General features: G+C 55.1%; 52 protein-coding genes (2 of these 52 running past the window's edge). 26 read left to right on the forward strand and 26 right to left on the reverse strand.

Annotated elements, in window-relative coordinates; all coding sequences use genetic code 11:
• From AC1MDE_RS12465 to AC1MDE_RS12480, 4 genes are all read right to left on the reverse strand, one after another.
• Positions 1-758, reverse strand: the 5' portion of a protein-coding gene (locus AC1MDE_RS12465) for an MFS transporter (RefSeq protein ID WP_058960878.1). Its footprint begins 562 nt before the window's first position; 758 of the gene's 1,320 nt are visible here — the first part of the coding sequence; it begins with the start codon at positions 756-758; its stop codon lies off the left edge, out of view.
• 150 nt (positions 759-908) lie between these two features.
• The gene (locus AC1MDE_RS12470) at positions 909-1,862 is read right to left on the reverse strand and encodes a phosphoglycerate dehydrogenase (RefSeq protein ID WP_058960877.1); all 954 of its coding nucleotides are present in this window, start codon (positions 1,860-1,862) and stop codon (positions 909-911) included.
• 54 nt (positions 1,863-1,916) lie between these two features.
• Positions 1,917-2,801 carry a dihydrodipicolinate synthase family protein gene (locus AC1MDE_RS12475; protein ID WP_034829589.1) on the reverse strand — a complete coding sequence of 295 codons (885 nt, stop codon included), beginning with the start codon at positions 2,799-2,801 and terminating at the stop codon, positions 1,917-1,919.
• Positions 2,802-2,818: 17 nt separating this feature from the next.
• Positions 2,819-3,967 (reverse strand): iron-containing alcohol dehydrogenase, encoded by a 1,149-nt coding sequence (locus AC1MDE_RS12480; RefSeq protein WP_480344580.1) that lies wholly within the window; start codon positions 3,965-3,967, stop codon positions 2,819-2,821.
• 189 nt (positions 3,968-4,156) lie between these two features.
• Here AC1MDE_RS12480 and dtnK point away from each other — a divergent pair, with 189 nt between their 5' ends.
• The 3 genes from dtnK to AC1MDE_RS12495 are packed head-to-tail and all read left to right on the forward strand — an operon-like array spanning position 4,157 to position 7,169.
• A complete protein-coding gene (gene dtnK / locus AC1MDE_RS12485) occupies positions 4,157-5,428 on the forward strand; it encodes a D-threonate kinase (RefSeq protein ID WP_058960875.1) in 1,272 nt (423 codons plus the stop codon).
• A complete protein-coding gene (locus AC1MDE_RS12490) occupies positions 5,421-6,401 on the forward strand; it encodes a D-threonate 4-phosphate dehydrogenase (RefSeq protein WP_034829583.1) in 981 nt (326 codons plus the stop codon). Before dtnK ends, AC1MDE_RS12490 begins: the two co-directional genes overlap by 8 nt.
• 6 nt (positions 6,402-6,407) lie before the next feature.
• On the forward strand, positions 6,408-7,169 hold the full coding sequence (locus AC1MDE_RS12495; RefSeq protein ID WP_034829581.1) for a DeoR/GlpR family DNA-binding transcription regulator: 762 nt from the start codon (positions 6,408-6,410) through the stop codon (positions 7,167-7,169).
• Between the two features lie 118 nt (positions 7,170-7,287).
• Here the strand turns inward: AC1MDE_RS12495 and speD are convergent, their stop codons facing one another.
• From speD to AC1MDE_RS12510, 3 genes are all read right to left on the reverse strand, one after another.
• Positions 7,288-8,097, reverse strand: a complete 810-nt coding sequence (gene speD, locus AC1MDE_RS12500) for an adenosylmethionine decarboxylase (protein ID WP_058960874.1) — start codon at positions 8,095-8,097, stop codon at positions 7,288-7,290.
• Positions 8,098-8,102: 5 nt separating this feature from the next.
• Entirely contained in the window at positions 8,103-8,966 is an 864-nt protein-coding gene (speE, locus tag AC1MDE_RS12505) for a polyamine aminopropyltransferase (protein ID WP_160868765.1), read from the reverse strand.
• 108 nt (positions 8,967-9,074) lie between these two features.
• A complete protein-coding gene (locus AC1MDE_RS12510; RefSeq protein WP_007888732.1) occupies positions 9,075-9,422 on the reverse strand; it encodes a YacC family pilotin-like protein in 348 nt (115 codons plus the stop codon).
• 177 nt (positions 9,423-9,599) lie between these two features.
• Here AC1MDE_RS12510 and cueO point away from each other — a divergent pair, with 177 nt between their 5' ends.
• Positions 9,600-11,222 carry a multicopper oxidase CueO gene (gene cueO, locus AC1MDE_RS12515; protein ID WP_479402847.1) on the forward strand — a complete coding sequence of 541 codons (1,623 nt, stop codon included), beginning with the start codon at positions 9,600-9,602 and terminating at the stop codon, positions 11,220-11,222.
• A 248-nt stretch (positions 11,223-11,470) separates the two neighbouring features.
• On the opposite strand, the gene AC1MDE_RS12520 is transcribed toward cueO, so the two are convergent.
• The gene (locus AC1MDE_RS12520; protein WP_058960871.1) at positions 11,471-12,760 is read right to left on the reverse strand and encodes a cystathionine gamma-synthase family protein; all 1,290 of its coding nucleotides are present in this window, start codon (positions 12,758-12,760) and stop codon (positions 11,471-11,473) included.
• Positions 12,761-12,926: 166 nt separating this feature from the next.
• On the opposite strand from AC1MDE_RS12520, the gene hpt reads away from it, so the two are divergent.
• The 3 genes from hpt to AC1MDE_RS12535 all read left to right on the forward strand — a co-directional run bounded on the left by hpt (position 12,927) and on the right by AC1MDE_RS12535 (position 15,399).
• Positions 12,927-13,463 carry a hypoxanthine phosphoribosyltransferase gene (hpt, locus tag AC1MDE_RS12525; RefSeq protein WP_039331277.1) on the forward strand — a complete coding sequence of 179 codons (537 nt, stop codon included), beginning with the start codon at positions 12,927-12,929 and terminating at the stop codon, positions 13,461-13,463.
• Between the two features lie 245 nt (positions 13,464-13,708).
• Positions 13,709-14,632, forward strand: coding sequence for an ABC transporter ATP-binding protein (locus AC1MDE_RS12530; RefSeq protein ID WP_034829565.1), 924 nt, complete (start codon positions 13,709-13,711; stop codon positions 14,630-14,632).
• The gene (locus AC1MDE_RS12535; protein ID WP_034829563.1) at positions 14,629-15,399 is read left to right on the forward strand and encodes an ABC transporter permease; all 771 of its coding nucleotides are present in this window, start codon (positions 14,629-14,631) and stop codon (positions 15,397-15,399) included. The genes AC1MDE_RS12530 and AC1MDE_RS12535 overlap by 4 nt, the downstream gene beginning before the upstream one ends.
• A gap of 37 nt (positions 15,400-15,436) precedes the next feature.
• Here the strand turns inward: AC1MDE_RS12535 and panD are convergent, their stop codons facing one another.
• The 9 genes from panD to thpR form a co-directional block, all read right to left on the reverse strand.
• Positions 15,437-15,817, reverse strand: coding sequence for an aspartate 1-decarboxylase (panD, locus tag AC1MDE_RS12540; RefSeq protein ID WP_034829560.1), 381 nt, complete (start codon positions 15,815-15,817; stop codon positions 15,437-15,439).
• Positions 15,818-15,857: 40 nt separating this feature from the next.
• Entirely contained in the window at positions 15,858-16,712 is an 855-nt protein-coding gene (gene panC / locus AC1MDE_RS12545) for a pantoate--beta-alanine ligase (protein WP_058960870.1), read from the reverse strand.
• A gap of 15 nt (positions 16,713-16,727) precedes the next feature.
• Positions 16,728-17,522, reverse strand: coding sequence for a 3-methyl-2-oxobutanoate hydroxymethyltransferase (panB, locus tag AC1MDE_RS12550; protein ID WP_058960869.1), 795 nt, complete (start codon positions 17,520-17,522; stop codon positions 16,728-16,730).
• Positions 17,523-17,604: 82 nt separating this feature from the next.
• Positions 17,605-18,090, reverse strand: coding sequence for a 2-amino-4-hydroxy-6-hydroxymethyldihydropteridine diphosphokinase (gene folK, locus AC1MDE_RS12555; protein ID WP_058960868.1), 486 nt, complete (start codon positions 18,088-18,090; stop codon positions 17,605-17,607).
• Positions 18,087-19,502: a polynucleotide adenylyltransferase PcnB gene (gene pcnB, locus AC1MDE_RS12560; protein WP_479401630.1), complete on the reverse strand. Its 1,416-nt coding sequence runs from the start codon at positions 19,500-19,502 to the stop codon at positions 18,087-18,089. The genes folK and pcnB overlap by 4 nt, the downstream gene beginning before the upstream one ends.
• Positions 19,503-19,538: 36 nt before the next feature.
• Positions 19,539-20,474: a tRNA glutamyl-Q(34) synthetase GluQRS gene (gene gluQRS / locus AC1MDE_RS12565; protein ID WP_480344581.1), complete on the reverse strand. Its 936-nt coding sequence runs from the start codon at positions 20,472-20,474 to the stop codon at positions 19,539-19,541.
• Between the two features lie 70 nt (positions 20,475-20,544).
• The gene (dksA, locus tag AC1MDE_RS12570) at positions 20,545-21,000 is read right to left on the reverse strand and encodes an RNA polymerase-binding protein DksA (RefSeq protein ID WP_034829547.1); all 456 of its coding nucleotides are present in this window, start codon (positions 20,998-21,000) and stop codon (positions 20,545-20,547) included.
• 258 nt (positions 21,001-21,258) lie between these two features.
• Entirely contained in the window at positions 21,259-21,975 is a 717-nt protein-coding gene (gene sfsA, locus AC1MDE_RS12575; protein ID WP_479414739.1) for a DNA/RNA nuclease SfsA, read from the reverse strand.
• The gene (thpR, locus tag AC1MDE_RS12580; RefSeq protein WP_479399800.1) at positions 21,976-22,515 is read right to left on the reverse strand and encodes an RNA 2',3'-cyclic phosphodiesterase; all 540 of its coding nucleotides are present in this window, start codon (positions 22,513-22,515) and stop codon (positions 21,976-21,978) included.
• A gap of 25 nt (positions 22,516-22,540) precedes the next feature.
• Here thpR and hrpB point away from each other — a divergent pair, with 25 nt between their 5' ends.
• From hrpB to fhuB, 6 genes are all read left to right on the forward strand, one after another.
• A complete protein-coding gene (gene hrpB / locus AC1MDE_RS12585) occupies positions 22,541-25,012 on the forward strand; it encodes an ATP-dependent helicase HrpB (RefSeq protein WP_480344582.1) in 2,472 nt (823 codons plus the stop codon).
• A 98-nt stretch (positions 25,013-25,110) separates the two neighbouring features.
• Positions 25,111-27,657, forward strand: a complete 2,547-nt coding sequence (gene mrcB, locus AC1MDE_RS12590; RefSeq protein ID WP_479398030.1) for a bifunctional glycosyl transferase/transpeptidase — start codon at positions 25,111-25,113, stop codon at positions 27,655-27,657.
• 214 nt (positions 27,658-27,871) lie between these two features.
• Positions 27,872-30,082 carry a ferrichrome porin FhuA gene (gene fhuA / locus AC1MDE_RS12595; protein ID WP_480344583.1) on the forward strand — a complete coding sequence of 737 codons (2,211 nt, stop codon included), beginning with the start codon at positions 27,872-27,874 and terminating at the stop codon, positions 30,080-30,082.
• A gap of 93 nt (positions 30,083-30,175) precedes the next feature.
• Complete coding sequence (gene fhuC, locus AC1MDE_RS12600; RefSeq protein WP_479401148.1) at positions 30,176-30,970, forward strand: Fe3+-hydroxamate ABC transporter ATP-binding protein FhuC; 795 nt, start codon at positions 30,176-30,178, stop codon at positions 30,968-30,970.
• A gap of 9 nt (positions 30,971-30,979) precedes the next feature.
• Positions 30,980-31,858 carry a Fe(3+)-hydroxamate ABC transporter substrate-binding protein FhuD gene (gene fhuD / locus AC1MDE_RS12605; protein ID WP_479402841.1) on the forward strand — a complete coding sequence of 293 codons (879 nt, stop codon included), beginning with the start codon at positions 30,980-30,982 and terminating at the stop codon, positions 31,856-31,858.
• Positions 31,858-33,834 (forward strand): Fe(3+)-hydroxamate ABC transporter permease FhuB, encoded by a 1,977-nt coding sequence (gene fhuB / locus AC1MDE_RS12610; protein ID WP_480344584.1) that lies wholly within the window; start codon positions 31,858-31,860, stop codon positions 33,832-33,834. The genes fhuD and fhuB overlap by 1 nt, the downstream gene beginning before the upstream one ends.
• A gap of 194 nt (positions 33,835-34,028) precedes the next feature.
• Here fhuB and hemL read toward each other — a convergent pair whose 3' ends face one another.
• Positions 34,029-35,309 (reverse strand): glutamate-1-semialdehyde 2,1-aminomutase, encoded by a 1,281-nt coding sequence (gene hemL, locus AC1MDE_RS12615; protein ID WP_058960858.1) that lies wholly within the window; start codon positions 35,307-35,309, stop codon positions 34,029-34,031.
• A gap of 222 nt (positions 35,310-35,531) precedes the next feature.
• On the opposite strand from hemL, the gene erpA reads away from it, so the two are divergent.
• Complete coding sequence (erpA, locus tag AC1MDE_RS12620; RefSeq protein ID WP_034829523.1) at positions 35,532-35,879, forward strand: iron-sulfur cluster insertion protein ErpA; 348 nt, start codon at positions 35,532-35,534, stop codon at positions 35,877-35,879.
• Positions 35,880-35,914: 35 nt separating this feature from the next.
• Here the strand turns inward: erpA and AC1MDE_RS12625 are convergent, their stop codons facing one another.
• From AC1MDE_RS12625 to mtnN, 3 genes are all read right to left on the reverse strand, one after another.
• The gene (locus tag AC1MDE_RS12625) at positions 35,915-36,166 is read right to left on the reverse strand and encodes a hypothetical protein (protein WP_034829521.1); all 252 of its coding nucleotides are present in this window, start codon (positions 36,164-36,166) and stop codon (positions 35,915-35,917) included.
• Between the two features lie 107 nt (positions 36,167-36,273).
• The gene (btuF, locus tag AC1MDE_RS12630) at positions 36,274-37,083 is read right to left on the reverse strand and encodes a vitamin B12 ABC transporter substrate-binding protein BtuF (RefSeq protein ID WP_479398035.1); all 810 of its coding nucleotides are present in this window, start codon (positions 37,081-37,083) and stop codon (positions 36,274-36,276) included.
• Complete coding sequence (gene mtnN / locus AC1MDE_RS12635) at positions 37,076-37,774, reverse strand: 5'-methylthioadenosine/S-adenosylhomocysteine nucleosidase (protein WP_166934113.1); 699 nt, start codon at positions 37,772-37,774, stop codon at positions 37,076-37,078. Before mtnN ends, btuF begins: the two co-directional genes overlap by 8 nt.
• Positions 37,775-37,872: 98 nt before the next feature.
• Between mtnN and dgt the strand changes: the two genes are divergently transcribed.
• From dgt to AC1MDE_RS12655, 4 genes are all read left to right on the forward strand, one after another.
• On the forward strand, positions 37,873-39,366 hold the full coding sequence (gene dgt / locus AC1MDE_RS12640) for a dGTPase (RefSeq protein WP_058962070.1): 1,494 nt from the start codon (positions 37,873-37,875) through the stop codon (positions 39,364-39,366).
• Positions 39,367-39,502: 136 nt separating this feature from the next.
• Complete coding sequence (degP, locus tag AC1MDE_RS12645; protein ID WP_058962069.1) at positions 39,503-40,948, forward strand: serine endoprotease DegP; 1,446 nt, start codon at positions 39,503-39,505, stop codon at positions 40,946-40,948.
• Between the two features lie 241 nt (positions 40,949-41,189).
• On the forward strand, positions 41,190-42,347 hold the full coding sequence (locus tag AC1MDE_RS12650) for a CdaR family transcriptional regulator (protein ID WP_034829508.1): 1,158 nt from the start codon (positions 41,190-41,192) through the stop codon (positions 42,345-42,347).
• Positions 42,348-42,372: 25 nt separating this feature from the next.
• Positions 42,373-43,641 carry an alginate lyase family protein gene (locus AC1MDE_RS12655; RefSeq protein WP_480344585.1) on the forward strand — a complete coding sequence of 423 codons (1,269 nt, stop codon included), beginning with the start codon at positions 42,373-42,375 and terminating at the stop codon, positions 43,639-43,641.
• A gap of 8 nt (positions 43,642-43,649) precedes the next feature.
• On the opposite strand, the gene AC1MDE_RS12660 is transcribed toward AC1MDE_RS12655, so the two are convergent.
• The 5 genes from AC1MDE_RS12660 to map form a co-directional block, all read right to left on the reverse strand.
• Positions 43,650-44,354: a FadR/GntR family transcriptional regulator gene (locus tag AC1MDE_RS12660; protein WP_058962067.1), complete on the reverse strand. Its 705-nt coding sequence runs from the start codon at positions 44,352-44,354 to the stop codon at positions 43,650-43,652.
• 143 nt (positions 44,355-44,497) lie between these two features.
• Positions 44,498-44,890 (reverse strand): DUF3461 family protein, encoded by a 393-nt coding sequence (locus AC1MDE_RS12665; protein WP_034829501.1) that lies wholly within the window; start codon positions 44,888-44,890, stop codon positions 44,498-44,500.
• A gap of 294 nt (positions 44,891-45,184) precedes the next feature.
• Entirely contained in the window at positions 45,185-46,009 is an 825-nt protein-coding gene (gene dapD / locus AC1MDE_RS12670; protein ID WP_038648942.1) for a 2,3,4,5-tetrahydropyridine-2,6-dicarboxylate N-succinyltransferase, read from the reverse strand.
• A gap of 76 nt (positions 46,010-46,085) precedes the next feature.
• Positions 46,086-48,740, reverse strand: a complete 2,655-nt coding sequence (gene glnD / locus AC1MDE_RS12675; protein ID WP_058962066.1) for a bifunctional uridylyltransferase/uridylyl-removing protein GlnD — start codon at positions 48,738-48,740, stop codon at positions 46,086-46,088.
• A gap of 67 nt (positions 48,741-48,807) precedes the next feature.
• Positions 48,808-49,602, reverse strand: coding sequence for a type I methionyl aminopeptidase (gene map / locus AC1MDE_RS12680; protein ID WP_034829494.1), 795 nt, complete (start codon positions 49,600-49,602; stop codon positions 48,808-48,810).
• Positions 49,603-49,922: 320 nt separating this feature from the next.
• Here map and rpsB point away from each other — a divergent pair, with 320 nt between their 5' ends.
• From rpsB to rseP, 8 genes are all read left to right on the forward strand, one after another.
• A complete protein-coding gene (gene rpsB / locus AC1MDE_RS12685) occupies positions 49,923-50,642 on the forward strand; it encodes a 30S ribosomal protein S2 (protein WP_034829491.1) in 720 nt (239 codons plus the stop codon).
• 181 nt (positions 50,643-50,823) lie between these two features.
• Positions 50,824-51,675, forward strand: coding sequence for a translation elongation factor Ts (tsf, locus tag AC1MDE_RS12690; RefSeq protein ID WP_034829489.1), 852 nt, complete (start codon positions 50,824-50,826; stop codon positions 51,673-51,675).
• Between the two features lie 154 nt (positions 51,676-51,829).
• Positions 51,830-52,555 (forward strand): UMP kinase, encoded by a 726-nt coding sequence (gene pyrH, locus AC1MDE_RS12695; protein WP_034829488.1) that lies wholly within the window; start codon positions 51,830-51,832, stop codon positions 52,553-52,555.
• 143 nt (positions 52,556-52,698) lie between these two features.
• A complete protein-coding gene (frr, locus tag AC1MDE_RS12700) occupies positions 52,699-53,256 on the forward strand; it encodes a ribosome recycling factor (RefSeq protein ID WP_034829486.1) in 558 nt (185 codons plus the stop codon).
• A 115-nt stretch (positions 53,257-53,371) separates the two neighbouring features.
• Positions 53,372-54,574 (forward strand): 1-deoxy-D-xylulose-5-phosphate reductoisomerase, encoded by a 1,203-nt coding sequence (gene ispC / locus AC1MDE_RS12705; protein ID WP_176505770.1) that lies wholly within the window; start codon positions 53,372-53,374, stop codon positions 54,572-54,574.
• 166 nt (positions 54,575-54,740) lie between these two features.
• Positions 54,741-55,493 carry a (2E,6E)-farnesyl-diphosphate-specific ditrans,polycis-undecaprenyl-diphosphate synthase gene (ispU, locus tag AC1MDE_RS12710; RefSeq protein WP_034829480.1) on the forward strand — a complete coding sequence of 251 codons (753 nt, stop codon included), beginning with the start codon at positions 54,741-54,743 and terminating at the stop codon, positions 55,491-55,493.
• 18 nt (positions 55,494-55,511) lie between these two features.
• Positions 55,512-56,369: a phosphatidate cytidylyltransferase gene (gene cdsA / locus AC1MDE_RS12715; protein WP_479398040.1), complete on the forward strand. Its 858-nt coding sequence runs from the start codon at positions 55,512-55,514 to the stop codon at positions 56,367-56,369.
• A 12-nt stretch (positions 56,370-56,381) separates the two neighbouring features.
• A protein-coding gene (gene rseP / locus AC1MDE_RS12720; protein WP_058962064.1) for a sigma E protease regulator RseP crosses the window boundary here: on the forward strand, positions 56,382-57,671 show its 5' portion. 60 nt of this gene lie beyond the right edge of the window; only the first 1,290 of its 1,350 coding nucleotides appear in the window; its start codon is at positions 56,382-56,384; its stop codon lies beyond the right edge, outside the window.

Consider the following 57,671-nt stretch of genomic DNA (forward strand, 5'->3'; position numbering starts at 1 on the left):
CAGGTGATAAAGAAGTATGAGGTGTAGTTGATAGTGAAGAAGCCAATGCACATTGCCCAGATATTGCGGTAACGCAGCAGCTTGTACCACTTCATCGGACGTACGCTTTTGTCGCCGTGTTTCTGCGCCTGGCCATCACGAATAAAGCGCACTTCGTCCTGACTGATCGCTTTGTGATCTTCCGGGTTTTCCGCATAGATAAAGTACCAGGCGATCACCCAGAACACACCGAGTGATCCAATCACCAGGAAGGTGATGCGCCAGTCGAACATGGCGATCATAAATACGATCAGCGGCATGGCCACGGCACCACCAAACTTCGAGGCGCTGTCGAACAGGCCTGAAACGGTGGCACGTTCACGATCCGGGAACCAGCGCGCGGTTATCCCGGCGTTGCTCGGATAGGCGGCGGCCTCACCGACACCCAGCGCTAAACGCAGCGCCAGTAGAGATTTAAAGCCGGTTGCCAGGCCCATCGCCATGGTAGCAATTGACCACCAGGCCACCGCAATACCAAGACCTTTTTTCTGACCGAAGCGATCGGCAAACCAGCCTGCCGGGATCTGCAACAGCGCGTAAGACCAGAAGAACGCTGCCATGATAAAGCCCATCATCTCGGGATGAATGTCGAGCTCTTTGATCAAATGCGGGGCAGCCGCAGAGAGTACGGTACGGTCAATATAGTTAATGGCGATCGCCAGCCACATCAGGCCAGCAATCCACCAGCGAATTCGGGTAGAGCGAGAGGTGTTGTTCATAATATTTTTTCACCTTCCCGGCGTCTTTCGCGCTGTCGCGGCGTTGACTGCAATCATCCACCCCACATTCGGGGGACAGATGACCTTGTCGCTGGCGTCAGCACCAATGACTGGGGATTAAAATTTGGATTAAGTAGGGTTTTGAGAAAATTAATCCAGCCCGTTCATAACATTTGTCGGGCGCTCGCCCTGTTTGATGCACTGCACAATCTGCGCGACGCAACGTTCACCAATGGCACTGATGGCACCGTCGGTGTAACCCGCGATATGCGAAGTCGGGATAAAGTTGCTGAGGGTGAACAGCGGATGTTCCGCCAGCGGTTCCTGCTCAAACACATCGGCGGCCGCGCCAGCGATGACGTTGTCCAGCAGCGCCTGATACAGATCCTGCTCATTGACGATGCCACCGCGTGAGGCATTGATCAGGAATGCACTCTTCTTCATGCGCTTGATGCGCGCAGCATCGAACAGATTCTGGGTTTTATCGGTGAGCGGCTTGTGCAAGGTGATGAAATCGCTGCTTTCGGTCAGCTGATCGAGGCTGACGAATTCGATGCCATGCTCGGCGGCAAATTTTTCATCCGGATAAAAGTCGAAAGCAATCACGCGCATGTTGAAGCCTTTGGCACGCAGCGCAACCTGTTTACCGATATTCCCGAGGCCGATAATGCCCAGCGTTTTGCCATATACATCGGTGGCAAAGATGCGCGGCCAGTTACCGGCACGGGTTCCAATTGCAGCCTGGGTAATCTGGCGTGCGCTATTCAGAATCAACGCGAACGCGAAGTCAGCCACGGCATGTTTATTGGCATCCGGCACATTGGTGACGTAAATGCCGCGTGCGCGGGTGGCATCCAGATTGATGTTGTCGACGCCCACGCCATGCTTACACACGATCTTCAGCTGAGGTGCTTTTGCCAGCAGTGCTTCATTCACATCGGTAAAGGCAACGATCATCGCCACGGTCTCGGCCAGATGCGGTTCCAGCGCGCTAAGCGGTGCATCGGCGGGCAGGGTGATCAGCTCAAAACCCTGCTGTTCCAGCGCATCAATAGGCGCAGCGTCGTATTTGGCGAAAGACGGTGAAGTACAGATAACTTTCATAGCGTTTCCCAATCCTGGTGTTGGAACGGGCAGCAACCGCTGCCCAATCGGTCTTTACTGCAGGTACTGATTCACGATCTGGCGGATCTTCTGCTCTTCTTCGGCAGAGAAGCTCACCGCATAACGGCTGTTACCCACATCTGAACCCAGCAGTGAAACAGCTTTCTTAACGGTGGCCGGTGGGAAACCGACGCTGTAGAGATCGGTACGCAGGCCTGTAATGTTTTCCTGCGCCTGACGCGAGCCTTCAATGTCGCCCGCGTGGAAACGTGCCCAGATAGCGTTGATCTCTTTCGGTGCCACGTTGGCGAGACCCGAAATACAGGCAGTACAACCCTCAACAAAGCCACGGTGGATCAGCGAGTCAGGGCCGGTCAGCACGTTGAAGTTTTCCACGCCTTCAGCGGCCTTCAGGAAACCGCTCAGGCTCTCATAGCTGCCCGCACTGTCTTTGATGCCGATAATGTTGGGATGTGAAGCCAGCGCACGCACGGTTTCCGGCTGTAAGGTGTTGCCGGTGCGTGCAGGGATGTTGTACAGATACAGCGGTACTTCAATCGCATCTGCCACCGCGCGGTAGTGGGCAATCAACTCTTCCTGCTTCAGCGGCACGAAATACGGAGTGATCACCGAAACCGCATCCACGCCCAGTTTGGCGACTTGTTTGCCGAGGCGGATGGTTTCACGGGTAGAGATCTCACCGATGTGCGCCACAACGGGGGCAGCGCCGTTCACTTCATCGACGCAGGTTTCGGTAACCGCTAACTTCTCCTGCTCGTTGAGCACAAAGAACTCACCGTTGGTACCGCCGCAGAAGATGCCGTTACCCGCGCTGAGCTGACGTTGTACCTGCAGGCGCTGAGCCGCGGGATTAAACGCACCTTCACTGTCAAAGGTGGTGACGATGGCGGTTAATACGCCCTGAATTTTCTTGCTCATGATTCCCTCATTAATCCTTAGTGATTCAAAGCCGGAAACAGCGTCAGGTAGACGTTTCGTACGTCATCGGCGCTCACTTTCATCGGTACATTCTTCATCAGTCGCTGCACGTCGAGCGCGGCTTCAACCAGATACGGCAGGTGATCCGGGCCGATACCCAGTTCTTCCAGACTGGCAGGCAGTTTGAGACGTTTCACCAGCGCGGCAAAGTACTCCACCAGCGCATGCGATTTGGCTTCTACATCCAGTGAGGCATCGGCGTCCGGCAGCAGATCGTAGGCCTGCGCAAATTTGCTCACGGCGGCGGGGCGCACAAAGCGCATGCACGGTGCCAGCAGAATGGCGTTCGCCACGCCGTGCGGCAGATGATATTTGCCTCCCAGCGGATAGGACATCGCATGCACCAGATGGGTACCGGCGTGGGCAATCGATGCGCCACCGTAATAAGAAGCCCACAACATATTCAGGCGCGCTTCCAGATTGCCCGGTTCGGCAATGGTGGTCTCCAGGCTGGCAAACAGCTTTTTCATGCCGATCAGCGCATAGTTATCACTCACCGGATTGGACACGGTGGCGGTAAAGCACTCGATCAGATGACACAGTGCATCGATACCAGTGGAAGAGGCGATATGCGGCGGCATGCTGGTGGTCAGTTCAGGCACCAGTGCGACATAATCGGGCAGCATCACCGGAGTGATGATGCCAACTTTGGTCTCTTTCTCTGGGATCGCCAGGATTGCGTTTGGCGTGGCTTCGGAGCCGGTACCGGCGGTGGTCGGGATCAACAGTGACGTGGTGCGGATCAGCGGTTTCTCTCCGGCCAGCAGGGCATCCAGTGTCGGCGCGCCATCAACGCACAGAATCGACAGCAGTTTGGCGACATCCAGCACGCTGCCGCCGCCCACGCCGATCACCAGATCGACGTCGGTAGAAGGTAGTGCGGCAACAATGGCGGCGACATCGTGCTGGCTTGGCTCCGGCGGCACGCTGTTGACGATGCTCAAACTGCTGATCTGCTGTTTCAGCTGCGCGATCAGCGACTGAACCGCTGGAATGCCTTCGATATTCTTGTCGGTGACCAGAAGCGCTTTGTCTTTACTCTGCAGTAAATAGCTGAGGTCATTAAGCGCCTGGAAGCCACTGATCACGGTGCTGTTGATATTCATTTCATACCCTTATCGCGGTTTTTTCGTACTAAATGATTAATTTTGCTCATTCAGTGCGGGTTCTGTCACTATAGTGCCTAAATTTATAGGACAAATTGATTTCAAATAATTTGATCTTGCTCACATATAATCAATCATGATTGAATATAATCAATCTCAACACGGCGAACTGCCGGCAGAGGAAAGAGAATGACTTCACAGCCATGGAAAACACCCGTCTTAGTGATCGCGGATGATTTTACCGGTGCCAACGACGCCGGCAGCGGACTGGCGCGAGCAGGTGCAAAGGTGCATGTGCTGTTTGATAGCAGTACAGCCCACGATGCCAGCAGCGCCGATGTGCTGGTCATCAGCACCGACAGCCGTGCAGTCAGTGCAGCAGAAGCAGCGCATCGTACAACGCTAGCATTACAGCAGCATCAGGCGATTGCCCAGGATGGCTGGCTGTTTAAAAAGATTGATTCCACGCTGCGCGGCAATCCGGGCGCAGAGATTGAGGCCGCATTGCACGCCAGCGGAAAAACCTTAGCGCTGGTGGTGCCCGCTGTGCCGAAACTGGGCCGTACCACGCGTGAAGGTGAAGTCTGGATCAACCAGCAGCGTCTGACGGACACCGAATTTGCCAGCGACCCGAAAACCCCGGTGACCAGTAGCCATGTGTTAACCCGCCTGCACATGCAAAGCGATCTGACCGGTGAAACTCTGGACCTGGCAACGGTGCGCAGTGGCAAGCTGGCACAGGTGCTTGCCAGTAGGCAAGGCTTAGTGGTGCTGGATGCCGAGCAGGATGCTGATATTGCGCTGATTGTGGCGGCGGCGGCGAGTTTACCCGCACGACCCTTACTCGCAGGCGCTTCCGGATTAGGTGATGCATTGGGCGAATATCTGGCGACGCGTCCGGCCAGGCCGGTGCTGGCCGTGGTGGGTTCGATGAGCGCCATCGCGCAGCAGCAAATCGCCCGCCTCGCGACCCAACGTGACATTCGCATTATCGATATTGATATCCGTCAGCTGTTTGCTCAGCCCGCGTGGCCGCAGGCTGTCGAGTGGCAGCAAGCGATGCAACAGGCTTTACGCGACGGCGCACACTGCGTAGTGCGCACCACACAGCATGCAGAGCAACGCCATGAGATTGAACAGCTGTGTCAGCAACATCAGGTGTCACGCCAGGAGCTGGGAGAACGCATCTGCCACTTCCTCGCCCAATTGACCCACAACGTTTGCCGCCAGGCCTTGCCTGCCGGGTTGTATCTTTCGGGCGGCGACGTGGCAATTGCCGTCGCACAAGCGCTCGGCGCCAGTGGTTTTCAGATTCAGGGCCTGGTGGCGGGCTGTGTGCCGCACGGGGTTCTGCTAAATAGCGAATTACACCTGCCGGTGATGACCAAAGCGGGTGGCTTTGGTGACGAAAACACCCTGATAGAAGCCATCCGTTTCATTGAGGAGAAGTCGAGTGAATAAAATTATTGCGGTGACCATGGGCGATCCGGCGGGCATCAGCCCGGAGATCATCATTAAAGCGTTAGCGGAAGGCGACCTGGCGGGGATCCCGGCGGTGGTGGTCGGCTGTGCCAGTACGCTGCGTCGGGTGATGGGATTGAACATTACGCCGCAGGCTGAATTACGCGTACTGGATAACGTCAAAGATGCGCATTTCGCACCGGGCATCATCAACGTAATTGATGAACCGCTGGCCAATCCAGAGGCGTTAAAACCGGGTGTGGTGCAGAAAGAAGCCGGTGATTTGGCCTGGCGCTGTGTGAAACGCGCCACCGAACTGGCACTGGCCGGGGAAGTGCACGCAATCGCGACAGCTCCACTCAATAAAGAAGCACTGCACTCAGCAGGGCACATTTATCCGGGACACACCGAACTGCTGGCGCAACTAACTAACACCAAAAACTACGCCATGGTGCTGTACACCGATCATCTGAAGGTGATCCACGTCACGACGCATATCGCGCTGCGTAAGTTCCTGGATACCCTGAATGGCGATCGCATCCAGACGGTAATTGGCATGGCGGATACCTTCCTGCGCCGCGTCGGTTTCGACAAGCCGCGCATTGCCGTAGCTGGGGTGAATCCGCATGCGGGCGAAAATGGCCTGTTTGGTGACGAAGAGATCACCACCGTAGCACCGGCAATCAAAGTGATGAAAGAGCAGGGCATTGATGTTTATGGCCCTTGCCCGCCGGATACCGTGTTCCTGCAGTGCCAGCAAGGTCAGTACGATATGGTGGTGGCGATGTATCACGATCAGGGGCACATCCCTCTGAAATTGTTAGGTTTTTATGATGGCGTCAATATCACCGCTGGCCTGCCGTTTATCCGTACTTCCGCGGACCACGGCACGGCGTTTGATATCGCCTGGACAGGTAAAGCGAACTCTGCGAGCATGGCGATCTCCATTAAACTCGCGATGCAGCTAGCATAGGGAAATATGAAGGGACAAAGCCGTCTCGACCAGATTATGGACTATCTGAAAAGTCATAATCTGGTCACTGTAGAACAGCTGGTGAGTGCGATCTCGGCTTCACCGGCGACGATCCGCCGCGATCTGATCAAGCTCGACAAGGAAGGCGTCATTAGCCGCAGCCATGGCGGAGTGACGCTCAATCGTTTTATACCTGCGCAGCCGACCACGCTGGAAAAAATGCAGCGTAATCTGGCAGAGAAGCAGGCCATCGCGCAGTTTGCCGCCAGTTATGTGCAGTCGGGCGACTCCGTGGTGCTGGATGCCGGTACCACCATGCTGGAACTGGCGCGCCAGCTCACGCATCTGCAACTGCGAGTGATCACCGCCGACCTGCATATCGCGCTGTTCCTGTCTGAATTCAAGCAGATTGAAACCACCATTATTGGTGGCCGTATTGATGACTCCAGTCAGTCTTGTATTGGAGAGCATGGCCGACGCCTGCTGCGCAGCATTAATCCGGATATCGCGTTCGTTAGCTGTAACTCGTGGAGTATCGAACGCGGGATTACGACGCCGACGGAAGATAAAGCCGGTCTGAAGATGGATCTGCTGGCGAATGCACGCCGCCGCATTCTGCTGGCTGACAGCAGTAAGTACGGTTCCTGGTCGCTATACTGCGCCGCACCGATTGATAGTTTGACCGATGTGGTGACGGATGCGCGTCTCGACGACGCAGTTTGTCGCGCGTTGCGTGAGCGTGGCATTGGTTTGCAGCTGACAGCCTGATGTAACAAGGTCGCCATCAAAGGCGACCCTTCAGCAGTAGGGTTAACCCAATGCTAGCCCTGCACCGACACTTGCTTGCGTAGGTGCCCATTGATGCGCACCCGTTAATCGCAGCCCACTACGATAGCTTCAATCCCGTCGCCGGAATATTGCGGCCGTAGTAGATTTCACGCATCTCTTTCCACAGCAGATTGGTGATGCGCTTGTGCTCCTGCGGGTTGAGTTCTTCAGGCCTGGTATTGAACAGGTAGTATTTCAGGTCAAATTCCTTCAGTAACATCTTGGTGTGAAAGATATTTTCCTGATAGACGTTCACATCCACCATGTCGTACATCGCCTTCATATCCTCGGACATAAAGTTCTGAATCGAATTGATCTCGTGATCGATAAAGTGCTTTAAGCCATTCACATCGCGGGTAAAACCACGCACGCGATAATCAATGGTAACGATGTCAGATTCCAGTTGGTGAATCAGGTAATTCAGTGCCTTAAGCGGCGAAATCACCCCACAGGTGGAGACTTCGATATCAGCGCGGAAGGTGCACAATCCCCCCTCAGGATGGCTTTCTGGATAGGTGTGCACGCAAATATGGCTCTTATCCAGATGCGCCACCACCGAATTGGGCAGCGGACCCGGATGCTCAGATTTGTCGATATCCTGCGGATTGATCGGCTCTTCGCTGACCAGAATGGTAACGCTGGCACCCTGCGGTTCATAATCCTGTCGCGCGATGTTCAGCACGTTGGCACCAATGATTGAGCAGGTCTCCGTCAGGATTTCGGTGAGGCGATTCGCATTATACTGCTCATCAATATAGGCGATGTAGCCATCACGCTCCGCTTCGCTGTTGGCGTAGCAAATATCGTAAATACAAAAACTCAGGCTCTTCGTCAGATTATTGAAGCCGTGTAGTTTCAGCTTTTGCAATTTCGTCACTCCTCACACGACAAGGCATTCAGCAGATATTGCGGTAAGGCAAAGCTACCGACATGAATCGCGGGATTGTAGTAGCGGCAGCGTAGGCCCGCGTCGTCAAAGCGTGATTGCAGGGTGACTGCATCCCACTGGCGTAGCGTCTCGTTGTCGCTTGCCCAGGCAAACGTCATAATGCCACCGTAATAGGTGGGGATCGCCGCCTGATAAAAGCTGACGTCGGAGAAGTAATGGCCAAGTTTACGATGGCTGTTGATCGCTTCGTCCTGCTGCAGGAAACAGACGCCGTTCTGTGCCACAAAGATTCCGCCGGGATTTAGCGCCTGTTTACAGCCGGCATAGAATTCAGAGGTAAACAGACTTTCACCGGGACCGATGGGATCGGTGCAATCGGAAATAATGACGTCGAACTTCTCTTGCGTCTGGGTGACGAAATTCACACCATCATCAATCACCAGATTCAGCCGTGGATCGTCGTAAGCACCGGCGCTGTGATTGGGCAGATACGTCTTGCAAAAACTCACCACGCCGGCATCGATCTCAACCATGGTGATCTGTTCAATCGTTTGGTGACGTGAGACCTCGCGCAGCATGGCGCCATCGCCACCGCCAATGATCAGCACGCGCTTCGCCTTGCCGTGCGCCAGGATTGGCACGTGGGTCATCATTTCGTGGTAGATGAACTCATCGCGCTCGGTGGTTTGCACCACACCGTCCAGCGCCATGACACGACCAAAGGCGGCATTTTCAAAGATCACCAGATCCTGATGCGCCGTTTTGTCGCGATATAGCAGTTTATCTACCGTGAAATACTGTCCAAATCCGGCATGAAGCGTCTCATACCACATTTCATTCTGGGCCATGATGGGGCTCTCCTCGAATGTCATCGCCATGAAATTAGGGGAAAAAGCATAGCGAAATATGACCGTGGTTGCACGGTCAAATCTTCAGCAGCAGAGCGGGATGGCGGGCTATTTGACGTAAGCGAGCAGACTCAGCGAGTCACGCGCCAGCGACTTACACTTCTTGTCATTGGTAATGGCGATACCGCTCAAATCTTTGTAACTCTCTTCGCCGAGCGACTTCATGTTGTAGTTGCTGTAATTGCTCAGATCCCAGCGGTTCTGCTGGGCAAAAAACACCAGCGCTTTGCGAATTTGCGCATCGGGCAGATCCTGATAGCCACAATCGTTCTTCAGGTAAACAAACACCGCGGTCAGATCGGCCAGATCTTCTGCTTCGGATTCGCTCAGGGCAAAACTGGTGGAGGAGAAGCCAAGGAGTCCCGCCAGCAGCAGGATCTTGATGCTTTTCGTCATAATCATTCTCAACAAGGGACAATTTATTGACGTTAGCACAGTTATTGCAGGGATTCCGCTAAATTTGCCCAAATGGGGCATTCCCACGGTTTTTATCGGCGCATTCTGTTAAGGGGCTTGACCCTCCCGCAGGGTAAAGGTTTACGCTGTGCCCTTATTCACGACAAGGATAAGAATATGCAACGTCGTCATTTTCTAAAGTTGACCGCCGCACTCAGCGTGGCAGGTGCGCTGCCTTTGTGGAGCCGTTCGTTAATGGCGGCCACGCGCCCGCTGTTACCGATCCCCTCTATTTTGCAGCCCGATGCACGCGGAGCGTACACACTCACCGCGATGAGTGGCACCAGCCAATGGAACGGCAAATCCGTCCCGACGTGGGGCTATAACGGCAGTCTGCTCGGCCCGGCGCTGCGGTTGCCGCGCGAGAAAGCCGTTACGGTGAATATTCATAATCGGCTGGCGGAAGCAACGACATTGCACTGGCACGGTCTGGAAATTCCTGGCGATGTTGATGGTGGACCGCAAGCACTGATTGCGCCCGGTGCCTCACGTCAGGTGACCTTTACGCCCGATCAACCGGCTGCCACCTGTTGGTTCCATCCGCATCAGCATGGCAAAACCGGCTATCAGGTGGCGCAGGGGCTGGCGGGACTGGTGCTGTTAGAGGACGAAGATTCCGGCAAATTGCGTCTGCCGATGCAGTGGGGCGAAGATGATGTGCCGCTGATTTTCCAGGATAAACAGCTGACCAGAGACGGCGCAAAAATCGATTACCAACTCGACATCATGCGCGCGGCGGTGGGCTGGTTTGGTGACATGATGTTAACCAACGGCGTGCAGTATCCGCAGCAAGCGGTGCCACGCGGCTGGCTGCGCTTGCGTCTGTTGAACGGCTGCAATGCCCGTTCGCTGGATATCGCCACCAGTGATAAGCGCCCAATGTACGTGATTGCCAGCGATGGCGGTTTGCTGGCCGAGCCGGTAAAAGTGGATAGCCTGCCGCTGCTGCCCGGCGAGCGTTTCGAAGTGATGATTGATACTTCAGACGGCAAAACCTTCGACATGGTGACGCTGCCGGTGACGCAGATGGGCATGACGCTGGCACCCTTTGATCAACCCTTGCCGCTGGTGCAAATTCTGCCACTGCGCGTGATGGCAAGTGGTTCTATGCCGGATAAGCTGGTGGATCTGCCGCCGCTGCCATCAGTGGAAGGCGTGCAAAGCCGCTGGCTACAACTGATGATGGATCCGCAACTGGATCAACAAGGCATGCAGGCGCTGATGGATCGTTACGGTCATCAAGCCATGGCCGGGATGAAAATGGATCACGGCAGCATGGACTCGAAGGGCGGGGCGATGCAGATGGATCATGGCAACATGGACATGAGCGGCGGTGCCATGAAGATGGACCATGGCAGTATGCCGATGGATCACGCAAAAACAGCGGCTTACGATTTCCACAACGGCAATAAAATCAACGGTCAGGCGTTTAACATGACCAAGCCGATGTTTAACGCCGAACTCGGCAAAGTGGAAAAATGGACCATTTCCGGTGAGGGCGATGCTATGCTGCATCCGTTCCACATTCATGGCACCCAGTTCCGCATCCTGTCAGAAAACGGCAAGCCGCCAGCGCCGCATCGTGCAGGCTGGAAAGACATGGTCAGCGTCAACGGCTGGCGCAGTGAGGTGCTGGTGCGCTTTAACTACGTTGCCAATGCCGATAACGCCTACATGGCGCATTGCCATCTGCTGGAGCATGAAGATACCGGCATGATGCTGGGCTTCACCGTCGGCTAAGTGACTGCCACACCGCAGCGAAGCCTAAACGTCTTCGCTGCGGGTTGTATAGCAATACCAGGGCATAAGCGGGACTTTTACTGCTCAGCAGTATCAGGGCGCTAATGGCCTGATTTCCTGTTACAGGGGCAGGGCACAAGTGGCCTGGTTTACGGCAGCACACGAGCGTGGACATCGGGCAGCCTTATCCAGCTGCTCGATGCCTGGTCAACGCCGCCCTTCACGCACTGAGCGTGCCAGGCAAGTGATTAGGCCTGAGCCGCTTCCAGTGCCAGCCGGATATCCTCAATCAAATCATCAGCATGTTCGATACCAATCGACAAACGTACCGTGGCATCGGTAATGCCAATACGCTGGCGTACTTCCTGCGGTACGCCGGAATGGGTGGTGCTGCCCGGATGGCTGGCGAGTGATTCGGTACCGCCCAGGCTCACGGCCAATTTAAACAACGCAAGGGCATTGAGAAAACGAAACGCTGCCGGCTGGCCACCTTTGATATCAAAAGAGAACGTGGAACCTGCGCCGCTGCATTGTCGCTGGAAGGTTTCACCCGCAGAGGTGTCCGCATCGAGATAGGGCAGCCAGTGCAATTTTTCTACCTGCGGATTATCACGCAAAAACGCGGCGACTTTGTCTGCATTGCTGGCGGCTTTCTCCATCCTCAACGACAGCGTTTCCAGCGATCGTCCAATCATCCAGCTGGAGTGCGGATCAAGTTGGGTGCCGATGGCGCTGCGCAGCGATCGCACCTTGCTCACCAGCGCTTTGCTGCCCAGCACCGCACCGGCAATCAGATCCGAATGGCCGCCGACATATTTGGTGAGCGAGTAGAGCGACAAGTCGGCACCGTGCTGCAAAGGACGTTGAAACAGCGGGCCGAGCAAGGTGTTATCGCAGGCGAGAATCGGGCGCGAACCTTGCTGCTGGGTGATGACATCTGCTACCTGCTTCATCAGCTGAATATCCACCAGGCTGTTGGTCGGGTTGGCCGGCGTCTCAATCAGAATCAGCGCCACACGACCGCGCTGCCACGCCAGTTTGGCTGCTTCATACACTTTGTCTTCATCGGTGCCATCGCTGAAGCCGACGGCTTTAATCTCTAAATCGTGTAGCGTTTTGCTTAGCAACGTTTCAGTGCCGCCGTACAGCGGCTGAGAATGCAAAATCACTTCACCCGGCCGCGCAAACGCCAGCAGCGTGGTGGCAATGGCCGACATTCCGGAGGAGAACAGCGCGGCACTTTCTGCCTGTTCATAGATGGCCAGCCGATCTTCCACAATCTCGCTGTTGGGATGGTTAAAGCGTGAGTATACCAGCCCACCGCTCTTGCCCTCCGGCGGCTGCTTACGTCCGGCAACGAAATCAAAAAAGTCCTGTCCCTCTTCGGCGCTGTTGAACACAAAGGTCGAAGTCAGGAATACAGGAGGTTTGACTGCGCCCTCCGATAGCCGCGGATCGTAACCGTAATTAAGCATCTGCGTTTCCGGATGCAGATCGTGGGTGCCAATCTGTGTTTTTTTACTGGATGAAGCGGCCATAGGATCTCCAGAGAATACCGGTGAGAGTGCGGGTGGGTTTTCTGTAGTTAAGGCCAGCGCAATAAATTTTGCCACGGTATCGTTTGCGTTCTGTGCGCGGCGTTAGAGGTTGGTTCGACTATGATAGACTTCGTGGCTTTCTGAAAACCTTAACCAGGCGAATGCAATGAAACACACCGTCGACGTGATGATCTCTGAGCAGGAGATTGCAACCCGTATTGCCGAACTGGGCAAGCAGATTAGCGAACACTACCGTAGCAGCGGCAGCGAAATGGTGTTGGTGGGTCTGCTGCGTGGCTCCTTTATGTTTATGGCCGATCTCTGTCGTGCCATCGATGTCCCGCATGAAGTCGACTTTATGACCGCCTCCAGCTACGGCAGTGGCATGTCATCGACCCGCGACGTGAAAATCCTGAAAGATCTGGATGAGGACATTCGCGGCAAAGACGTGCTGATCGTGGAAGACATCATCGATTCTGGCAACACGCTGAGCAAAGTGCGCGAGATCCTGCGCCTGCGCGAGCCAAAGTCACTGGCCATCTGCACGCTGCTGGATAAACCAGAGCGTCGCGAAGTGGAAGTGACCGTGGAATACGTTGGTTTCACCATTCCTGACGAGTTCGTGGTCGGCTTTGGTATCGACTACGCGCAGCGCTATCGTCATCTGCCGTATATTGGCAAAGTTATCCCGACCGGTGAATAACCGCACAATCTTCCAAGGCTAATCCCGCCAGCCTGCGATAAGATGCGCAGCCCGCGAGTCAATGACTGACGGGCTGCGCTTGCGTTCCCCTACCGCATGCAGAGTGGTAAAGTGTCGCGGGTTATCGCTCAGCGCTTCATCTTTGATTTTTCACTCGTTATCTCTGAATAACCCCGCATGCTCAGCGTGAGCGCACTATCATTTCATAGGGCTTTGATGTCACTACAACAGGGTATGGATTCGCAATGACTTATGCACTGGAACTTTCCGGGCTCACCAAAACCTATCCCGGCGGCGTTCAGGCGCTGAAGAAGCTTGATCTCAACGTTGAGGCAGGCGATTTTTACGCACTGCTCGGGCCAAACGGCGCGGGTAAATCGACCACTATCGGCATCATCAGTTCGCTGGTGAATAAATCCGGCGGCAGCGTGCGGGTGTTTGGCTATGACCTGGAAAAAGACGTGGTCAATGCGAAACGCCAGCTGGGTCTGGTTCCGCAGGAGTTCAACTTTAACCCGTTTGAAACCGTGATGCAGATTGTGGTCAATCAGGCGGGTTACTATGGCGTGGAGCGGGCTGAAGCTAACAAGCGCGCGGAAAAATACCTTAACCAACTCGATCTGTGGGGCAAACGCAACGAGCGTGCACGCATGCTGTCGGGCGGGATGAAACGCCGTTTGATGATCGCACGTGCGCTGATGCACGAGCCAAAACTGCTGATTCTGGATGAACCGACCGCAGGTGTCGATATCGAACTGCGTCGTTCAATGTGGACCTTCCTGAAAGATCTCAACATCAAAGGCACCACCATTATTCTCACCACGCACTACCTGGAAGAAGCAGAAATGCTGTGCCGCAATATCGGCATTATTCAGAGCGGTGAGCTGGTGGAAAACACCTCGATGAAAGGCCTGCTGTCAAAGCTGCAATCGGAAACCTTCATCCTCGATCTGGCGCCGCGCAGCCCACTGCCGCAGCTGGAAGGCTTCCAGTATCGCCTGGTGGATACCTCTACGCTGGAAGTGGAAGTGATGCGTGAGCAGGGGCTCAACAGCGTGTTCAGCCAGCTGAGTGCGCAGGGCGTGCAGGTGCTGAGTATGCGTAACAAAGCGAACCGCCTTGAAGAGCTGTTCGTCAGCCTGACCCAGGGTAAAGGAGTGAAAGCATGACACATTTATACTGGGTGGCGCTCAAGAGTATCTGGGCCAAGGAGATCAACCGTTTTGCCCGCATCTGGATTCAGACGCTGGTGCCACCGGTGATCACCATGACGCTCTATTTCATCATCTTCGGTAACCTGATTGGTTCACGCATCGGCGATATGCATGGCTTCAGCTATATGCAGTTCATCGTGCCGGGTCTGATCATGATGGCGGTGATTACCAACGCTTACGCCAACGTGGCCTCTTCATTCTTCAGCGCCAAATTCCAGCGCAATATTGAAGAGCTGCTGGTGGCGCCGGTGCCCACGCACATTATCATCGCTGGTTATGTTGGCGGCGGCGTGGCGCGTGGCGTGTGCGTTGGTATTCTGGTGACGGCTATTTCGCTGTTCTTTGTGCCGTTCCACGTGCACTCGTGGTCAATGGTGGCCCTGACGCTGCTGCTGACTGCGATTCTGTTCTCGCTGGCTGGCCTGCTGAATGCGGTGTTTGCGCGTACCTTTGACGATATCAGCTTGATCCCCACCTTCGTGCTGACACCGTTAACCTATTTGGGGGGGGTGTTCTATTCGCTGACGCTGCTGCCGCCGTTCTGGCAGGCGGTGTCGAAACTGAACCCGGTGGTATATATGATCAGTGGATTCCGCTACGGTTTCCTCGGCATCAATGATGTGCCGCTGGTGTTTACCCTGTCAGTGCTGATTGCCTTTATCGTGGTGTTTTACGTACTGGTGTATGCGTTGATTCAGCGCGGTCGCGGATTGCGGACTTAAGTTTTACGGGGGCGGCCGAATGGCCGCCCTCGTTGTATCAAGCCACCTGAACCGGCAACGCTTTAGCGATGCGTTTCATCTCGTTGTCGCCTTCGAAATAAGCGACTTTGGGCTGCCAGCTACGGGCGACTTCATCTTCCACCTGCACATAAGAGCAGATGATCATGATGTCACCTTCGCAGGCACAACGGGCGGCGGCACCGTTAACGGAGATGATCTTCGAGCCACGCTCAGCGGCAATCGCGTAGGTGGAGAAACGCTGACCGTTGGTGACGTTATAAATGTCGATGGCTTCGTATTGCAGAATGCCGGATGCATCAAGAAAATCCTGGTCGATGGCGCAGGAACCTTCGTAGTGCAAATCTGCCTGCGTGACTTTCACGCGGTGCAGTTTGCCCTGAAGTACGGTACGAATCATAACGGGATAACCTTATTAAGCTGCGATTAAACGACGGAGGTTACTCCGTCAGATCCACTTGCTGATTATCGATCAGGCGCGCATTGCCCAACCAGGCGGCCATCAGAATCACGGCGCGCTGGCTATCCACCGTCAGCGGCTGCAAATTGTCGGCATCGCAAATAGCCAGACCATCAGGGCGGAAGCCTTTCTCACGCAATGCGACCTCGGCCGTTTCGATAATCTCTTCAACATGGCGTTCGCCGTTGTTCAGACGCTCGGCCATGCTGTTCATCACCTGGCTCAGACCCGCAGCGATCGCGCGCTCTTCGCTGGTGAGATAACCGTTACGTGAGCTCAACGCCAAACCATCTTGCGCGCGTACGGTTGGCACGCCGACAATCTCGATATCGAAGCCCATGTCGGCCACCATCTTGCGAATAATGGCTAACTGCTGGAAATCTTTCTCACCAAAACAGGCAATATCGGGCTGCACCAGATTAAACAGTTTGCTCACAATAGTGGACACACCGCGGAAGTGACCGGGACGACTGGCACCTTCCAGCAAAGACGATAACCCCGGAACTTCAACGAAGGTCTGGCTATCCAGCCCTTTGGGATACACATCCGCTGGCGCAGGGGCAAACACCAAATCGACACTATGACGATTGAGCTTCTCGCAATCGTCCTGCAAGGTACGGGGATAACGCGCCAGGTCATCGGCGCGTTCAAACTGCATCGGGTTGACGAAGATCGAGACCACCACGATATCGGCCCGCTCGCGCGCTTCATCCACCAACGTCAGGTGGCCGTCATGCAGGTTGCCCATGGTGGGCACCAGCGCGATACGTTTGCCTTCCTGCCGCCAGCGACGAATTTCTCGTCGCAGCATCGGCAGCGATTCAATAATCAGCACTGCAACTCTCCTGATTTACTGGAAACTGTGTTCGGCGGCAGGGTAGATGCCCGCCTCAACGTCGGCAATATACTGGCGAATTGCCGCGCGAATGTCGCCGGTTTCCGCGAGGAAATTTTTGGCAAATTTAGGAATATGACCGCCGGTAATGCCAAAGGCATCGTGCATCACCAGAATCTGTCCATCGGTGACGTTACCCGCACCAATACCGATGACCGGAATGCTCAACGCTTTGGTGATACGCTCTGCCAGCGCCACCGGCACACACTCCAGCACCATCAATTGTGCTCCTGCGGCTTCCAGCGCCAGTGCATCGGCCAGCAAACGCTCCGCGCCCGCTTCATCACGGCCCTGCACCTTGTAGCCACCAAAGATGTTCACTGACTGTGGCGTCAGGCCTAGATGACCACAGACCGGCACGGCGCGCTCGGTAAGCATACGCACGGTGTCTGCCAGCCATTCACCGCCTTCCAGCTTCACCATGTTGGCACCGGCACGCATCAGTTGAGCGGCGTTATCGAAGGTTTGCTGCGGTGTGGCGTAACTCATAAACGGCAGGTCGGCCATCACCAACGCATTCGGCGCGCCTCGGCGCACGGCCGCGGTGTGATAAGCGATATCCGCCACGGTGACAGGTAATGTGGATTCATGACCTTGCACGGTCATGCCAAGGGAGTCGCCAATCAGCATCACCTGAATGCCTTCATCGGCAAACAGGCGGGCAAAGCTAAAGTCGTAGGCCGTCAGGGTGGCAAATTTGCGGCCACTGGCTTTGAGCTGGCGTAAATGGGAGATGGTTGTCGGTTTCATCGCACACTCCAGAGTTTTCTGATGCGCGCAGTGTACTGGATTGATTGAAAAGGCGATACGACCGTAGTGCGATTATTGCCGCCTACTCAGACCACAAGCGGATGGTGCTGCGATCCAGCGTGGCGAGGATGCCGGTCAGTGGCTGACCGTTGGGCAAGCGCAGGCCTGGCGCGATTTCCAGCAGCGGTACCAGCATAAACGCACGGTTGTGCATGTCGTAGTGTGGCACGGTGAGACGTGGAGTGTGAATCGTCTGCTGACCAAACAGCATGATGTCGATATCGAGGGTGCGCGGTCCCCAGCGCTCCGCTTTGCGCACACGCCCATGCTCCAGCTCGATACGTTGCGTATGATCGAGCAGCGCTTCAGCTTCCAGCGTGGTGTCCAGCGCGACCACCGCATTCAGGTAATCAGGCTGGTCTGGCGGGCCGTACGGTGGCGTGCGGTACAGTGAAGAGGTGGCGACGCGCGAGGTGTGCGGGATCGCATCAATCGCGGCCAGCGCTGCATCAACCTGATGCAGCGGGTCGGCCAGATTACTGCCTAAGGCGAGGTAAACACGAATCATGATGCGCTATTGGTATCGCGGCGCGGGCCGGTTGGACGACGGCGCGGACGACGCGGTTTGCGACGCGGTGCCACCGGATCATCGCCCAGCGTGTTCATCATGGTTTTCTGCTCGACCGGCGCCGCAGCCTGGAACTCGCCCCACCAATGGGTCAGGCTTTGCAGTTCGCGGTTGTTTTCCACATCGGCTCGCAGCGCCAGCAGATCATAAGCGGCACGGAATTTAGGATGCTCCATCAGCTTCCATGCGCGTTTGCCATGACGACGTGACATGCGCAACTGCAGCTGCCAGATATCGCGAATCAGGGTGGTGATACGCTTAGGAATCGCCAGCGCACGGCAGGCTTCATCCAGCGTTTCGTTCATCGACAGCGCAAAGGCGTCGTAATAGGTCAGTCCGCTTTCCTGCGCAATGCGTTGGGCCGATTCCAGCTGCGGATACCAGAACATCGCGGCAAACAGGAAGGCCGGATTGACGCGCATATCGTTCTGAATGCGGTTGTCGGTGTTCTTCAGCACCTGAGCCAGCATTTTCTCCATCAGACTGTCGCTTTCGGCGGTGAAGCCACGCGTCAGGGTAGGGAACAGCGGCTGGAACAGATGGTACTCACGCATCATCTGATAGGTACGGAATCCGTAACCGGCTTGCAGCAATTTAAGGGATTCTTCAAACAGACGCGCAGGCGGAATGTCATTCAGCAGCGTGGCCAGGCGTGGAATCGGCTCGGCAGTTTCCGCGGCAATGCGCATCTCCAGCTTGGCGGCAAAACGCACCACGCGCAGCATCCGTACCGGATCTTCGCGATAACGTGTTTCCGGATCGCCAATCAAACGGATCACGCCGTCTTCCAGATCCTGCAACCCACCCACGTAATCACGTACGGAGAAATCCGCCACGCTGTAATACAGGCTGTTGATGGTGAGATCGCGGCGCTGGGCATCATCTTCGATGCTGCCAAAAATGTTATCACGCAGCAGCATGCCGTTCTGGCCGCGCTGGGAGTTGTTGCGATCGTCTTGAGCTTCTTCCTGGTGATGACCACGGAAAGTCGCGACTTCGATCACTTCAGGACCGAACATCACATGTGCCAGACGGAAACGACGACCGACGAGACGGCAGTTGCGGAACAATTTGCGCATCTGCTCAGGCGTGGCGTTGGTGGTGATATCAAAGTCTTTTGGCTTCTTACCCAGCAGCAAATCGCGCACGCCGCCGCCTACCAGGTAAGCTTCGAAACCGGCTTTATTCAGGCGATACAGCACTTTAAGGGCGTTTTCGCTGATATCTTTGCGTGAGATGTTATGGCTTTCACGGGGAATGACGGTCATCAGACTTTCAGTTTCCACCTCTTCAGGCGCCTCCTCGTCACGCTTGAGGACTCTCCGGCAAAAATTTGCGACTCGGGTAAAAATGGGACACCTCGACAGTGATAAAAGGGTGTTAATAAATCAGCGGCTAATCATAGCCTGTTGCGAACCATTTAGGAATGGCGATGTCGCCTCATCCGTGATTCGCGCGTTCTGTCGTGGGATCAGTTGGATACTCCACTGTGCCACCGCGTTATCGAGCAGTTGCTCCACTGTGGCATCTTGCCAACTCTCCAAAACCGATTGCCCCAGCAAGTGCAACGCGCATATCAGCAATGGGCGCGCATCCCCATCAGGTAGAGCGGGCGCATGATTCTGTTTAGAGAGCTTATTGCCATCGTCATTGATGGCCAGCGGCAGGTGCAGATACGCAGGCACCGGCCAGCCGAACTGCTGGTAGAGCGCGATTTGACGCACCGTGGGTTCAATCAAATCTGCCCCGCGTACGATTTCCGTCACACCCTGAAAATGGTCATCTACTACCACCGCCAGGTTGTAAGCAAACAAACCATCCCGGCGATGGATAATAAAATCTTCTTCTGCCAGCGAGCGCTCGGCCGCTAAATGACCGCGCAGGTGATCGTCAAAGCCATAAACCGGCGCATGCTGACGCAGGCGCAGCGCGGCGTTGTCTGAAGGGAGATGTAATTCCCGACAGTGACCGTCGTAGAACCCCCCAAGCTGCTGAATACGGCTGCGCGTGCAGGTACAAAAGTAGCTTTGACGGTGCTGTTGCAGCCAGCTCAGCGCTTCCCGGTAGGCATCATGACGCTGCGACTGCCACAACACGTCGCCATCCCACTGCAGGCCATAATGCTCCAGCTGTTTCAGGATGCGTGTCGCTGCGCCAGCCACTTCTCGCGGCGGATCGATATCTTCAATACGCACCAGCCAGCGGCCTTGTTGCGCACGCGCGCTCAGGTAGCTGCCTAAGGCGGCTATCAGCGAACCAAAATGCAGATCACCAGAAGGAGAGGGAGCGAAACGCCCGACGCAGGAAGAGGTTGAAGAGTTCATTTTGAGGTGCACCGCACGTCGGGAAAACAGTGGTTTTCCCGGCAGTGCGGCGACATTCTGCTCACGGCCATTAGCCTGCCATTTGCTTCTCGCGGATTTCAGCCAGCGTTTTGCAGTCGATGCAGAGATCGGCGGTCGGACGCGCTTCAAGGCGACGAATACCAATTTCTACACCACAAGAATCACAGTAGCCGAAATCGTCGTCATCCACTTTCTTCAGCGTTTTTTCGATCTTTTTGATCAGTTTACGCTCACGATCGCGGTTACGTAATTCCAGGCTGAACTCTTCTTCCTGTGCGGCACGGTCTACCGGATCCGGGAAGTTCGCAGCTTCGTCCTGCATATGCGACACAGTGCGGTCTACTTCATCCCGAAGTTGGTTGCGCCAGGCTTCCAGAATCTTGCGGAAATGGCTCAGTTGGGCGTCGTTCATATACTCTTCGCCCGGTTTCACCTGATACGGCTCCACACCAGCGATGGCGAGGATACTCAGGGACGATGTTTTACGGTTTTGCCCTTCTTGCATGTTGTTTCTCCTGGATAACACGCCCTTCCCGTCATACTTCAGGTTGCATGTGCATTGGCTAAATTGACCACCGACTGCCTGCAACGCGAATTATTAAGGGGTATATCGATTCCCATCAGGGAAAAAACAGGCCGCTATAAATAGCAGAAGCAGTCAAGGTTGGCAATTATTCATATTCGCACCTTGACAAGCCTGTGAGGAACAGCGTATTTAGCGCACCGCCCAGAACATTCCTATCACAGCAAATTGCTATAAATATTACAACTCTACGTTAATCGTCACGGCGACGGGCTGAGTGAGTAACATTTGAGCAGGTGATATCTGAGCCTGATACGCCAACACCTCTACTCCACAGCTTTGAGCCTGTCCCAGTAGTTCTGCGTAGTGTGCGTCGATATGGCGCGCCGGGGAGACGTCCTCAATCCCCGTATGCAGAACGGCGAACAACAAAACAGCTCGATGACCCTCTGCCGCGATAGCACTGAGTTCGCGCAGATGCTTTTGTCCTCGAGCCGTCACCGCATCCGGAAAAAAGCCTTTACCCTGCTGTAAAAGGGTGACGGACTTGACTTCAATATAGCAGTTTGATCTGCCCTCCGCTTGCAGCAGGAAGTCAATTCGGCTTTTTTCCGTACCGTATTTCACTTCAGGTTGGCAGTGGCTGTAAGCGGACAATTCTGGAATGGCGTCAAGGGTTAAGGCTTCACGCGCCAGTTGATTGGCTCTGAGGGTGTTCACGCAGATCCAGTGGCCTTGTTGTGTCTCGGTCAATTCCCAGCTGTGCGGATACTTGCGCGTGATGCTGTTTGAAGTGGAGTACCACACGGTATCGCCCGGTGTGGCGCAGCCGGTCATCGCGCCGGTATTGGCGCAGTGAATCGTTAAAGTCTCGCCTTCTGGTGTCACGACATCGGCAAGAAAGCGCTTATAGCGGGCAATAAGACGGGCGGGTTTCAGCGGCGGATCGAACAGCATTCAGGCTCCTGGAGTGGGTAACAGTGGCCAGCGCGCCAGCCGCCGATAGCGGGTGCGTCCCTGGCTAAAGGTCGATGAGAAGAGCGCAAAGTCACTGACATCGTACTGCCAGTGAAAGCCGCGCGGGGGTAAGGCCACTCTTTGCGTGGCGTGGCGCAACAAAGTGATATGCGGGTGAAAAGGCTGTGCACTCTGGGCGCAGCCATGGCGTGCCGCCTGAGCACGCAGCAGGCTCGCTAACTGCAACAAGCCGCGTGGCGCACGTTGGCAGCCAAGCCACACGACACCGGGGCGCGGCCAGTGTCCCGCATCATCCAAATCCAGGCTAAAACCGGGCTGAACAATGCGCGAAGCTAACTGCTGTAACTGCTGCGAGGTCTCGGCACTGACATCCCCCAGAAACGCCAGCGTCAGATGCAGATTGGCGGCGGCCACCGGTTTTCCTGCCCCTTCTGCAAAGTGATCTGCGCGCCACTGTACCAGCTGTTGCTGGAGTGGCGCGGGCAGTTCGAGGGCAAAAAACAGACGTTGTATCGACATGGTGACGTGGCCGTTGAGTGCTACAATGCGCGCCATGTTAGCACAGGCAGAGTTGGAGTTAAGTGTGAGTGAATTACCGGTAAGTGAGGTGCTGCCTGCATTGCTCGATGCATTGTCTCAGTCATCACAAGTTTTACTGGCGGCACCCACCGGCGCGGGAAAATCGACCTGGCTGCCGCTGCAACTGCTACAGCAGTCGGTGCTGCCGGGGCGCATCATTATGCTTGAGCCGCGTCGTCTGGCGGCGCGTAATGTGGCGCAGCGCCTGGCGGATCAGTTGGGGGAACAGCCCGGTGGCACCGTGGGATATCGCATGCGCGGTGAAAACTGCTGCGGCCCCCATACGCGACTGGAAGTGGTGACCGAAGGCATTCTGACGCGCATGTTGCAGCGCGATCCGATGCTCGAAGGTGTGTCGCTGGTGATCCTTGATGAGTTCCATGAGCGCAGCCTGCAGGCTGATTTGGCGCTGGCGCTGCTGCTGGATGTGCAACAAGGGCTGCGCGACGATCTGAAAATCTTGCTGATGTCCGCCACGCTGGATAACGAGAGGCTGCGCCAGCTACTGCCGGATGCGCCTTTTATTGTCTCTGAAGGACGTAGCTTCCCGGTGACGCGCCGTTATGCCTCGCTCAATCCGCAACAGCGTTTTGACGAAGCGGTGGCACGAGAAGTGGCGCAATTGCTGCGCGACGAAACGGGTTCGCTGCTGCTGTTCCTGCCGGGCGTCGCAGAGATTGAACACGTGAAGCGCGAGCTGGAATCCCGCGTCGGCGATGACGTGGATCTCTCTCCTTTATATGGCGCGCTGTCTCTGGATGCGCAGCGTCGCGCGATTCTGCCTGCGCCCGCCCGTCGTCGCAAGGTGGTGTTGGCGACCAATATCGCCGAAACCAGTCTGACCATTGAAGGCATCCGTCTGGTAGTGGATAGCGCGCTGGAACGCTCAGCGCAGTTTGATGTACGCAGTGGCGTAACACGGTTGCAAACCCAGCGTATCAGCCAGGCATCAATGACGCAGCGAGCAGGTCGTGCGGGTCGTCTTGAATCCGGTATCTGTTTGCATCTGCTGCCCCAGGAACAAGCGATGCGCGCGGCGGCACAGAGCGAGCCGGAAATCCTCAACAGCGATCTATCTTCACTGCAAATCGATTTATTGCAGTGGGGTTGCCAGGAGGCGTCACAGCTTAGCTGGCTGGATGTGCCACCCGCGCGCAACTTACGCGCGGCAAATGATTTACTGACCCGTTTGGGGGCGCTGGAAGGCGAGAAGCTGAATGCGCGTGGGCGGAAAATGGCGGCGCTGGGCAGCGATCCCCGCCTCACGGCCATCTTGTGCGCGGCACAGGATAAGGATGCGATCGCCAGTGCCGCCTTACTGGTGGCGATTCTGGAAGATCCGCCACGTAACGGCAGCGCAGATCTGCGTGATGCACTCAACCGGCCTCAGCCTCACTGGCAGCGTCGCGCCCGTCAGTGGCAGCAGCGACTCAATGCCAGCGGCGGCAGCGTCAATCCCGATCTGTTCCCCTCTTTACTGGCGGCGGGGTTTGCCGATCGTCTGGCACAGCGACGCGGCGAAAGTGCGCGCTATCAGCTGGCCAATGGGATTGGCGCCATGCTGGATGAGCAGGATGGCTTGAGCCGTTATGAATGGCTGATTGCGCCGACCTTATTGCAAGGTGCCAGCGCGGCCGAAGCGCGCATGCTCTTAGCGCTGCCGGTGGAAATCGGCGAGTTACGCCAGCAATGTCCTGAACTGGTGTCGCAGCGCATAGATGTGGAATGGGATGAAGAGAAAGGGACATTGCGCGTCTGGAAACGGGAACTCGTGGGTGCGCTGGTCCTAAAAGCACAGCCGCAGGCGCGACCGGAACCGGAGATTTTACACCCGGCGATGTTGCGCTGGATCCGCGAAAAAGGGCTCTCGGTACTCGGCTGGACCCCCGAAGCGGAACAGTTGCGTTTGCGTTTGCATTGTGCCGCCGAGTGGCTGCCGGAAGAGGCGTGGCCGCCATTGGACGATGAGAGCCTGCTCGACTCGCTGGAGCGTTGGCTGTTGCCCGAGATGGGTTCCGTGCGCGATCTCAGGAGCCTGCAGGCCGTCAATCTTGTCAGCGCATTATTACATTTGCTGACATGGTCACAACGTCAGCGGCTGGATACTGTGCTGCCAACTCATTACACTGTGCCGACCGGAAGTCGCCTGCCGATTCGCTACGCAGTGGATAAGCCCCCTGCGCTGGCAGTGCGCATTCAGGAGATGTTTGGTGAAGCGCAAAATCCGGCGGTGGCTGAAGGCCGTATTCCGCTGGTATTGGAGCTGCTGTCACCGGCGCAGCGTCCGTTGCAGATCACCCGTGATCTCGCAGCGTTCTGGCGCGGAGCCTATCCTGAAGTGCAGAAAGAGATGAAAGGGCGCTATCCCAAACATCCCTGGCCCGACGATCCGGCAAACGCCTTACCGACAAGGCGCACCAAGAAATTTTCATCGTGACACTCTGTGGATCGAATTCAGAGGGTTCTGCCATGCGCAGCACGAGAAAGCAGTTAGAGTAACGGCCGCAGCCGTAGCTATGCCTGGAGAATAAAAGCATGTCTGGGAACGATCGCGAACCTATTGGGCGTAAAGGAAAAGCGCCAAAGCCGCCGCGCAGCACTGCCCGTCGGGGTCGCCGCAGGGAGCTCGATGATGATATCGATCAGGACGATTTTGACGAAGATGATGAGGAGAGCACACCGGTGCCACCAAAAGGTAAAGGGAAAGGAAAACGTCCGCCACGCGGCAAACGTCGCTGGTTAGGCTGGTTGATTAAGCTCTTCCTGGTCTTTGTGGTCGTGATGGTGGCCTGGGGCATTTATCTTGACTCAGAAATCCGCAGCCGCATCGACGGTAAAGTGTGGCAGCTGCCTGCTGCCGTATACGGCCGCATGGTGAGCCTTGAGCCGGGAATGTCGTACGACAAAAAAGAGATGATTGCGCTGCTGGAAGGCACGCAGTATCGCGAAGTGTCGCGCATCACCCGTCCTGGTGAGTTCAGTGTTAAAGGCAACACTATCGATCTGCTGCGTCGTCCGTTTGATTTCCCGGACAGCAAAGAGGGACAGATCAACGCGCGCCTGACGTTCAGCAACAACGAACTGAGCGAGATTAAAAACCTCGATACCGGGCGTGATTTTGGCTTCTTCCGCCTCGATCCGCGTCTGATCACCATGCTGCAATCGCCGAACGGTGAGCAGCGTCTGTTCGTGCCGCGTGCGGGCTTCCCGGATCTGCTGGTCAGTACGCTGATCGCCACCGAAGACCGCCACTTCTACGAGCATGATGGCATCAGCCCGTACTCGATTGGTCGTGCGTTCCTCGCCAACATCACTGCCGGTAAAGCGGTGCAGGGCGGCAGTACCTTGACGCAGCAGCTGGTGAAAAACCTGTTCCTGACCAACGAACGTTCACTGTGGCGTAAAGCGCGTGAAGCTTACATGGCGGTGATCATGGATGCGCGCTACAGCAAAGATCGCATTCTTGAACTTTACCTGAACGAGGTGTATCTCGGTCAGGCGGGCAACGATCAGATCCGTGGCTTCCCACTGGCGAGTCTGTACTACTTTGGTCGTCCGGTGGATGAGTTGAGCCTCGATCAGCAGGCGATGCTGGTTGGTATGGTGAAAGGTGCGTCGCTGTACAACCCGTGGCGCAACCCGAAACTGGCGCTGGAGCGTCGTAATCTTGTGCTGCGTTTACTGCAGCAGCAAAACATGATCGACCAGGAGCTGTACGATATGCTCTCGGCGCGTCCGCTGGGTGTGCAGCCGAAAGGGGGCGTGATCACGCCGCAGCCTGCCTTTATGCAGATGGTACGTAACGAGTTGCAGGCCAAACTGGGCGACAAGATTAAAGATCTGTCTGGCGTGAAGATCTTCACCACGCTCGATCCTATCTCTCAGGATGCGGCGGAAAAAGCGGTCGAAGATGGCATCCCGGCGCTGAAAAAACAGCGTGGCTTGAAGGATCTGGAAACCGCGATGGTGGTGGTGGATCGCTTCAGTGGTGAAGTGCGTGCCATGGTGGGCGGTGCCGATCCGCAGTTCGCGGGCTATAACCGTGCGCTGCAGGCGCGTCGTTCTATTGGCTCACTGGCTAAACCGGCGACCTATCTCACCGCATTGAGCCAGCCGAATACCTATCGGCTGAACACCTGGCTGGCGGATGAGCCGATTGCGCTGAAACAGCCGAACGGTTCCATCTGGAAACCGATGAACGACGACAAGCGTTTCAGCGGCAAAGTGATGCTGGTGGATGCCTTAACCAACTCCATGAACGTGCCTACCGTAAATCTGGGGATGACATTGGGTCTGCCTTCGGTGGTGGATACCTGGACGAAGCTGGGCGTGCCGAAAGATCAGCTGAATCCGGTGCCAGCGATGTTACTGGGAGCACTTAACCTGACACCGATCGAAGCGGCACAGGCGTTCCAGTCGATCGCCAGCGGCGGTAACCGCGCCGACCTGTCGGCGGTACGTTCGGTGATTGCTGAAGATGGCACGGTGTTGTACCAGAGCTTCCCGCAGGCGCAACGCGTTGAGCCGGCGCAGGCTGCTTATATGACCTTGTACACCATGCAGCAAGTTGCCGATCACGGCACCGCCCGTGCGCTGGGCGCGCGTTACCCGAATGCCCATCTGGCGGGTAAAACCGGTACCACCAATGATCTGATCGATAGCTGGTTTGCGGGTATTGATGGCAAAGAGGTCGCGATCACCTGGGTTGGCCGCGACAACAACCAGACGTCGAAGCTGTACGGTGCGAGCGGTGCGATGCAGATTTATCGCCGTTATCTCGACAACCAGGCGCCAATGCCGCTGGTGCTGACACCGCCAGAAGATATTACGCAGATGAACGTCGACTCTGCCGGTAACTTCGTGTGTGGTTCTGGCAGCAGCACCTGGCGTTCACTGCCGGTATGGACGTTGGATCCCAACGCGCTGTGCCAGCAACAGCAGCAACAGATCCAGCAACAGCAGCAGATCCAACAGCAGCAAGAGTCGCAACCGCAGCAGCAGTCACCTCAGCAGCAACAGGGTGAGCAGAAAGATGCTGACGGCGTGGCGGGCTGGATCAAGGATATGTTTGGCAGCAAATAGTTAGCTGCAGAAAACAGAGGGCGCTACGGCGCCCTTTTTCATGCCTGTGATTTATTAATCGCGATCATGGACATGCACGATCTGGTCGCAAACGCACCGCCATCAGGCATTACATCTTGCGGATCTCGCCAAACTTCGCCTAAAATCCGTGCGTCTAATAATCATTCTCGTTTTCATTCGCCTGCATCGTTTCCTTTTCGAGAGATCCTTTTTTATGAATGCGCGAAATTCTAATCCTTGTTCTGCACGTGCTGCGAACTCCCGTCGTCCGCTCGCTTTAATGATTTCTTTAACACTGGGTACGCTGAGCGCACAGGCGCTGGCAGAAGATACCGTGGTGGTGACCGCCAATGGCGGCAACACCGTCGCGCAGGAAAGCGCATGGGGTCCGGCTCCTACCATTGCCGCGAAACACAGTGCTACCGGCTCCAAAACCGATACGCCAATTGAGAAAAACCCACAGTCGGTTTCGGTGGTGACGCAGGAAGAGATGGCGATGCACGCTGTAACCAGCGTAAAAGGTGCGTTTAACTACACGGCTGGCGTGCTGACGGGTAACCGCGGCAGCTCAAGCGTAATCGATGCGCTGTCAATTCGTGGCTTTAGCGAAACCAACACTAACCAATATCTTGATGGACTAAAGCTGCAAGGGGATAACTACTCCGAGTTCGCCATTGATCCTTACTTCCTTGAGCGTGCGGAACTGCTGCGTGGCCCGGTGTCGGTGCTGTACGGCAAAAGCAACCCAGGCGGCGTGGTGTCGCTGGTGAGCAAGCGCCCGACGCAGGAAACACTGCATGAAGTGCAGTTCCAGATGGGCACCGATAACCTGTTCTCTACCAGCTTCGATTTCGGCGGATCGCTGGATGATGACGGCGTGTACAGCTATCGCCTGACGGGTCTGGCTCGCAGTGCAGACGCGCAGCAGGATATGAACAAAGAGAAGCGTTATACCATCGCGCCTTCGTTCAGCTGGCGTCCGGATGCCAATACCCGCTTTGATTTGCTGACCTATTTCCAGAACGAGCCGGAAACCGGTTATTACGGCTGGTTGCCGCGTCAGGGCACCGTGGTCGGCATTACCCGCCCGGACGGTAGCAGCTACAAACTGCCAACCAATTTTGATGAAGGCGAAGACAGCAACAAGATTTCGCGCAACACCAAGATGGTGGGCTACAACTTCGAGCACAGCTTCAACGATACCTGGACGGTGCGCCAGAATCTGCGTTATGCGGATATGCGTACCGGATATCGCAGTATTTACGGTAATGGCTTTAGCGCGGCGACCAATGAAATTACCCGTGGTTCTGCAGTTTCCGATGAGAAGTTGAATGAGTTCGCCGTAGATACCCAAGCGCAGGCGAAATTCGCGACGGGTGCACTGGATCACACCTTGCTGATGGGTGTGGATTATCAGCAGATGCGTAATGATGTTAATGCGCAGTTTGGCTCAGCCAGCAATTTGAGTGCCATCAACCCGCAGTATGGCGACGATTTGGTCACGCCGTTTGACTCTCCTTATCAGCACCTGAATAAACAGCGTCAAACGGGTCTGTATGCACAGGACCAAATGGAGTGGGATCGCTGGGTACTGACCTTAGGGGGTCGCTACGACTACGCGATGACCTCGGTGTATGACCGTGTCGCCAGTTCACTGGATCGTCAAAACGATCAAGCCTTTACCTGGCGTGGCGGCCTGAACTATGTGTTCGATAACGGCATCGCACCTTATTTCAGTTACAGCGAAGCCTTTATTCCAAACTCAGGTTCAACGTTTGAAGGGCAGGCTTTCGATCCTTCGCGCGCCAAACAGTATGAAGCAGGCGTGAAATACGTACCGAAAGATCGTCCAATTGTGATGACGGCTGCCGTTTATCAATTGACCAAAACCAAAAACCTGACCGCAGATCCTGATACGGTAAACCATCCATTTGCCAGCATTCAGAGCGGTGAAATCCGTTCACGTGGTGTTGAATTGGAAGCCAAGGCAGCACTGAACGCCAACATCAATATGACGGCGTCGTATACCTACACCGATGCGGAATACACCGAAGATACAACGCTGAAAGGCAGAACGCCGGTGCAAGTACCTAAGCATATGGCCACGTTGTGGGGCGATTACACCTTCCACGAGACCGCATTGTCCGGCGTTACGCTGGGAGCGGGTGTGCGCTATATCGGCGAGAGCAAAGGTTTGTATTCAACAGGCGACAACATCAACCAAAACTTCGACGTAGCGGGTTACACCACCGTCGACGCAGCGCTGAAATATGACCTCGGCCGTTTCGGTCTGCCGGGCTCTTCTGTGGGTGTTAATATCAACAACCTGTTCGATCGTGAATACGTTGCCAGCTGCTACCGTGATTACGCTTGCTACTGGGGCGCTGAACGTCAAATCGTTGGTACCGCCACCTTCCGCTTCTGATTCGTCAGGGCGAATATGTTGTGATTTTGGGCGGCCTCAGGGCCGCCCCCTTCAGAATCAGATCGGTTTTGTGCTAATTAACCAGGAATCACCATGCAGCATCCGCACCACGAAGAAACCACCTTCACGCTGGATAATGTCAGCTTTCGCGTACCTGGGCGCACGTTGCTGCAGCCACTTTCACTCACATTCGCGCCGGGTAAAGTGACGGCGCTGATCGGTCATAATGGCTCCGGCAAATCCACCTTGCTGAAAATGCTCGGTCGCCATCATGCGGCGAGTGAAGGCCGGGTTCTGTTGAATAGCGATGCGGTGGAGAACTGGGGCAGCAAAGATTTTGCGCGCCAGGTGGCCTATTTACCGCAGCAGTTACCGGCGGCGGAAGGGATGACGGTGCGTGAGCTGGTGGCGATTGGTCGTTATCCCTGGCACGGGGCGCTCGGGCGCTACGGGCAGGAAGATCGCGATCGCGTGGAAGAAGCGATTACGCTGGTGGGCCTGAAACCGTTTGCCGGGCGTCTGGTGGACAGCCTGTCAGGCGGCGAACGCCAGCGCGCGTGGTTGGCGATGCTGGTGGCGCAGAACAGCCGTTGCCTGCTGCTGGATGAACCCACTTCCGCACTGGATATTGCGCATCAGGTGGATGTGCTGGCTCTGATTCAACGTCTCAGCCGCGAGCGCGGGTTAACGGTGATTGCCGTGCTGCATGACATCAACATGGCGGCACGTTATTGCGACCGTCTGGTGGCGCTGCGAGGCGGCGAAATGATTGCGGAAGGCGGGCCTGATGTCATCATGCAGGCCGATGTGCTGGGCAATATCTACGGTATTCCGATGGGCATCTTGCCCCATCCACAAGGCGGTGCTCCCGTCAGTTTTGTTTACTGAGGCCTCGCTATGTTCGACATTTCACGCCGTCGCTTGCTGACGGCGCTGGCACTCACGCCACTGATGAACGTTGCCCCATTGCGTGCGGCAACACCCGATCTGCAGCGCATCCTGGCGCTGGAATGGCTACCCGTTGAGCTACTGATGGCGCTCGGTGTCTCGCCGCTCGGTGTGGCTGATTTGCGCAACTACAACATCTGGGTTGGTGAGCCGATGCTATCCGCCAGCACCATCGATCTCGGCCTGCGCACCGAACCCAATCTGGAACTGATGACGCAGCTCGAACCTTCCTTAATCCTGCACTCCAACGGCTACGGTCCGGGATTAGATAAACTCGATCGCATCGCGCCGACCATGGGCTTTGATCTGAATAGCGGGGACGGTAAACCGCTCAGTACGGCGCGCCAATCACTGCATGCGCTCGGTGCCCGGCTGGGCCGGGAAGCGCAGGCGGTACAGCATCTGCAATTCCTGGATGAGCAGCTCGCGGCAGCGCGCGAGCGTCTTAAACCCTGGGCAGATCGTCCGGTGCTGTTGATGTCATTGATGGACAGCCGCCACGCCATCACGTTTGGCACCAACAGCCTGTTCCTCGAAGTGATGGAAACCCTTGGCCTGAGTAACGCCTGGCAGGGTGAAACCAATTTCTGGGGCAGTGCCGTGGTTGGGCTTGAGCGGTTAGCCGATGTCGGCGATGTGCAGGTGATCTGTTTTGATCACGATAACGATCGTGACATGCAGCAGGTGATGAAAACTGCGCTGTGGCAGGCGCTGCCGTTTATCCGCGCGGGCCGCTTCCAGCGTGTGCCTGCCGTCTGGTATTACGGCGCGACTTATTCAGCGCTGAAATTTGTCCGCGTGCTGGAACACGCGCTGGAGTCGCACTGATGCGCCATCGTCTCTTTCCTGTGATGCTGCTAAGCAGCATGTTTTTACTGGCGCTGGGGCTGACTTTTATCAATCTGCGTGACGCGCTGCCAACGGCGCAGTGGTCACAAGCCTTCTTTGCGCCGGACATCAACAGTATCCAACAGGTGGTGTTCCATCACAGCCTGTTATCGCGTCTGGCGCTAGCGCTGTTGGTGGGGGCAGGTCTCGGATTGGCCGGTTTACTGTTTCAGCAAGTGCTGCGCAATCCGCTGGCGGAACCGACCACGTTAGGTGTGTCATCCGGCGCACAGCTCGGTATCACGGTCGCCACGCTCTGGCACTTGCCGGGCGGTGAGCTGACGCAGCAATTTGCTGCGATGGCGGGCGCAGTGCTGGTGGGCATCCTGGTATTTGGCGTAGCCTGGGGCAAACGGCTGTCACCCGTGACGCTGATCCTCGCCGGGCTGGTCCTGAGCCTGTATGCCGGCTCGGTGAATCAAATCTTTGCCATCTTTAATCACGACCAACTGCTGAATATGTTCCTGTGGAGCACCGGCGCACTGAATCAGATGGATGGGCACAACGTCGCGATGCTGTGGCCGCGTCTGCTGCTGGCTTTTGTCGTGGCGCTGGCATTGCTGCGCCCCTTGACGCTCATGGGGCTTGATGACGGCGTAGCAAAAAATCTCGGTCTGGCACTGTCTGCTGCGCGTGTCGGCGCACTCGCTCTGGCGATTCTGTTAAGTGCGCAATTGGTGAACGTCGCCGGGATTATCGGTTTTATCGGGCTGTTTGCACCACTGCTGGCGAAAATGCTCGGGGGGCGTCGCTTACTCAGCCGTATGCTGCTGGCTCCGCTGATTGGTGCCTTACTGCTGTGGCTGGCCGATCAGTGCGTATTGTGGCTGACCAGCCACTGGCGCGAGGTTTCCACCGGCACAGCGACCGCGTTGATTGGCGTACCGATTCTGCTGTGGCTGTTGCCGCGTTTACGTACCGGCTCGGTTCCACCGGCAATGAATATGGGCGACAAGGTGCCGGCAGAGCGCCAGAAGGTGGTGCTGTGGTGTGGCATTGGCCTTGGGGTGCTGACGCTGCTGAGCGTTATCGGCATCTCCTTTGGTCGTGATGCACACAGCTGGACGTGGGTGAGTGGTGAGATGCTGCATCAACTGCTGCCGTGGCGTGCACCTCGCGTGCTGGCGGCATTAGTCGTGGGGATGATGCTGGGTGTTGCAGGTGCGTTGATTCAGCGCCTCACTGGCAACCCGATGGCCAGTCCGGAAGTGTTAGGCATCAGTTCCGGCGCGGCCTGTGGTGTGGTCGTGATGATGTTCTTTGTGCCGGGTGACGCCGTGGCGTGGTTGCTGCCCGCTGGCGCATTAGGCGCGGCGCTGACGCTGCTGGTCATTATGCTGGTCGCCAGTCGCGGAGGTTTCTCACCGGAGCGTATGTTGCTGGCGGGCATGGCGCTCAACAGTGCCTTTGTCACCTTGCTGATGGTGTTAATGGCGAGTGGCGATCCGCGCATGGGCGGCCTGCTAAGCTGGATTTCCGGTTCGACTTACAACATCAATATGCCGCAGGCAGTGCAAAGCGCCGTGGTGGGTATCGTATTTATTGCGCTTGCGCCACTGGCGAGCCGCTGGCTCACACTGCTGCCGCTGGGTAGTGTGACGGCACGTTCAGCGGGGATGGCATTAACAGGTTCGCGTCTGGCCCTGCTGCTGCTGGCGGCGGCGTTAACGGCCACGGCGACCTTGACCATCGGCCCGTTGAGTTTTGTCGGTTTGATGGCGCCGCATATCGTGCGCATGCTGGGCTTCAGGCGCGCATTACCGCAGGTGTTGATGGCGGGATTATTAGGCGGCGGATTGATGGTGTTAGCAGACTGGTGCGGCAGGATGCTGGCGTTCCCGGATCAGATCCCTGCAGGTTTAATGGCGACCTTCTTCGGCGCGCCGTATTTTATCTGGCTGTTGCGTCGCGCATAAACGCGCAACCTACGTCAATCGGCGCTTACAGGGCAGCTGCGCATAATTGTGCAACCTAACGGAAATGGGGGTATGCGTGTAGCTGAGCATAACGATGCGAACGAACGGCAAGGGTGTCTTTAGGGGACGTTGTGCCTCAAGGGACAGCCGGGCACATCAATGAAGGGGCGCCATTCCTGGCGCCCGCTAATGGCTTACAGCTTCGCAAAGCTGCGGCGTGCCGCATCAATGGTGCGCTGAATATCTTCCTGGCTGTGTGCCAGCGACATAAAGCCCGCTTCAAAAGCAGAAGGTGCGAGGTAAACACCTTCTTCCAGCATCAGGTGGAAGAAGCGCTTAAAGCGCTCAACGTCGCATTTTGTCACGTCGGCATAGCAGGTTACGCTTTCGGCATCGGTAAAGAAGATACCGAACATGCCGCCAACGTGGTTGATCACCAGCGGAATGTTTTCTGCTTTTGCCGCTGCCAGCAAGCCTTCAGACAGTTGGGTGGTGAGGTCGGTCAGAGTGCTGTGCGTGCCCGGTTGAGCAATCTGCGTCAGGCAAGCAAAACCGGCCGCCATGGCAATCGGGTTACCGGAAAGCGTACCCGCCTGGTAAACCGGACCCGTTGGTGCCAGTGCAGCCATCACATCACGACGACCACCAAATGCGCCCACCGGCATGCCGCCACCGATGATCTTGCCGAGACAGGTCAGGTCCGGCGTGACATCGTAATAAGCCTGAGCACCGCCCAGCGCCACACGGAAGCCGGTCATCACTTCATCAATGATCAGCAGCGCACCAAACTCATCACAGAGTGCACGCAGGCCCGGCAGGAAGTCCGGTTGCGGTGGGATGCAGTTCATATTGCCCGCAACGGGTTCAACGATGATACAGGCGATATCTTCTGGATATTGCTCGAAGGCTTCGCGTACTGACGCCAGATCGTTGTAAGTGCAGGTCAGGGTGTGTTTAGCGAAATCAGCCGGAACACCCGGTGAGTTCGGTTGGCCCAGGGTCAATGCGCCGGAACCCGCTTTCACCAGCAGACAGTCGGCGTGGCCGTGGTAGCAGCCTTCAAATTTGACGATCTTGTCACGATGGGTAAAGCCACGAGCCAGACGAATCGCGCTCATGGTGGCTTCGGTGCCGGAGTTCACCATACGCACCATATCCATACCTGGCACCAGCTCACACACCAGCTCGGCCATTTTCACTTCCATTTCGGTTGGGGCACCGAAACTCAAACCACGAGATGCCGCTTCAATCACCGCATTGCGGATATTGGCGTTGTTATGCCCCAGCACCATTGGGCCCCATGAACCGACATAGTCGATGTAGGCTTTGCCATCGGCGTCATACAGATAAGCGCCGTCGGCGCGTTCGATGAACAGCGGCACGCCGCCCACACCGGTAAAAGCACGTACCGGGGAGTTCACACCGCCAGGGATCAGGCGTTGCGCTTCGGCATACAGGTTTTCAGACTTACTCATTGCTCGGCTCCTGCTGTTCTGGAAAAAAATTCTGGCGCCATTCTAAGGGAAGAGTCGCCAGATTAGAAAGGCAAGCGGGTGCGAAAGCCTTTTAAAGCTATACTTTAGCGCAGCGCAGGCGGCACACAGTGTCAAGCGCAGTACTTGATTGCACTGGGCGGCTGGCAGATAATAGTGAAATTAAGGTCGTTTTCTGACCTGGACGTTTACCCGGAGTAAAACATGAGTGACGACGTAGCAGCGCTGCCTTTGCAATTCACTGAAGCAGCAGCGAAAAAAGTGAAAAATTTGATCGCGGATGAAGAGAATCCAGAGCTGAAACTGCGCGTGTACATCACCGGTGGCGGTTGCAGTGGTTTCCAGTACGGTTTTACTTTTGACGATCAAATGAATGACGGCGACATGACCATTGAAAAGCAGGGCGTGGCGCTGGTGGTTGATCCAATGAGCCTGCAGTATCTGGTGGGCGGTTCGGTTGATTATACCGAAGGTCTTGAGGGTTCACGTTTTATCGTGACAAACCCGAACGCGAAAACGACTTGCGGTTGTGGTTCTTCCTTCAGCATCTGATCCCTTTTCTGACCGCCGCTCTGGCGGTCAGAACGTTACCACTCTACAGTCACTAATCGTGACGACTCACGACGCTTCGCATCGCGCTTTAACACGCTTTCGGTCACGCGCGGCTGTGCACTGAAGTGACGTCCACAATCAATCGATGGCAATGTTTGTTCGCTTTGCCGTGAGATATCGCAGCGGGAAAATATGGTCAACGTGACGGCAATAGAGCCGGTGGAGGTCGCCGCGCCAATTGGCGCAGCCATCGCAAGCCCTATGGCCAGGAGCAGTGCTCTGGTCATTGATAATTCCTGGTGAAGTCAAAAGTTGCGCGTTGCGCAAAAAGGGCACTGAGCATACGTGGCCGCAGTGCCCTGTATTTTGATTTTCGACAATTTTTGCCGAATCTTTAATCTTTTTTGGTGCTATTTTTCGCCGGATGTAAATCTGCACACAGCTGTTTGGCTGCCAGCAGGATACGTGGACCCGGTCGACTCAGCCAGTCATCGTTAATGGCAATCACCGGCACCGTCAGTTGTGGCTGCCAGAATTTCACGATATTCGCGGCTTGCGCGGGGCCACCGCCGATCACAATCGCCTGAGGATGACGTGCTAATACTTGCTCACGACTCACCTGCGGCCAGCTGACACGGCTGTCGGCAAAGATATTTTTGCCACCGCACAGGGTGATTACCTCGTTTTGCAGCGTGTTGCGTGAGGCTGTAAACAGCGGCTGCTGGCCGAACTGCAGAAACAGTGGAATTGGCGTGCGCTGTTGATACTGTTTACGCAGATCATCCTCTTGCTGACGTAGTGCCTTTGCGGCAGCTTCTGCCTGCTGAGGTTGTGGACTCCACTGTTTTAGCGCTGCTAACGCATCAATCATCTGATCGATAGATTGCGGATCGATCCACTCAACCTTAACGCCTAAACGTTGCAGTTGGTCGATCTGCCGCTGTGGATTACCACCGCGCCAGGCCAGCACCACATCCGGTTTCAGTTGCAGGATGCGCTCGACTTTGATGCCCTGCCAGTTTGCCACCTGCTCCAGCTGATTGGCCTGCGCCGGGAAATCCGAATAAGCACTCACCGCCACCGGCGTAATGCCCGCTGCAAAAGCCAGTTCGGTCAGATGGGGCGATAGCGTGATAACGCGTGGGGCAGCAGCAAACAGGCTATTGCCGATCAGCAATAGCCCCAGTAGCCAATATTTAGCCACGCGCCAGCTGTGCCAGCAGGTTTTCAACCATCAGTGACGATTGTTTAGCGGCAACAACCAGGAACTCATCAAAGCTCAGGTGGGATTCTTTGTCCGCGACATCGGAAATTGCACGCACCACAACAAACGGCACCTTGAACTGGTGGCAAACGTGACCGATGGCGGTGGCCTCCATCTCCACGGCGATCGCCAGTGGGAAGGTGGTGCGAATGCGTGCCAGTGGCTCAGCACCGTTGATGAAGGCATCACCGCTGACCACTAAACCGCGCACCGCGTTGAGATCCAACTGCTTAATCACCTGCTCTGCAGCGGCGATCAGTTTTTCATCCGCCACAAAGGCTGCCGGGCAACCGGCCATCTGACCCGGTTCGTAACCAAATGCGGTCACGTCGGCATCGTGATAACGCACTTCATCGGAAACCACGATATCGCCCACTTTCAGTGAAGCGGCCAGACCACCCGCAGAGCCGGTATTGATCACCAGGTCGGGTTTGCACAGCTCCAGCAACAGGGTAGTACCGAGCGCCGCCGCGGTTTTACCAATGCCTGATTTCAGCAGAGCAACCTCAACACCGTTCAGCGTGCCGGTATAAATTTCACAACCAGCCAGCGTCAGCGTCTGACGGTTTTCGATTTTGTCACGCAGCAGGGTGACTTCCTGCTCCATCGCGCCAATAATGCCTGCTTTCATAAAGAATCTCGCTGTAGTTATGGATGTAAAGCTTAAAAGTGAGGCATAGTCTACCATGGCTGGCAGAGGATGAATTCACCAAAAAATAAGGGGTAATGATGGCGCCGATCAATTTCAAAAATAAGATCAGTTTCACCCGCCCTTATACCAGCCGCAAAGATCCAGAGGGCGAATACTTTATTACACGGCACTTTGAGAGTGACCGTGGCCGCATCATCAATTCTGCCGCGATCCGCCGCCTGCAACAAAAGACTCAGGTATTTCCTCTGGAGCGTAATGCAGCGGTGCGTTCACGTTTGACCCACTCGCTGGAAGTGCAGCAAACCGGGCGCTATATCACCAAAGAGATCCTGCAATACCTGAAAACGCAGGGCGGTGGACTGGCAAATTACGGGCTGGATGAGTTTGAAGGCGCGTTTGAGAGTCTGATTGAGATGGCCTGCCTGCTGCATGATGTGGGTAATCCGCCGTTTGGTCACTTTGGTGAAGCTGCGATCAATGACTGGTTTGACGACAATCTGCCTCTTGAACTCGTGGACCCGCTGGTGGCGGGCGTGGCAGATGAGCATCAGCGCACTGATTTTGACCAGCTAAATGCAATGATTCGTCAGGATTTGTGCCACTTCGAAGGCAATGCGCAGGCGATTCGCCTGGTGCATACGCTGCTGCAGCTCAATCTTAGCTATGCGCAGGTGGCCTGTATTTTAAAATATACCGCCCCCGCATGGTGGCAGGGCGATAAGCCGGCAGAATTTAGCGTGCTGATGAAGAAGCCAGGTTTTTATTTGTCCGAGCGTGAATATGTGGCTGACTTACGCGCAGCGACCCATATTAAAGAGCATCATCGCTATCCTCTCACCTGGATTATGGAAGCCGCGGACGATATCTCTTACTGTATTGCCGATTTAGATGATGCGGTCGAAAAAGATATTTTTGATGTTGAGACTTTGTATACGTCTCTGCTCAAAGCCTGGGGGCCGGTAAATAGTGGTGATGCGTTCAGTCGCACAGTGAGCGAGGCATGGAAAGAAGCCAACCAGAAAAAACGCCGTAGCCTGAGCGATCAATTTTTCATGTCATTACGGGTTAACGTGCAAAATGTGTTGGTTAGCCATGCCGTGCGCCGTTTTGTCGAAAATCTCCCGGCTATTTTTGAAGGAAACTTCAATCATGCGCTGCTGGAAGATGACGGTGATGAAGGCCGTCTGTTGAAATTATTTAAAACCGTGGCGCGCCAGCAGGTATTTAATCATCCGGAAGTTGAGCAACTCGAATTACAAGGTTATCGGGTAATAAAAGGGTTGCTGGAAATCTATCAGTCATTAATGTTGCTGGATTATGAACAATTTACTACGCTGATGAACGACGATTTTCTGCCGAAATATCCGATAGAAACGCGACTGTTTCATAAGCTTTCAGGAAAACATCGCAAAGCTTATCAGCAGCAGATGCGTACACTGATTGTCGAGCATAAATATCAACGTTTGTTGTGGGAGCGTTATTACCGTTCGCGCTTGATTCAGGACTATATCAGCGGAATGACAGACAATTATGCGTGGGATGAGTATCGTCGTTTGATGGCCGTGGAATAAGCAGAGTTTTGTAAAGATGAAGAATAAATTTTTACCTTTACCCAAAACTTCATTAGGAACTTCGCGCTAAAAACTTAATCTCACCATCACGACCACAGCAATGGTCTGGCCGTAAATCTTAGAGAGACACAGACAAATGAAAAAAAGCACATTAATGTTAAGTGCGCTGGCGCTTAGTCTGGGCATGGCATTGAGCCCTGTCAGTTTCGCGGCGGAAAGTGCTTCCTCCTCGAACCAACAGTTGCCAAGCCTGGCGCCGATGCTGGAAAAAGTGATGCCTTCCGTGGTGAGTATTAGCGTTGAAGGCAGCACCACGGTGAAAACCCCGCGCATGCCGCAGCAATTCCAGCAATTCTTTGGTGATAACTCGCCATTCTGCCAGGACGGTTCGCCATTCCAAAGCTCGCCAATGTGCCAGGGCGGCGGTGATGGCAGCCAGGGCGGTGACAACGGCGGCGCCAACACCCAGCAGCAAAAATTCCGTGCACTCGGTTCGGGTGTCGTGATTAATGCCGATAAAGGCTATGTCGTCACCAACAACCATGTGGTAGATAACGCCACCAAAATTCAGGTGCAGCTGAGCGATGGCCGTCGCTATGACGCCAAAGTGATTGGTAAAGATCCGCAGTCTGATATTGCTCTAATTCAACTGCAGGACGCCAGGAACCTGACGGCGATTAAGATCGCTGACTCCGATGACTTACGTGTCGGTGATTACACGGTAGCGATCGGTAACCCGTATGGACTCGGCGAAACGGTGACCTCCGGTATCGTTTCAGCGTTGGGCCGCAGCGGCTTGAACGTCGAGAACTACGAGAACTTCATCCAGACCGATGCCGCCATCAACCGTGGTAACTCTGGTGGTGCGCTGGTGAACCTGAACGGTGAACTGATTGGGATTAACACCGCGATTCTGGCGCCAGACGGCGGCAATATCGGTATCGGCTTTGCTATCCCAAGCGCGATGGTGAAAAACCTGACGGCGCAGATGATCGAGTATGGTCAGGTGAAGCGTGGCGAGCTGGGCATTATGGGTACCGAGCTTAACTCTGAGCTGGCGAAAGCGATGAAAGTCGATGCCCAGCGCGGTGCCTTTGTGAGCCAGGTCCTGCCTAACTCGGCAGCGGCAAAAGCGGGTGTGAAAGCCGGCGATGTCGTGGTGTCGATGAATGGCAAACCGCTGACCAGTTTTGCCGCACTGCGTGCAGAAGTGGGTTCACTGCCAGTGGGCACTAAACTGCAGCTGGGTCTGTTACGTGACGGTAAACCGGTGACGATTACGGTTGAACTGCAGCAGAGCTCGCAGGAAAAAGTGCAGTCCGCCACGATCTACACCGGCATTGAAGGTGCCGACCTGAGCAACATCGACAGCAACGGCCAGAAAGGCGTGCGCGTGGATAATGTGAAGGCAGGTAGTGCTGCAGCGCGTATTGGTCTGAAGAAAGGTGACGTGATTAGGGGCGTTAACCAGCAGGCGATTGCCAACCTTGGTGAACTGCGCAAAATCCTTGACACCAAACCGTCGGTGCTGGCCCTGAACGTGCAGCGTGGCGACAGCAGCCTCTATCTGCTGATGCAGTAAGTTTTAGATAATTGAGAACAGGCGAGCTTCGGCTCGCCTTTTTTGTTTTTGTATGGCGCAGCAGCGCTATTCGCTAGCATCAGCACCACTTTAACGTTGTCCGGATTGTGCAAATGTCCGTTGTGCAATGTGACGCCTACCGCAATTCCCGTATTCTCTATCCGGCTATGTGCAGTTGCACAATGCCAGCCGTGCGTGGGATGCGTATTCTGTCAATTCTTCCCTTTCTCTGGAGTGATTGATGGCCACCTATCATCTCGATGCGCGACTGGCTCAGGATATTGTTGCCCGCACCATGCAAATTATTGACAGCAATGTCAACGTGATGGATGCACGCGGCCGCATTATTGGCAGCGGCGATCGTGAGCGTATTGGCGAATTGCACGAAGGTGCGCTGCTGGTGTTGTCACAGGGAAGGGTGGTGGACATTGATGAGGCCGTGGCGAAACATCTGCATGGCGTACGTCCGGGCATCAACCTGCCGTTGCGTATTGACGGCGAGATTGTCGGCGTTATCGGCCTGACCGGTCAGCCAGCAGCACTGCGTCACTACGGTGAACTGGTGTGTATGACCGCCGAAATGATGCTGGAACAAGCGCGGCTGTTGCACATGCTGGCGCAGGACAGTCGTTTGCGCGAAGAGCTGGTGCTGAATTTGATCCGCAGCGACACTCTTTCACCTGCGCTGAGTGAGTGGGCGCAGCGCCTGGGCATCGATCTCAATCAACCGCGCGTGGTGGCGGTGGTGGAAGTCGACAGCGGCCAGCTTGGCGTTGACAGTGCGATGTCGGAATTGCAGCATTTACAAACTCTGCTGACAACGCCGGATCGTGACAACCTGATTGCTATCGTTTCACTCACTGAAATGGTGGTGTTGAAGCCGGCGCTCAATGCCCACGGCCGTTACGATCAAGACGATCACCGCCGTCGCGTGGATCAGTTATTACAGCGTATGAAAGAGAGTGGGCAGGTGCGGATGCGCATCGCGCTCGGCAATTTCTTTACCGGTCCCGGCAGTATTGCACGTTCCTACCGTACGGCGCGTACTACCATGATGGTGGGCAAACAGCGCATGCCGGAACAGCGCAGCTTCTTCTATCAGGATTTGGTGCTGCCCGTACTGCTGGATAGCCTGCGCGGTGGCTGGCAAGCGAATGAACTGGCGCGTCCGTTGGCGAAACTCAAAGCCAATGATAATAATGGATTATTGCGACGTACGCTGGTGGCGTGGTTCAGTCATAACGTGCAGCCCAGCGCCACGGCACGCGCACTATTTATCCATCGTAATACGCTCGAGTATCGCCTGAACCGCATCTCCGAGCTAACCGGATTAAACCTCGGCAATTTTGACGATCGATTGTTGCTGTATGTGGCGCTGCAACTGGATGAACAGAGCTAACCCTTAGCAGGGCCAGGAGAGGAAGATGCCCCGATTGAATGTGCGCCTGATTTGGCTGTTGGCCGGCTTGCTGATGACCGCGACCTGTCATGCCAAAGCTGTTTCGCTGGCCTTTTTATCTGGCGAAGAGATGCAACAGACGCGAACTGCGCTGCAAAATCATCAGGCTGCGCCACAGACAGAGCGGGCGTGGCAGCAACTCAAGCAGGCTGCCGATCGCGCGCTTAAACAGCCCAATCCCAGCGTGACGCAGAAAGGGATGTTACCTCCCAGCGGTTCCCGCCATGATTATCTCAGCCTGAGTGCCTACTGGTGGCCGAATCCCGACAAGCCCAATGGATTGCCATGGGTACGCCGCGATGGTGCGGTCAATCCGGCGAGTAAAAACGACCAAAGCGATGGTGTGCGTCTGGCTCGTTTCACCGCAGACGTGCAGGCATTGGCGCTTGCCTGGTATTTCTCCGGCGAAACCCGTTATGCAGCCAAAGCCCAATCGATGATTCGCAGCTGGTTCATCGATCCCACCACCCGCATGAATCCCAATCTTAATTATGCTCAGGGTGTGCCGGGTAAGGCTGAGGGCCGACACACCGGTGTGCTGGATGGGCGTTACTTTGCCACGCGCATAGTGGATGCACTGCAGCTACTGCACGATTCGCCCGGCTGGCACCCGCAGGATCAGGCTGCGATACATGCATGGTTTGGCGATTATCTCGGCTGGCTATTGCACAGTCAGTTGGCACAAGGCGAGCGTGATGCACCTAATAACCATGGCAGTTGGTATGCCGCACAGGTGGCGGGCATCGCGTGGTATTTGCATCAACCTCAGGTGATTAAGCAGATGGTGGTTTTAGCTCAGGATAAAATCGCCGGGCAAATTCGTGCGGACGGAACGCAGCCAATGGAACTGGCACGCACACGCTCGTTCCACTATAGCTATTTCAATTTGCAGTCTCTGACCAGCCTCGCGCAACTGGCACAGCGAAGCGGCGCGGGCGATCTTTGGCACTATCAACAGCAGAGCGGTTCATTGTTGAGTGCGCTGAATTATATGGCACCGTTTAGTGATGACAGCAAAACCTGGCCATGGAAAAATCGCGATCGTGTCAGTCTGCGCTTGATTCCACTGCTCTCGCTCACGGATCGCAGCCTGAACAGCGACCGTTATCAGCCCTGGATTCATCGCGCAATCGAAACGCAATCGGCGGCTCCTATCAGCCCAGCAGCGCGCGGTGCGGAAAGAGAAGCGCTGCGTGATCTGTGGTTGTTATCTCGGCCACCCACGTATCGGTGAGGGGAAAGTTATAGCCGAGGCTGTGTGCTGTTAAGCATTAAATTCATCGATGCCCTGTGCGCTGCATCGGCATCGCCGATCATGATCGCTTCATAAATCTTGCGGTGCTCGTCCAAAAAAATATCCTGCGCGCTGGAAGGCCAGGTAAAAAAGCATTTAAAGATGGTTTCCAGCAAATTACCTAACGGGATGTAAAAACAGTTGTCGGTAGAGTGAAAGATCAGGCGATGAAAGGCACTGTCTGCCTCCAGCCAGCGAGCAAGATCGAATTTACTCGCAGCGCAAACAGCGATCATTTCGCGAAATAACAGAGAAAGTTCGGTGCGTTGTGCCTGCGTAGCGTGTAGCGCAGCCAGTCTGGCAGCTTGCGGTTCGATAGCCTCACGGAAGTCCAGAAACTGTTGATACATCTCTGCCGTAGATTCGATGCCCTGCATCCATTCCAGCAGCTGCACATCAAGCAGATTCCAGTATGTGCGATCGCGCACATGCGTGCCGAGTTTGGGACGCGATTCTATTAATCCCTTCGAAGAGAGGAGTTTGAGGGCCTCACGCACGGCAGTTCTGCTGACGCCAAAGTGGCTACACAACTCGACTTCGCTGGGCAGAACATCACCAGCCTTTAGCGTTCCAGAGAGAATTTTTTGCGCGAGGTCACCGGCGATATGAACATCCAGACCGCGCTGTCCTGAGGTGATGGCTGCAAATTGCATGGATTTTGTGATACCTGAAGTCAGACATAACCCGATACTAGCCAGGGATTATGAATTCAGATAGGTGAAACAGGCCCAGATAAAACTGAATTAAGGCAAAAAAAAGGCCAGCATAAGCTGGCCCTGGGAACGTGGGGAGGAAATTAACGACCGTTGCGGGTCAGTTGATCCAGATCGGATTCAATTTCAGCGATCTTATTGGATACCACGTTTTCCAGATGACGCAGATCCGCGAGGATTTTGCGTTTCAGATCGACTTCGACCTGATCGCGCTGGCAAATCTGGTCCAGTTCATCGATCACGTAACGCAGGTTCGGGCTGATTTCCTGTACTTCCTTATAGCCCTGGCTGGTGTGATCGGCGACGACAGTTTTGCGCTGACGCGGGTATTTGAATTTCACGCTTTTGGCGAAGAATTCACCTTTGTCTTTGCGGAAGTAGATTTTCAGAATGTCGTTGCTGGCTTCCTGACGCAGGCTGTAACGGTCGATGTCTTCAGGAGAGCTGATACCTAAGCTTTTCAGGTTGTCGTACATAGCGTTTATATTCCATCTAAGAGTGGGTGAGCGCGCAGGACTATCATCATCATTCGGGATGCGGCAGATACGCAGCAACCGGAACGCTTACGGCATACTTAATCAACTGTAGACACAAAAACCGGGATGAACAGTGCGCGACCGGAGTTAACTGGCGCGGATTATGAACTGTTTGAAAAATAAACGCACCAGATAATTCGCGGCGCGAAGCAGGTAGTTTAGGTAAGAGTGTAAAGAAAAAATTACGGGCCAGAATACAGGCCCGTTGGCAGGGCAACCGGACTAATTTCTGACTTAGTCGATGGTACGCAGCAGTTCGTTGATGCCGGTTTTCGCCAGCGTTTTAGCGTCCACTTTCTTCACAATTACGGCGCAGTACAGGCTGTAGCTACCATCTTTAGACGGCAGGTTGCCCGATACCACCACTGAACCCGCTGGCACGCGGCCGTAATGCACTTCGCCAGTTTCACGATCGTAGATTTTGGTGCTCTGACCGATGTAAACGCCCATGGAGATCACTGAACCTTCTTCCACGATCACGCCTTCAACGATTTCAGAACGTGCGCCGATGAAGCAGTTGTCTTCGATGATGGTTGGGTTAGCCTGCAGTGGCTCCAGAACACCGCCGATGCCGACGCCGCCAGACAGGTGAACGTTTTTACCGATCTGGGCACAAGAACCCACGGTGGCCCAGGTGTCAACCATGGTGCCTTCATCAACGTAAGCGCCGATGTTAACGTAAGAAGGCATCAGCACGGTGTTACGTGCAATGAACGCGCCCTGACGCACGGCAGCAGGGGGAACAACGCGGAAGCCCGCATTTTTGAAGCGTGCTTCATCCCAGTTCGCGAACTTCATTGGGACTTTGTCGTAGAAACGGGTTTCTGCGCCTTCCATCACCTGGTTGTCATTGATGCGGAACGACAGCAGTACTGCTTTCTTCAGCCACTGATGCGTTACCCACTCCCCGTTGATCTTTTCAGACACGCGCAGTTCGCCGCTATCCAGCAGGCCAATAACCTGTTCGATGGCTTCACGGGTCACGCTGTCCACGCTGGCTGGCGTGATATCGGCGCGGCGCTCAAAGGCAGATTCAATAACGCTCTGTAACTGTTGCATAATAATTTCCTGAGTCTGTCATACGGGTGCCAGCGTCGCGCTGACACAGAGAATTAAGTCGATAAATCGATTGCGGTCACACTTTATCGTTTGGATTGAGGGCCTCTGTCAACCGTTGTTGCAGCACATTGCGCATTTCGACATCAAGTGCGCGCCGTTCGCTGTCCGCCAGGATGAAAAGATCCTCAACTCGTTCGCCAATCGTACTGATGCGCGCGCCGTGCAGTGACACACCGAGGTCGGCAAACACTTCCCCTACACGCGCCAGCAAGCCTGGTTGATCCAGCGCGACCAGCTCCAGATAGCTACGACGATCGGTGTGCGTCGGCAGGAAATTCACTTCGGTATCGACACTGAAGTGCTTAAGGCGTGCAGACTGGCGACGCGTGCGCGGCGGCACCCACTCGGTTTGGGTAATCGCTTGCTCCAGTGCCTGCATAATCATCGGATGACGATCGGCGGCCAGCGGACTGCCATCCGGTTCCAGCACAATAAAGGTATCCATCGCCATGCCGTCGCGGCTGGTAAAGATCTGAGCATCGTGCACGCTCAGATTGCGGCGGTCCAGCTCACCCGCTACTGCGGCAAACAGGTGAGGGCGGTCCGGGCTCCAGATAAAGATTTCAGTCCCGCCGCGAGTGGCCTGCGGGCTGACCAGCACCAGCGGCTTTGTAAGGTCATGGTCGATCAGATGACGTGCGTGCCATGCCAGTTGATTCGGCGTGTGACGCAGGAAATAGTCAGCACGGCAGCGGCTCCAGATATGGTGCAGGCGCTCTTCGTTAAGGTTTTCCATCCGCAACAGCGCGAGAGCCTGTAAGCGATGATGACGCACGCGTTCGCGCAAGTCCGGGCTGTTTTCCATACCGCGACGCAGCTGTTTTTCGGTCGCGAAGAACAATTCACGCAGCAGGCTCTGCTTCCAGCTGTTCCACAGACTTTCGTTAGTGGCGCAGATGTCGGCCACGGTGAGACACACCAGATAACGCAGGCGGTTTTCATTCTGCATGACTTCAGCGAATTGCTGAATCACCGTCGGGTCCTGAATATCACGGCGCTGGGCGGTGACCGACATCAACAGATGATGGCGCACCAGCCAGGCCACCAACTGCGTTTCCCGCGAGTTGAGCCCGTGCAATTCGGCAAAATCAAGCGCGTCCTGCGCCCCCAGAATCGAGTGGTCACCGCCGCGCCCTTTGGCAATATCGTGCAATAAGGCAGCCATCAGCAGCAGTTCGATCTGTGGCAAACGCGGCCAGAGTTCTACACACAATGGGTGCATCGGACGCGTGGCTTCGTTGGCGAAACTTTCCAGCTTTTGCAGGACGCGAATGGTGTGCTCATCCACCGTGTAAGCATGGAACAGGTCAAACTGCATCTGGCCGACAATATTGCCCCACAGCGGCGTATACGCCCAAAGGACACTGTGGCGATGCATCGGCACCAGCGCCCGCTTTACCGCGCCCGGATGGCGCAGAATCGCCATAAAGGTGTCACGCGCTTCGGCAATCTGGCACAGCGGCTGCTTCAGATGACGACGCGCATGGCGTAAATGACGTAGCGTGGTGGAGTAAATGCCGGTGATGTTCTCATTACGTACCATCACATAGAACATGCGCAGAATGGCCTGCGGTTCACGTTCGAACAACGTGGGGTCACGCAGATCAATCAAATTGCCGCGCAGTTGGAAATCATCATCAATGCTGCGCGGTTTCTCGGTGGTGGAGAGCGCGAGGATCGCTTCATCAAACAGCTGCAGCAGCATCTGATTGAGCTCACCAATGCGGCGCGTCACCCGGTAAAAATCTTTCATCATGCGCTCAACCGGCTCATTGCCTTCGCCGAGATAGTTGAGCCGCTGTGCCACCGTGAGCTGGCGATCAAACAACAAGCGGTTGTCGTAGCGTGTAAGCGTTAAGTGCAGCGCGAAGCGAATTCGCCAGAGGAACTCCTGGCATTCATTGATCTCATTACGTTCGGCTTCCGTGATAAAGCCAAAACCGACCATTTCATCCATGGTGGTGGCACCGAAATGGCGGCGCGCCACCCACTGTAAGGTGTGGATGTCGCGCAGGCCGCCCGGGCTGCTTTTAATATCGGGTTCGAGATTGTAGCTGGTGCCGTGGTAGCGCTGATGACGTTCCTGCTGCTCTTCAATCTTGGCCGCGAAAAAGCGAGAGGACGGCCAGAAGCCATCGCTGAAAATGTTCTTCTGCAACTCAAGGAACAGGGCGACATCGCCTGTCAGCATGCGGGATTCGATCAGGTTGGTCGCGACAGTAAGATCGGACAACCCCTCCAGTAAACACTCTTCCAGCGTGCGCACACTGTGGCCAACTTCGAGTTTTAAATCCCACATCAGCGTCAGGAGTTCGCTGGTGCGTTGCGCGGCCGCATCATCCAGTGGCTGGCGGCTGAGTATCAAGACATCGATATCGGAGAGCGGATGCAGTTCACCACGGCCATAGCCGCCCACCGCAACCAACGCAATCTCTTTCATTTTATCGAAGCCGTAGAAGCGCCACAGTCGGCGCAACAGACGATCGATAAATAGCGTGCGGGCATCAATCAGTGATTCAACGTCAGTACCGGCATCAAAGGCCATCCCGAGATGCTGCTGGAATTGCTCCAGATAGAGTTTTAATTTGTCACGCGTCAGGGCTTCATCGGGCCAGCTGGCGGGGGAATCAGTCAGGCCTTTGTGTACTGCTTCGGTCACGCTACCACTCATCGACATGCCTCGTAAGCGCCATAAAAAAGGCCGGCATTATGCCGGCCTGGTACTGTCTTGAAGAACGTTACGCGTTGTTTTCGAGCACCGCAGCAATGGTGTCATCTTCACGCAGCGTAAGAATCTCACAGCCGTTTTCTGTCACCACAATAGTATGCTCATACTGCGCGGACAAGCTGCGATCTTTGGTTTTTACGGTCCAGCCATCCTTCATGGTGCGGATACGATAATCACCGGCATTGACCATCGGCTCTACGGTAAAGGTCATCCCCGCCTGCAACACCACGCCGCCGTCATCGGCATCATAGTGCAACACTTGTGGTTCTTCGTGGAAACCTTTGCCGATGCCGTGGCCGCAGTATTCACGTACCACAGAGAAATCCTGTGCTTCAACATATTGCTGAATCGCACGGCCCAGCTCGCGCAGGCGGATGCCCGGTTTAACCAGACGCAGTGCAATGTAGAGGCTTTCCTGGGTGACACGGCACAAGCGCTCGCCTTGAATAGTCGGTTTGCCGACGATGAACATCTTCGAGGTATCGCCGTGATACTCGTCTTTGATCACCGTGACGTCAACGTTGACTACATCGCCATCTTTTAAAACGCGGTCATCGCTCGGGATGCCGTGGCACACCACTTCATTAACCGAAATACACACCGATTTCGGGAAGCCGTGATAGCCAAGGCAGGCTGAGATAGCCTGCTGCTTATTCGTGATGTGATCGTGGCAGAGGCGGTCGAGTTCACCTGTGGTCACACCCGGCACCACGTGCGGGGCGATCATTTCCAGCACTTCAGCAGCCAGACGGCCCGCCACGCGCATTTTTTCGATTTCTTCAGGGGTTTTGATTGAAATGGCCATTAAATAATCCGCAATTGCCGACATTTTCGACAATAATGAGTTCTGTGGCAGTCATGTTAGCAGTCAGTCATTAGGCTGCCAAATCGGGATGACTCCTCGCTCACGCTGCTAACAACTGTTGGCGTATTCCTGCGCGTTATGGTATAAAGCGCGCCGACGATTCTCTGTCACCTTCGTTTTGTTGGCTGGCAGGAAACGCATAAAACTCATTATGTGTACTAAAACACACATGTATCGACACATACGCCGGGGTGCCTTGAAAGAGGTCGGTTGTATGGGATACATGGAGGCCCAACCCCAATCATACTTTAGAGGTAATCATGGCAACTGTTTCAATGCGCGACATGCTCAAGGCTGGTGTTCACTTTGGTCACCAGACCCGTTACTGGAACCCGAAAATGAAGCCATTCATCTTCGGTGCTCGTAACAAGGTTCACATCATCAACCTTGAGAAAACTGTACCAATGTTCAACGAAGCTCTGGCTGAGTTGCAGAAGATCTCTTCACGTAAAGGCAAAATCCTTTTCGTTGGTACTAAGCGCGCTGCTGCCGAAGCGGTAAAAGAGTCAGCTCTGAGCTGCGACCAGTTCTTCGTTAACCACCGCTGGTTGGGTGGTATGCTGACCAACTGGAAAACTGTTCGTCAGTCAATCAAGCGTCTGAAAGATCTGGAAACTCAGTCTCAGGACGGTACTTTCGACAAGCTGACCAAAAAAGAAGCACTGATGCGTGCTCGTGAACTGGCCAAGCTGGAAAACAGCCTGGGCGGTATCAAAGATATGGGCGGTCTGCCGGATGCACTGTTCGTTGTTGACGCTGACCACGAACACATCGCAATCAAAGAAGCAAACAACCTGGGTATCCCAGTATTTGCTATCGTTGATACCAACTCTGATCCAGATGGCGTTGATTTCGTTATCCCAGGTAACGACGATGCGATCCGTGCTGTAAGCCTGTACCTGACTGCTGTTGCGACCACCGTGCGCGAAGGCCGTTCACAGGATCTGGCTGAGCAGGCTGAAGAAGCTGCTGAAGCTTAATAAGGTTCGCTCTTTCTAAGAGCCCTTAGACATCAGATGTTATCTGTTAAGGGGGCCGCACAGGCCCCTTTTATTTATCTAAGTTTGTCACGCTTCTTTCGGGTAAGCGGGGCAGAGTAAATTTTCCGCAACAAGTTTCTGACAGTGTTAACGCACACAGAGACGAATCGAGGATTCTGGAATGGCTGAAATTACCGCTGCATTGGTAAAAGAACTGCGTGAGCGTACTGGCGCAGGCATGATGGATTGCAAAAAAGCGCTGACCGAAGCGAACGGCGACATCGAGCTGGCGATTGAGAACATGCGTAAATCTGGCGCGATCAAAGCCGCTAAGAAAGCAGGCAACGTTGCTGCTGACGGCGTGATCAAAACCAAAATCGCTGATGGTTTCGCAGTGATTCTGGAAGTTAACTGCCAGACTGACTTCGTTGCTAAAGATGCTGGTTTCCAGGCTTTCGCTGACAAAGTGCTGGATGCAGCTGTTGCTGGTAAAGTGACTGATGTTGAAGCTCTGAAAGCGCAGTTCGAAGAAGAACGCGTAGCGCTGGTTGCTAAAATCGGTGAGAACATCAACATCCGTCGTGTTGCTATCCTGGAAGGTGCTCAGCTGAACAGCTACCAGCACGGCGCACGTATCGGCGTAGTGGTTTCTACCACCGGTGCTGATGAAGAGCTGAGCAAGCAAGTTGCGATGCACGTTGCGGCAAGCAAGCCAGAATTCGTTAAGCCAGAAGACGTGTCTGCTGATGTGGTTGAGAAAGAGTACCAGGTTCAGCTGGACATCGCCATGCAGTCTGGCAAGCCTAAAGAAATCGCAGAGAAAATGGTTGAAGGCCGCATGAAGAAATTCACCGGCGAAGTTTCTCTGACCGGTCAGGCTTTCGTTATCGATCCAAGCAAAACTGTTGGCCAGGCTCTGAAAGAGAAAGGCGCAGACGTGATTAACTTCATCCGCTTCGAAGTGGGCGAAGGCATCGAGAAAGTTGAAGCTGACTTCGCAGCAGAAGTTGCTGCAATGTCCAAACAGTCTTAATGCTCCGAAAGAACCGCCGGAAGGCGGTTCTTTTTTGTCTGCGTTTTGCGTGGACCACTTTTCAGTCTCATCCCAATAGCTTTTTTCGTTCGCTAAGCGGATGATCGATCAGATTTAACTTCTCATTCATCATATCTTCCAGGAAGAATTGACCATGGCGACCAACGCAAAACCTGTATATCAACGTATCCTGCTAAAACTGAGTGGCGAAGCACTGCAAGGTGCCGAAGGTTTTGGTATTGACGCGAGCGTGCTTGACCGTATGGCGCAAGAGGTGAAAGAGCTGGTTGAGCTGGGCATCCAGGTGGGTGTGGTTATTGGTGGCGGTAACCTGTTCCGTGGCGCTGGCCTGGCACAGGCAGGCATGAACCGTGTGGTCGGCGATCACATGGGTATGCTGGCAACCGTGATGAACGGTCTGGCAATGCGAGACGCATTGCACCGTGCGTATGTTAACGCGCGTCTGATGTCCGCGATTCCGCTGAATGGCGTGTGTGATAACTACAGCTGGGCAGAAGCGATCAGCCTGCTGCGCAATAACCGCGTGGTGATTTTCGCCGCCGGTACTGGCAACCCGTTCTTTACCACTGACTCCGCCGCTTGTCTGCGTGGCATCGAAATCGAAGCCGATGTGGTATTGAAAGCCACCAAAGTTGACGGTGTTTATTCAGATGATCCGGTGAAAAACCCGGACGCGACGCTGTATGAACAGCTGACCTATGGCGAAGTACTGGATAAAGAGCTGAAAGTGATGGATCTGGCGGCCTTTACATTGGCTCGCGACCATCAACTGCCGATCCGCGTCTTCAACATGAACAAGCCTGGCGCACTGCGTCGCGTAGTGATGGGTGAAAAAGAAGGCACTCTGATTACGCATTAATACCCGACGCAAGATAAAATAAGGTATATTCTGTTGGCGCGATGCAGTGGCATCGCGCAGCTTTCAGGATGATCGATGTTTATCGATACCACTTCCGGGCTGCCCGGAGATGGCCAGGTCAAACCGAATCCAAGGGTTTTAACGTGATTAACGACATTAAAAAAGATGCCGACACGCGCATGGAAAAATGCGTGGAAGCATTCAAAAACCAAATCAGCAAAGTGCGCACCGGTCGTGCTTCGCCTTCACTGCTCGACGGCATTATGGTGCCTTACTACGGTACACCTACGCCATTGCGTCAGCTGGCTAGCGTCACGGTAGAAGATTCTCGTACGCTGAAAATCAACGTGTTTGACCGCTCACTGAGCCCGGCCGTTGAAAAAGCGATTATGGCATCTGACCTGGGTCTGAACCCAAGCTCAGCAGGTACCGATATTCGTGTGCCACTGCCAGCGCTGACCGAAGAGCGTCGTAAAGATCTGATCAAGGTCGTGCGTGGTGAAGCGGAGCAGGGGCGTGTTTCTGTTCGTAACGTGCGCCGCGATGCTAACGACAAGATCAAAGCGCTGCTGAAAGACAAAGAGATCAGCGAAGACGACGAACGTCGCTCGCAGGATGAGATCCAGAAAATGACCGATGGCTATATCAAAAATGTTGATGTCGCATTGGCCGAAAAAGAAAAGGAACTGATGGATTTCTAATTCCATCTACTGCCTTTAAAAACGCCGTTCAGAGACGTTGTGCGACTCTGGCGGCGTTTTACATTGTGCCTGGCGCTGTTGCAGGCACGATCCACGACGTCACAGGGATAGCATGATGAAGCGATTAACTCTGCTGGGTTCCACCGGCTCGATTGGTACCAGCACACTGGCAGTCATCGCAGCCAATCCAGACTTGTACCAGGTCACCGCGTTGGTGGCGGGTCAAAACGTAGCGCTAATGGCTGAACAGTGTCAGCAATTTACCCCACGCTATGCGGCGATGTCTGATGAAGCCTCCGCACAAGCGCTGCGTGAGCGACTGAGAGCATTGAATCTTCCTACCGAAGTGCTCTCCGGCGTTCAGGCGGCTTGCGAGCTGGCGGCACTCGATGAAGTGGATCAGGTGATGGCGGCTATTGTTGGCGCCTCCGGGCTGCAACCCACACTTGCCGCAATTCGTGCTGGCAAAACCGTTTTACTCGCGAACAAAGAGTCACTTGTCACGTGCGGCCGCCTGTTTATGGAGGCTGTGCGTCATCACAAGGCACAGCTGTTGCCGGTCGACAGCGAGCACAACGCCATTTTTCAGAGTTTACCCGCTTCCATACAGCATCAGTTGGGGTACGCTGATCTGCGAGAGAATGGCATTGATTCTATTCTCCTTACGGGATCGGGTGGTCCTTTTCGTGACACGCCATTAGCGGATTTGGCCGCTATGTCGCCAGATCAAGCGTGCGCACATCCGAACTGGTCAATGGGGCGTAAAATCTCCGTTGATTCGGCCACCATGATGAATAAAGGTCTTGAATACATTGAAGCCCGCTGGCTATTTAATGCCACTGACGCACAGATGGAAGTCATCCTGCATCCGCAGTCGGTGATTCACTCCATGGTGCGTTACTGCGATGGCAGTGTGCTGGCGCAGCTGGGATCGCCTGATATGCGAACCCCTATCGCGCACAGCATGGCATGGCCAGCACGTATTTCGGCCGGCGTAACGCCACTCGATTTCACGCGAATGAAGTCACTGACGTTTGCTGAGCCGGACTATGAGCGCTATCCCTGCCTGAAGCTGGCAATCGATGCTTGCTCAACAGGGCAGGCCGCCACCACCACGCTGAATGCGGCAAACGAAGTGGCCGTTGCGGCATTTCTGCAGCATCAGATTCGCTTTACCGACATCGCCGCCATCAACAGCGAAGTGCTGGCGTCCCTGATATGTCAGGAGCCGGGCAGCATTGAGGATGTGATGGAGATCGATCGGTTAGCGCGTATCTGTGCCACAGAATTGCTACCACGCTTTCGTTTAGCAGGTTGATACTTCCCGCTATTTGTTCGCTCAGGGTGAAAATGGTATAGTCGCTCGCTCGCGTTTTTCGGCCCGACATTGTTTCGATGTCATCTGGTAGCGATGCCGGGGTTCGCCGCAGGCGCAATGTATTCAGAAACCACAGCATTTCTGATGAAAGGAATTATTACGCGTTATGTCGTCCAACAATCACAACACAATCGATGACGAGTCGTACTGCACGCCACGTCACGTGGCCATCATTATGGATGGTAATGGTCGCTGGGCAAAAAATCAGGGCAAACTGCGTATTTCAGGCCACAAAGCCGGGGTAAAATCAGTACGCCGGGCCGTCAGCTTTGCGGTCAGCCATAAACTGGAAGCGCTCACGCTCTATGCGTTCAGCAGTGAAAACTGGAGCCGACCGGTACAGGAAGTGACGGCCTTAATGGAATTGTTTGTCTGGGCGCTCGACAGCGAAGTCAAAAGCCTGCACAAGCATAACGTGCGTCTGCGCGTGATTGGCGATATCAGTCGTTTCAATAATCGTATTCAGGAACGCATTCGTCGCGCCGAGGAACTGACTCAGCAAAATAATGGACTCACCCTCAACATTGCTGCCAACTATGGTGGCCGTTGGGATATTATCCAGGGTGCCAGAAAACTGGCTGAACAGGTTCAGGAAGGTTTATTACGTCCTGACCAGATAACCGAAGAAAGTCTGGCTCCCTATCTGTGTATGCAGGAGCTGGCGCCGGTGGATTTAGTGATAAGGACCGGGGGAGAGCATCGGATTAGCAACTTCCTGCTGTGGCAGATCGCCTATGCTGAGTTTTGGTTTACCGATGTTCTTTGGCCTGATTTTGATGAACACGTTTTTGAAGGTGCACTGAATGCATTCTCTTCGCGGGAGCGACGCTTTGGCGGCGCGGCACCAGGCGGCGCCTGAGCAATCTGGGGGTAACCTTTGCTGAAGTCTCGTCTGATCACCGCGTTTATTCTGATTCCGCTGGTGATCGCTGCTCTGTTTTGGTTACCGCTGTCCGGATTTGCGATTACCACTATCATCATCTGTATGCTTGCCGCCTGGGAATGGGGGCAGCTGGCGGGTATGAAGACACGTCAGCAGCGTATCTGGCTCGCCGTGTTATGCGGTTTATTGCTCTCAGTGATGCTGTTCACCCTGCAACCCTATCAACGCAATCTGCACCAGTTCCAGATGGAGGGCTCACTTTGGGCCGCGCTGGGATGGTGGATTGTCGCCCTGTTTCTCGTGCTGTTTTATCCTGCCTCTGCGGCGTTGTGGCGCACTTCGCGCCCACTCCGCGTGTTATTCGGCATCCTGACCGTGATTCCCTTCTTCTGGGGCATGATGGCGCTGCGCCAGTATCATTACGATACCGATCACTTTGCGGGAGCATGGTGGTTGCTGTTTGTGATGCTGCTGGTATGGGGCGCAGATTCTGGCGCTTACATGTTTGGCCGTTTGTTTGGTAAACATAAGCTGGCGCCAAAAGTGTCACCGGGTAAAACCTGGGAAGGCTTCTTTGGCGGCCTGCTGTCATCCGCGATTATCGCCTGGCTGTTTGCGCTGCTGGCTCCGCTTTCTGTGGCGCCGGGTACGCTGATTATCTGTGCCGTTATTGCTACGCTGGCTTCGGTTCTGGGGGATCTGACCGAGAGCATGTTCAAACGTGAAGCGGGCATCAAAGACAGCGGTAACTTGATTCCGGGTCACGGTGGTATCCTCGATCGTATCGACAGCCTGACCGCTGCGGTGCCGGTTTTTGCCTGCCTGCTGCTGCTGGTGTTCCGCACCTTCTGAGGATTAGCGACAATGTTGAGCATACTCTGGAGTTTTGTCGCCTTTATCGTGGCACTTGGCGTACTGATCACCGTGCACGAATTCGGCCACTTTTGGGTCGCCCGCCGCTGCGGTGTTAAAGTCGAACGTTTCTCTATTGGCTTTGGCAAAGCGTTGTGGCGTCGTAGCGATCGTCAGGGCACGGAATACGTCATTGCCCTGATCCCGCTCGGCGGCTACGTCAAAATGCTCGACGAACGCGTAGAGAGCGTTCCCGCTGAACTCCGCCATCAGGCCTTCAACAATAAAACTGTGCTGCAGCGTGCTTCGATCATCGCGGCCGGCCCCATTGCTAACTTTATCTTTGCCGTCTTCGCTTATTGGGTCGTCTTTATCCACGGCGTACCCGGTGTGCGTCCGGTTGTTGGCGAAATTCTGAACGGTTCCGTCGCAGCTGAAGCGCAAATTACCTCCGGTATGGAACTTAAAGCGGTAGATGGTATCGAAACGCCTGATTGGGATGCAGTGCGCATGGCGCTGATCGGAAAAATCGGCGACAGCAGTACCACGCTTACCGTCTCGCAATTCGGTGAAAATGCCACGCAGCAGAAGCAGGTCGATTTGCGCGAATGGCAGTTTGAACCGGATAAACAGGACCCGGTTGTGGCATTAGGGATTCGTCCTCGTGGGCCACAAATCGAAACGACCTTAGCTGAAGTGCAGGCAAATTCGCCGGCCAGCGCTGCCGGTTTGCAAGCAGGCGACAGGATCGTTAAAGTCGATGGTCAGCCGTTAACACAATGGCAGGCTTTTGCGGCGCAGGTGCGCGATAATCCGCGCAAAAACATGGCGCTGGATGTGGAACGTAACGGCGAACTCGTGGCGTTGACGTTAACGCCAGAAGCGAAACCGGGCAATGAAGCGGAAGGCTTTGCGGGAGTGATTCCGCGCGTCATTCCGCTGCCGGATGAGTATAAAACGGTTAGGCAGTATGGGCCCTTTGCCGCTATCGGTGAAGCCAGTGTCAAAACCTGGCAACTGATGAAGTTAACGGTCTCAATGCTGGGCAAGTTGATTACCGGGGATGTGAAGCTGAATAATCTGAGCGGGCCAATTTCGATTGCGCAAGGTGCAGGGTTATCAGCGGAATACGGGGTGATTTATTATCTGATGTTCCTGGCGCTGATCAGCGTCAATCTGGGGATCATCAACCTGTTCCCTCTGCCGGTATTAGATGGTGGACATCTGCTCTTTCTGGCGATCGAAAAGATCAAAGGTGGACCGGTGTCCGAGCGAGTTCAGGACTTCAGTTATCGCATTGGC

Source organism: Pantoea folii (assembly GCF_056678875.1).

Coding starts and splice junctions, on each gene's coding strand:
- ispU (WP_034829480.1), top strand. CDS start 54,741: ATGTCGTCCAACAATCACAACACAATCGATGACGAGTCGTACTGCACG.
- fhuB (WP_480344584.1), top strand. CDS start 31,858: ATGCGCCATCGTCTCTTTCCTGTGATGCTGCTAAGCAGCATGTTTTTA.
- erpA (WP_034829523.1), top strand. CDS start 35,532: ATGAGTGACGACGTAGCAGCGCTGCCTTTGCAATTCACTGAAGCAGCA.
- dtnK (WP_058960875.1), top strand. CDS start 4,157: ATGACTTCACAGCCATGGAAAACACCCGTCTTAGTGATCGCGGATGAT.
- glnD (WP_058962066.1), bottom strand. CDS start 48,740: ATGAGTGGTAGCGTGACCGAAGCAGTACACAAAGGCCTGACTGATTCC.
- AC1MDE_RS12475 (WP_034829589.1), bottom strand. CDS start 2,801: ATGAGCAAGAAAATTCAGGGCGTATTAACCGCCATCGTCACCACCTTT.
- AC1MDE_RS12510 (WP_007888732.1), bottom strand. CDS start 9,422: ATGACGAAAAGCATCAAGATCCTGCTGCTGGCGGGACTCCTTGGCTTC.
- sfsA (WP_479414739.1), bottom strand. CDS start 21,975: ATGCTGTTCGATCCGCCGCTGAAACCCGCCCGTCTTATTGCCCGCTAT.
- mtnN (WP_166934113.1), bottom strand. CDS start 37,774: ATGAAAGCAGGCATTATTGGCGCGATGGAGCAGGAAGTCACCCTGCTG.
- dapD (WP_038648942.1), bottom strand. CDS start 46,009: ATGCAACAGTTACAGAGCGTTATTGAATCTGCCTTTGAGCGCCGCGCC.
- AC1MDE_RS12625 (WP_034829521.1), bottom strand. CDS start 36,166: ATGACCAGAGCACTGCTCCTGGCCATAGGGCTTGCGATGGCTGCGCCA.
- AC1MDE_RS12495 (WP_034829581.1), top strand. CDS start 6,408: ATGAAGGGACAAAGCCGTCTCGACCAGATTATGGACTATCTGAAAAGT.
- AC1MDE_RS12470 (WP_058960877.1), bottom strand. CDS start 1,862: ATGAAAGTTATCTGTACTTCACCGTCTTTCGCCAAATACGACGCTGCG.
- dgt (WP_058962070.1), top strand. CDS start 37,873: ATGGCGCCGATCAATTTCAAAAATAAGATCAGTTTCACCCGCCCTTAT.
- panD (WP_034829560.1), bottom strand. CDS start 15,817: ATGATTCGTACCGTACTTCAGGGCAAACTGCACCGCGTGAAAGTCACG.
- AC1MDE_RS12535 (WP_034829563.1), top strand. CDS start 14,629: ATGACACATTTATACTGGGTGGCGCTCAAGAGTATCTGGGCCAAGGAG.
- degP (WP_058962069.1), top strand. CDS start 39,503: ATGAAAAAAAGCACATTAATGTTAAGTGCGCTGGCGCTTAGTCTGGGC.
- rpsB (WP_034829491.1), top strand. CDS start 49,923: ATGGCAACTGTTTCAATGCGCGACATGCTCAAGGCTGGTGTTCACTTT.
- speE (WP_160868765.1), bottom strand. CDS start 8,966: ATGGCCCAGAATGAAATGTGGTATGAGACGCTTCATGCCGGATTTGGA.
- AC1MDE_RS12520 (WP_058960871.1), bottom strand. CDS start 12,760: ATGGCCGCTTCATCCAGTAAAAAAACACAGATTGGCACCCACGATCTG.
- pyrH (WP_034829488.1), top strand. CDS start 51,830: ATGGCGACCAACGCAAAACCTGTATATCAACGTATCCTGCTAAAACTG.
- hrpB (WP_480344582.1), top strand. CDS start 22,541: ATGCGCGCCATGTTAGCACAGGCAGAGTTGGAGTTAAGTGTGAGTGAA.
- hpt (WP_039331277.1), top strand. CDS start 12,927: ATGAAACACACCGTCGACGTGATGATCTCTGAGCAGGAGATTGCAACC.
- fhuA (WP_480344583.1), top strand. CDS start 27,872: ATGAATGCGCGAAATTCTAATCCTTGTTCTGCACGTGCTGCGAACTCC.
- fhuC (WP_479401148.1), top strand. CDS start 30,176: ATGCAGCATCCGCACCACGAAGAAACCACCTTCACGCTGGATAATGTC.
- gluQRS (WP_480344581.1), bottom strand. CDS start 20,474: ATGAACTCTTCAACCTCTTCCTGCGTCGGGCGTTTCGCTCCCTCTCCT.
- AC1MDE_RS12530 (WP_034829565.1), top strand. CDS start 13,709: ATGACTTATGCACTGGAACTTTCCGGGCTCACCAAAACCTATCCCGGC.
- map (WP_034829494.1), bottom strand. CDS start 49,602: ATGGCCATTTCAATCAAAACCCCTGAAGAAATCGAAAAAATGCGCGTG.
- panB (WP_058960869.1), bottom strand. CDS start 17,522: ATGAAACCGACAACCATCTCCCATTTACGCCAGCTCAAAGCCAGTGGC.
- AC1MDE_RS12665 (WP_034829501.1), bottom strand. CDS start 44,890: ATGTACGACAACCTGAAAAGCTTAGGTATCAGCTCTCCTGAAGACATC.
- AC1MDE_RS12655 (WP_480344585.1), top strand. CDS start 42,373: ATGCCCCGATTGAATGTGCGCCTGATTTGGCTGTTGGCCGGCTTGCTG.
- AC1MDE_RS12650 (WP_034829508.1), top strand. CDS start 41,190: ATGGCCACCTATCATCTCGATGCGCGACTGGCTCAGGATATTGTTGCC.
- mrcB (WP_479398030.1), top strand. CDS start 25,111: ATGTCTGGGAACGATCGCGAACCTATTGGGCGTAAAGGAAAAGCGCCA.
- AC1MDE_RS12480 (WP_480344580.1), bottom strand. CDS start 3,967: ATGAATATCAACAGCACCGTGATCAGTGGCTTCCAGGCGCTTAATGAC.
- fhuD (WP_479402841.1), top strand. CDS start 30,980: ATGTTCGACATTTCACGCCGTCGCTTGCTGACGGCGCTGGCACTCACG.
- ispC (WP_176505770.1), top strand. CDS start 53,372: ATGAAGCGATTAACTCTGCTGGGTTCCACCGGCTCGATTGGTACCAGC.
- AC1MDE_RS12660 (WP_058962067.1), bottom strand. CDS start 44,354: ATGCAATTTGCAGCCATCACCTCAGGACAGCGCGGTCTGGATGTTCAT.
- tsf (WP_034829489.1), top strand. CDS start 50,824: ATGGCTGAAATTACCGCTGCATTGGTAAAAGAACTGCGTGAGCGTACT.
- folK (WP_058960868.1), bottom strand. CDS start 18,090: ATGATTCGTGTTTACCTCGCCTTAGGCAGTAATCTGGCCGACCCGCTG.
- hemL (WP_058960858.1), bottom strand. CDS start 35,309: ATGAGTAAGTCTGAAAACCTGTATGCCGAAGCGCAACGCCTGATCCCT.
- cueO (WP_479402847.1), top strand. CDS start 9,600: ATGCAACGTCGTCATTTTCTAAAGTTGACCGCCGCACTCAGCGTGGCA.
- thpR (WP_479399800.1), bottom strand. CDS start 22,515: ATGTCGATACAACGTCTGTTTTTTGCCCTCGAACTGCCCGCGCCACTC.
- dksA (WP_034829547.1), bottom strand. CDS start 21,000: ATGCAAGAAGGGCAAAACCGTAAAACATCGTCCCTGAGTATCCTCGCC.